Annotated in this window: 57 protein-coding genes and 1 pseudogene (1 of these 58 only partly in view); 17 read left to right on the top strand and 41 right to left on the bottom strand. The window is 62.5% G+C overall.

From position 1 onward, the window contains the following. From ptsP to GSQ88_RS09555, 10 genes are all read right to left on the bottom strand, one after another. On the bottom strand, nt 1–703 hold the start of the coding sequence (ptsP, locus tag GSQ88_RS09600) for a phosphoenolpyruvate--protein phosphotransferase (protein ID WP_159007467.1). 893 nt of this gene lie to the left of the window's left edge; only the first 703 of its 1,596 coding nucleotides appear in the window; the start codon lies at nt 701–703; the stop codon falls past the left edge of the window. Between the two features lie 4 nt (nt 704–707). Then, nucleotides 708–1,022: an HPr family phosphocarrier protein gene (locus tag GSQ88_RS09595; protein ID WP_159007465.1), complete on the bottom strand. Its 315-nt coding sequence runs from the start codon at nt 1,020–1,022 to the stop codon at nt 708–710. Further along, nucleotides 1,015–1,416, bottom strand: coding sequence for a dihydroxyacetone kinase phosphoryl donor subunit DhaM (dhaM, locus tag GSQ88_RS09590; protein ID WP_159007464.1), 402 nt, complete (start codon nt 1,414–1,416; stop codon nt 1,015–1,017). The genes GSQ88_RS09595 and dhaM overlap by 8 nt, the downstream gene beginning before the upstream one ends. Beyond that, nucleotides 1,413–2,027, bottom strand: a complete 615-nt coding sequence (gene dhaL / locus GSQ88_RS09585; RefSeq protein WP_159007463.1) for a dihydroxyacetone kinase subunit DhaL — start codon at nt 2,025–2,027, stop codon at nt 1,413–1,415. Before dhaL ends, dhaM begins: the two co-directional genes overlap by 4 nt. Next, nucleotides 2,024–3,031 (bottom strand): ABC transporter ATP-binding protein, encoded by a 1,008-nt coding sequence (locus GSQ88_RS09580; RefSeq protein WP_159007462.1) that lies wholly within the window; start codon nt 3,029–3,031, stop codon nt 2,024–2,026. Before GSQ88_RS09580 ends, dhaL begins: the two co-directional genes overlap by 4 nt. Further along, nucleotides 3,024–4,121: an ABC transporter ATP-binding protein gene (locus GSQ88_RS09575; RefSeq protein WP_159007461.1), complete on the bottom strand. Its 1,098-nt coding sequence runs from the start codon at nt 4,119–4,121 to the stop codon at nt 3,024–3,026. Before GSQ88_RS09575 ends, GSQ88_RS09580 begins: the two co-directional genes overlap by 8 nt. A 6-nt stretch (nt 4,122–4,127) precedes the next feature. After that, nucleotides 4,128–4,316 (bottom strand): hypothetical protein, encoded by a 189-nt coding sequence (locus GSQ88_RS09570; protein ID WP_246735179.1) that lies wholly within the window; start codon nt 4,314–4,316, stop codon nt 4,128–4,130. 20 nt (nt 4,317–4,336) lie between these two features. Next, nucleotides 4,337–5,290, bottom strand: coding sequence for a carbohydrate ABC transporter permease (locus tag GSQ88_RS09565; protein WP_159007459.1), 954 nt, complete (start codon nt 5,288–5,290; stop codon nt 4,337–4,339). Next, nucleotides 5,287–6,246: a carbohydrate ABC transporter permease gene (locus GSQ88_RS09560; RefSeq protein ID WP_159007458.1), complete on the bottom strand. Its 960-nt coding sequence runs from the start codon at nt 6,244–6,246 to the stop codon at nt 5,287–5,289. Before GSQ88_RS09560 ends, GSQ88_RS09565 begins: the two co-directional genes overlap by 4 nt. A 137-nt stretch (nt 6,247–6,383) precedes the next feature. Beyond that, nucleotides 6,384–7,712, bottom strand: coding sequence for an extracellular solute-binding protein (locus tag GSQ88_RS09555; protein WP_159007634.1), 1,329 nt, complete (start codon nt 7,710–7,712; stop codon nt 6,384–6,386). A 347-nt stretch (nt 7,713–8,059) separates the two neighbouring features. Between GSQ88_RS09555 and GSQ88_RS09550 the strand changes: the two genes are divergently transcribed. Continuing rightward, on the top strand, nt 8,060–9,274 hold the full coding sequence (locus tag GSQ88_RS09550) for an ABC transporter substrate-binding protein (protein WP_159007456.1): 1,215 nt from the start codon (nt 8,060–8,062) through the stop codon (nt 9,272–9,274). 132 nt (nt 9,275–9,406) lie between these two features. On the opposite strand, the gene GSQ88_RS09545 is transcribed toward GSQ88_RS09550, so the two are convergent. Further along, nucleotides 9,407–9,853 (bottom strand): DUF4118 domain-containing protein, encoded by a 447-nt coding sequence (locus GSQ88_RS09545; protein WP_246735177.1) that lies wholly within the window; start codon nt 9,851–9,853, stop codon nt 9,407–9,409. A 217-nt stretch (nt 9,854–10,070) separates the two neighbouring features. Between GSQ88_RS09545 and GSQ88_RS09540 the strand changes: the two genes are divergently transcribed. Beyond that, a complete protein-coding gene (locus tag GSQ88_RS09540) occupies nt 10,071–10,577 on the top strand; it encodes a hypothetical protein (protein ID WP_159007454.1) in 507 nt (168 codons plus the stop codon). 69 nt (nt 10,578–10,646) lie between these two features. On the opposite strand, the gene GSQ88_RS35950 is transcribed toward GSQ88_RS09540, so the two are convergent. From GSQ88_RS35950 to GSQ88_RS09530, 3 genes are all read right to left on the bottom strand, one after another. Continuing rightward, a complete protein-coding gene (locus tag GSQ88_RS35950) occupies nt 10,647–10,778 on the bottom strand; it encodes a hypothetical protein (RefSeq protein WP_283810673.1) in 132 nt (43 codons plus the stop codon). A 164-nt stretch (nt 10,779–10,942) separates the two neighbouring features. Then, nucleotides 10,943–11,803 carry an alpha/beta fold hydrolase gene (locus GSQ88_RS09535; protein ID WP_159007452.1) on the bottom strand — a complete coding sequence of 287 codons (861 nt, stop codon included), beginning with the start codon at nt 11,801–11,803 and terminating at the stop codon, nt 10,943–10,945. Next, entirely contained in the window at nt 11,800–12,204 is a 405-nt protein-coding gene (locus tag GSQ88_RS09530; RefSeq protein ID WP_210253775.1) for a hypothetical protein, read from the bottom strand. The genes GSQ88_RS09535 and GSQ88_RS09530 overlap by 4 nt, the downstream gene beginning before the upstream one ends. A gap of 439 nt (nt 12,205–12,643) precedes the next feature. Between GSQ88_RS09530 and GSQ88_RS09525 the strand changes: the two genes are divergently transcribed. Then, the gene (locus GSQ88_RS09525; protein WP_159007448.1) at nt 12,644–12,898 is read left to right on the top strand and encodes a hypothetical protein; all 255 of its coding nucleotides are present in this window, start codon (nt 12,644–12,646) and stop codon (nt 12,896–12,898) included. An 11-nt stretch (nt 12,899–12,909) separates the two neighbouring features. On the opposite strand, the gene GSQ88_RS09520 is transcribed toward GSQ88_RS09525, so the two are convergent. The 4 genes from GSQ88_RS09520 to GSQ88_RS09505 all read right to left on the bottom strand — a co-directional run bounded on the left by GSQ88_RS09520 (nt 12,910) and on the right by GSQ88_RS09505 (nt 15,506). Then, nucleotides 12,910–13,158, bottom strand: coding sequence for a DUF6719 family protein (locus tag GSQ88_RS09520; protein ID WP_174247968.1), 249 nt, complete (start codon nt 13,156–13,158; stop codon nt 12,910–12,912). A gap of 263 nt (nt 13,159–13,421) precedes the next feature. Beyond that, entirely contained in the window at nt 13,422–14,135 is a 714-nt protein-coding gene (locus tag GSQ88_RS09515) for an outer membrane protein (protein WP_159007446.1), read from the bottom strand. Between the two features lie 291 nt (nt 14,136–14,426). Further along, the gene (locus GSQ88_RS09510) at nt 14,427–14,870 is read right to left on the bottom strand and encodes a hypothetical protein (protein WP_159007444.1); all 444 of its coding nucleotides are present in this window, start codon (nt 14,868–14,870) and stop codon (nt 14,427–14,429) included. Nucleotides 14,871–15,098: 228 nt separating this feature from the next. Beyond that, nucleotides 15,099–15,506, bottom strand: a complete 408-nt coding sequence (locus GSQ88_RS09505; RefSeq protein WP_246735175.1) for a His-rich protein BRANT — start codon at nt 15,504–15,506, stop codon at nt 15,099–15,101. A gap of 215 nt (nt 15,507–15,721) precedes the next feature. Here GSQ88_RS09505 and GSQ88_RS09500 point away from each other — a divergent pair, with 215 nt between their 5' ends. Together GSQ88_RS09500 and GSQ88_RS09495 are read left to right on the top strand one after the other, a co-directional pair. Continuing rightward, nucleotides 15,722–16,273 (top strand): tetratricopeptide repeat protein, encoded by a 552-nt coding sequence (locus GSQ88_RS09500; protein WP_174247967.1) that lies wholly within the window; start codon nt 15,722–15,724, stop codon nt 16,271–16,273. Nucleotides 16,274–16,438: 165 nt separating this feature from the next. After that, nucleotides 16,439–17,827: a serine hydrolase domain-containing protein gene (locus GSQ88_RS09495; protein WP_159007442.1), complete on the top strand. Its 1,389-nt coding sequence runs from the start codon at nt 16,439–16,441 to the stop codon at nt 17,825–17,827. A gap of 66 nt (nt 17,828–17,893) precedes the next feature. On the opposite strand, the gene GSQ88_RS09490 is transcribed toward GSQ88_RS09495, so the two are convergent. Continuing rightward, nucleotides 17,894–19,486, bottom strand: a complete 1,593-nt coding sequence (locus tag GSQ88_RS09490) for a S10 family peptidase (RefSeq protein ID WP_246735173.1) — start codon at nt 19,484–19,486, stop codon at nt 17,894–17,896. A 195-nt stretch (nt 19,487–19,681) separates the two neighbouring features. Between GSQ88_RS09490 and GSQ88_RS09485 the strand changes: the two genes are divergently transcribed. The 3 genes from GSQ88_RS09485 (at nt 19,682) to GSQ88_RS09475 (ending at nt 21,741) form a co-directional block, all read left to right on the top strand. Then, entirely contained in the window at nt 19,682–20,461 is a 780-nt protein-coding gene (locus GSQ88_RS09485) for an NAD kinase (protein WP_159007440.1), read from the top strand. Nucleotides 20,462–20,593: 132 nt separating this feature from the next. Then, nucleotides 20,594–21,139, top strand: coding sequence for a response regulator (locus tag GSQ88_RS09480; RefSeq protein ID WP_159007438.1), 546 nt, complete (start codon nt 20,594–20,596; stop codon nt 21,137–21,139). Nucleotides 21,140–21,162: 23 nt separating this feature from the next. Further along, entirely contained in the window at nt 21,163–21,741 is a 579-nt protein-coding gene (locus GSQ88_RS09475) for an Hpt domain-containing protein (RefSeq protein WP_159007435.1), read from the top strand. A 242-nt stretch (nt 21,742–21,983) separates the two neighbouring features. On the opposite strand, the gene GSQ88_RS09470 is transcribed toward GSQ88_RS09475, so the two are convergent. The 11 genes from GSQ88_RS09470 to folE form a co-directional block, all read right to left on the bottom strand. After that, nucleotides 21,984–23,159: a DUF2336 domain-containing protein gene (locus GSQ88_RS09470; protein WP_159007433.1), complete on the bottom strand. Its 1,176-nt coding sequence runs from the start codon at nt 23,157–23,159 to the stop codon at nt 21,984–21,986. A 247-nt stretch (nt 23,160–23,406) separates the two neighbouring features. Then, a complete protein-coding gene (locus GSQ88_RS09465) occupies nt 23,407–25,479 on the bottom strand; it encodes a phospholipase D-like domain-containing protein (RefSeq protein ID WP_159007431.1) in 2,073 nt (690 codons plus the stop codon). 204 nt (nt 25,480–25,683) lie between these two features. Beyond that, entirely contained in the window at nt 25,684–26,715 is a 1,032-nt protein-coding gene (locus tag GSQ88_RS09460) for a transglycosylase SLT domain-containing protein (protein WP_159007429.1), read from the bottom strand. Nucleotides 26,716–26,854: 139 nt separating this feature from the next. Beyond that, entirely contained in the window at nt 26,855–27,649 is a 795-nt protein-coding gene (locus GSQ88_RS09455; protein ID WP_159007427.1) for a c-type cytochrome, read from the bottom strand. Next, complete coding sequence (locus GSQ88_RS09450; protein ID WP_159007425.1) at nt 27,646–29,271, bottom strand: b(o/a)3-type cytochrome-c oxidase subunit 1; 1,626 nt, start codon at nt 29,269–29,271, stop codon at nt 27,646–27,648. The genes GSQ88_RS09455 and GSQ88_RS09450 overlap by 4 nt, the downstream gene beginning before the upstream one ends. After that, a complete protein-coding gene (locus GSQ88_RS09445; protein ID WP_159007423.1) occupies nt 29,261–29,824 on the bottom strand; it encodes a cupredoxin domain-containing protein in 564 nt (187 codons plus the stop codon). The genes GSQ88_RS09450 and GSQ88_RS09445 overlap by 11 nt, the downstream gene beginning before the upstream one ends. 2 nt (nt 29,825–29,826) lie before the next feature. Further along, the gene (locus GSQ88_RS34930) at nt 29,827–30,003 is read right to left on the bottom strand and encodes a hypothetical protein (protein WP_174247966.1); all 177 of its coding nucleotides are present in this window, start codon (nt 30,001–30,003) and stop codon (nt 29,827–29,829) included. A gap of 8 nt (nt 30,004–30,011) precedes the next feature. After that, on the bottom strand, nt 30,012–31,268 hold the full coding sequence (locus tag GSQ88_RS09440; protein ID WP_174247965.1) for a cytochrome c: 1,257 nt from the start codon (nt 31,266–31,268) through the stop codon (nt 30,012–30,014). A 15-nt stretch (nt 31,269–31,283) separates the two neighbouring features. Then, a complete protein-coding gene (locus tag GSQ88_RS09435; protein WP_159007422.1) occupies nt 31,284–31,895 on the bottom strand; it encodes a c-type cytochrome in 612 nt (203 codons plus the stop codon). A 183-nt stretch (nt 31,896–32,078) separates the two neighbouring features. Further along, nucleotides 32,079–32,507 (bottom strand): phosphoribosyl-AMP cyclohydrolase, encoded by a 429-nt coding sequence (gene hisI / locus GSQ88_RS09430; protein WP_174247964.1) that lies wholly within the window; start codon nt 32,505–32,507, stop codon nt 32,079–32,081. A 34-nt stretch (nt 32,508–32,541) separates the two neighbouring features. Next, nucleotides 32,542–33,282 carry a GTP cyclohydrolase I FolE gene (folE, locus tag GSQ88_RS09425; protein WP_159007420.1) on the bottom strand — a complete coding sequence of 247 codons (741 nt, stop codon included), beginning with the start codon at nt 33,280–33,282 and terminating at the stop codon, nt 32,542–32,544. Between the two features lie 228 nt (nt 33,283–33,510). Between folE and GSQ88_RS09420 the strand changes: the two genes are divergently transcribed. Continuing rightward, nucleotides 33,511–33,960 carry an iron-sulfur cluster assembly scaffold protein gene (locus GSQ88_RS09420; protein ID WP_159007418.1) on the top strand — a complete coding sequence of 150 codons (450 nt, stop codon included), beginning with the start codon at nt 33,511–33,513 and terminating at the stop codon, nt 33,958–33,960. Nucleotides 33,961–34,121: 161 nt separating this feature from the next. On the opposite strand, the gene GSQ88_RS09415 is transcribed toward GSQ88_RS09420, so the two are convergent. Next, nucleotides 34,122–35,417 (bottom strand): MFS transporter, encoded by a 1,296-nt coding sequence (locus GSQ88_RS09415; RefSeq protein WP_159007416.1) that lies wholly within the window; start codon nt 35,415–35,417, stop codon nt 34,122–34,124. 101 nt (nt 35,418–35,518) lie between these two features. On the opposite strand from GSQ88_RS09415, the gene GSQ88_RS09410 reads away from it, so the two are divergent. Continuing rightward, a complete protein-coding gene (locus GSQ88_RS09410) occupies nt 35,519–36,115 on the top strand; it encodes a TetR/AcrR family transcriptional regulator (protein ID WP_159007414.1) in 597 nt (198 codons plus the stop codon). A 68-nt stretch (nt 36,116–36,183) separates the two neighbouring features. Here the strand turns inward: GSQ88_RS09410 and GSQ88_RS09405 are convergent, their stop codons facing one another. Continuing rightward, on the bottom strand, nt 36,184–37,152 hold the full coding sequence (locus GSQ88_RS09405; protein ID WP_174247963.1) for a COG3904 family protein: 969 nt from the start codon (nt 37,150–37,152) through the stop codon (nt 36,184–36,186). A 244-nt stretch (nt 37,153–37,396) separates the two neighbouring features. Between GSQ88_RS09405 and yidD the strand changes: the two genes are divergently transcribed. Together yidD and GSQ88_RS09395 are read left to right on the top strand one after the other, a co-directional pair. Continuing rightward, nucleotides 37,397–37,741 (top strand): membrane protein insertion efficiency factor YidD, encoded by a 345-nt coding sequence (gene yidD, locus GSQ88_RS09400; RefSeq protein WP_159007412.1) that lies wholly within the window; start codon nt 37,397–37,399, stop codon nt 37,739–37,741. A gap of 130 nt (nt 37,742–37,871) precedes the next feature. Continuing rightward, nucleotides 37,872–38,057: a hypothetical protein gene (locus GSQ88_RS09395; RefSeq protein WP_159007410.1), complete on the top strand. Its 186-nt coding sequence runs from the start codon at nt 37,872–37,874 to the stop codon at nt 38,055–38,057. A gap of 146 nt (nt 38,058–38,203) precedes the next feature. Here GSQ88_RS09395 and GSQ88_RS09390 read toward each other — a convergent pair whose 3' ends face one another. Both GSQ88_RS09390 and GSQ88_RS09385 read right to left on the bottom strand, forming a co-directional pair. Continuing rightward, nucleotides 38,204–39,448, bottom strand: a complete 1,245-nt coding sequence (locus tag GSQ88_RS09390; protein WP_502706712.1) for a hypothetical protein — start codon at nt 39,446–39,448, stop codon at nt 38,204–38,206. A gap of 14 nt (nt 39,449–39,462) precedes the next feature. Next, nucleotides 39,463–40,824, bottom strand: coding sequence for an APC family permease (locus tag GSQ88_RS09385; RefSeq protein ID WP_159007408.1), 1,362 nt, complete (start codon nt 40,822–40,824; stop codon nt 39,463–39,465). A 378-nt stretch (nt 40,825–41,202) separates the two neighbouring features. Between GSQ88_RS09385 and GSQ88_RS09380 the strand changes: the two genes are divergently transcribed. Continuing rightward, nucleotides 41,203–42,483, top strand: coding sequence for an alpha/beta hydrolase (locus GSQ88_RS09380; protein WP_246735172.1), 1,281 nt, complete (start codon nt 41,203–41,205; stop codon nt 42,481–42,483). 13 nt (nt 42,484–42,496) lie between these two features. On the opposite strand, the gene GSQ88_RS09375 is transcribed toward GSQ88_RS09380, so the two are convergent. Continuing rightward, nucleotides 42,497–42,850 carry a hypothetical protein gene (locus GSQ88_RS09375; protein ID WP_159007624.1) on the bottom strand — a complete coding sequence of 118 codons (354 nt, stop codon included), beginning with the start codon at nt 42,848–42,850 and terminating at the stop codon, nt 42,497–42,499. 200 nt (nt 42,851–43,050) lie between these two features. After that, the gene (locus tag GSQ88_RS09370) at nt 43,051–44,937 is read right to left on the bottom strand and encodes a caspase family protein (RefSeq protein WP_159007404.1); all 1,887 of its coding nucleotides are present in this window, start codon (nt 44,935–44,937) and stop codon (nt 43,051–43,053) included. Nucleotides 44,938–45,146: 209 nt separating this feature from the next. Between GSQ88_RS09370 and thrS the strand changes: the two genes are divergently transcribed. Next, nucleotides 45,147–47,192, top strand: coding sequence for a threonine--tRNA ligase (gene thrS / locus GSQ88_RS09365; RefSeq protein WP_159007402.1), 2,046 nt, complete (start codon nt 45,147–45,149; stop codon nt 47,190–47,192). Here thrS and GSQ88_RS09360 read toward each other — a convergent pair. Further along, nucleotides 47,189–47,559: pseudogene (locus GSQ88_RS09360) on the bottom strand (helix-turn-helix domain-containing protein). The gene thrS and the pseudogene GSQ88_RS09360 sit on opposite strands and share 4 nt — an antisense overlap. Before the next feature lie 156 nt (nt 47,560–47,715). On the opposite strand from GSQ88_RS09360, the gene GSQ88_RS09355 reads away from it, so the two are divergent. Then, entirely contained in the window at nt 47,716–48,279 is a 564-nt protein-coding gene (locus GSQ88_RS09355; RefSeq protein WP_159007400.1) for a nitroreductase family protein, read from the top strand. 130 nt (nt 48,280–48,409) lie between these two features. Here the strand turns inward: GSQ88_RS09355 and GSQ88_RS09350 are convergent, their stop codons facing one another. Both GSQ88_RS09350 and GSQ88_RS09345 read right to left on the bottom strand, forming a co-directional pair. Beyond that, nucleotides 48,410–50,887, bottom strand: a complete 2,478-nt coding sequence (locus GSQ88_RS09350; protein ID WP_159007398.1) for a putative bifunctional diguanylate cyclase/phosphodiesterase — start codon at nt 50,885–50,887, stop codon at nt 48,410–48,412. A 181-nt stretch (nt 50,888–51,068) separates the two neighbouring features. Next, nucleotides 51,069–52,121: an RgsD C-terminal domain-containing protein gene (locus GSQ88_RS09345; protein WP_159007396.1), complete on the bottom strand. Its 1,053-nt coding sequence runs from the start codon at nt 52,119–52,121 to the stop codon at nt 51,069–51,071. A gap of 187 nt (nt 52,122–52,308) precedes the next feature. Here GSQ88_RS09345 and GSQ88_RS09340 point away from each other — a divergent pair, with 187 nt between their 5' ends. Beyond that, nucleotides 52,309–53,373, top strand: a complete 1,065-nt coding sequence (locus GSQ88_RS09340) for a patatin-like phospholipase family protein (RefSeq protein ID WP_159007394.1) — start codon at nt 52,309–52,311, stop codon at nt 53,371–53,373. A gap of 15 nt (nt 53,374–53,388) precedes the next feature. On the opposite strand, the gene GSQ88_RS09335 is transcribed toward GSQ88_RS09340, so the two are convergent. Both GSQ88_RS09335 and GSQ88_RS09330 read right to left on the bottom strand, forming a co-directional pair. Further along, the gene (locus GSQ88_RS09335) at nt 53,389–53,817 is read right to left on the bottom strand and encodes a CBS domain-containing protein (protein ID WP_159007392.1); all 429 of its coding nucleotides are present in this window, start codon (nt 53,815–53,817) and stop codon (nt 53,389–53,391) included. A gap of 209 nt (nt 53,818–54,026) precedes the next feature. Continuing rightward, entirely contained in the window at nt 54,027–54,845 is an 819-nt protein-coding gene (locus GSQ88_RS09330; protein WP_159007390.1) for a rhomboid family intramembrane serine protease, read from the bottom strand. A gap of 496 nt (nt 54,846–55,341) precedes the next feature. Here GSQ88_RS09330 and GSQ88_RS09325 point away from each other — a divergent pair, with 496 nt between their 5' ends. After that, complete coding sequence (locus tag GSQ88_RS09325) at nt 55,342–55,899, top strand: PAS domain-containing protein (RefSeq protein ID WP_159007388.1); 558 nt, start codon at nt 55,342–55,344, stop codon at nt 55,897–55,899. The last annotated feature ends 345 nt before the right edge of the window (nt 55,900–56,244 follow it).

Genomic DNA, 56,244 nt, shown 5'->3' with positions numbered 1-56,244 from the left:
TCCGGTGCTCAAACAGGCGCCGCGTTTCCGGCTCCGGATCGAAGATGACCGTTCCCGCATCGCCATCGACCAGCGCCAGTGAAGGCGGATGCCCGTTCCACGACAACGGACCGAGCCCGACCACCATCGGGGCCCCACGCGCACGCGCCAGCATCGCGACGTGCGACGAAGGCGAGCCGGCGGCCAGTGCAATGGCACCCCCGCGGGTCCAGTCGGCGGCCAAGAAAATGGTGGGCGAGATATCCTCACCGGCGACGATCGAATCGCCGAAAATTCTCGCCGTATCCGTACCGCTCAGATGCGCGAGCACCCGGTCGCGGATATCGGCCAGATCCGCGGCACGGGCGCGAAAATATTCGTCTGTGGCGTCGCGATAACCAGATATCTCGGCATCGAGCGCCGAACGCCAGGCATGGTCGGCGGCAATACCCGCCGAGATGGCGTCGTAAGCCCCCTCTGCCAGCGCGTCATCTTCCAGCATCGCGACCTGGAATTCCAGGATATCCACGGCTTCGCCCTGCACCGTCGCGATCAGCCCGGTGATATCCGCCGCCGCGGCTTTGATCGCCGCCTGCAGCGCGGAGGCCTCTTGCGTGGGATCGCCGACCGCCGACCTGTCGGCGACAGCGGCCGTCAGCAAAGTGACCGGCCCAATGGCGAGGCCGGGCGACGCAGGACGGCCGGTGAGATGAACCTCGGTCACCGCCTCATGCCTCGCCGAAGCCGTCACGCACCAGCGCCAGCATCGCGGCAAGCGCCGCCTCGCCGTCGGGACCGGTGACGCGGAAATGCAGCGTCGCCCCCTGCGGCGCCTTCACGCGCATCACTTTTACCGGGCTCTTGGCGTCGGTCCAGGGCCCGTCCGCCGCGAGGGCAAATTCGATCCTGGCGGCAAAACCCTTGGCACTTTGCGTGAGCTTGACCGACGGCCGCGCGTGCAGACCGACCGGATTGACCAGAACCGCCGAGGCGGTCAGCGTCGCGAAAGCTTCAGCCGCGCGGCCGGCGTTGACATCATGCATAGAATTCCTCCGCGCTACGCTTGACGGCAGCCAGCGACGAGCCGCCTGAAGATTCGGTCGCGGCGATCACCGCGCCCTCGACCACGGGCGCGTTGCAAACCACGACCCGCACGCGCCGGTCTTCGGCCAACATCTCCACTGCCATCTCCGAATTGGTCTCCGCCCCGCCCAGATCGACCAGCACGGCGACGCCGGCCGGCGACCAAGCCGCCTCGATCGCCTCGAGGATTCCAGCAACATTCGTGCCGAGCCCTCCATCAACGTCGCCGCCGGTCCAGGCCAGCGGCACGGCGCTGCCGACCATCTGACGCACCATATCGGCTGCGCCCTCGGCGATTTTGGGAGAATGTGAAACGATGACGATTCCGACGTTGGCGGAATTTGAACTGCTCATGTATTTGCCTCGAACTCCAGTGTCGTAACAGCCGCGCCGATCAGCAGGGACGCCGAACGCGAACCCGGGTCCATGTGACCGATCGAACGTTCGCCGAGAAAGGACGCGCGACCGCGGATGGCGAGCATGGGCGCGGTACGATCGGCGGCGCGTGCCGCCTCCGCCGCGATCGCGCGGGCGTCGCCGCCATTGGCCAATACGGCTTGTACCGGCACCAATACGTCGAGCAAGGTTTTCTGCCCCGGTTCCGAGCGTCCGCGCGCCTTGACCGCATTGATCGCCCTGTCCGTCGCCGCAACGAGATCGGCGCGCGCGGGCTGCTCCGGAAGCGCCTTGCCGAGTTCCATGAAGAACGTACCGACCAGCGGTCCAGAGGCGCCGCCGACCTTCATCACCAGCGTCATTCCGATGGCCTTGAGCATTTCCGGCAACGATTTGTCGGCAAGATCCGGCAGCGTCGCGAGCACGGCCTCGAAGCCGCGCTTCATGTTCAGTCCATGATCGCCATCTCCGATCGCCTGATCGAGGCTGGTCAGTTCGTCGGCGTGCTCGATCACCGTTCCCGCCAGCGCCCGTACCAGTTTTTCCCTGTTTGCCCGATCGAGTGTCATGCCGCTACCCTTGCGCCGGCCGCATCGAAGAACAGCGGCTTGTTGAGGCGGAGCGATACGACGTCGCCGGCGCCGAGGTTTGCCTCGGGGTCGGACAACGTTACGACAGGCTGGCCGCGCAGGTTGAGATGGAGATGGCTCTGGTCGCCGAGATGTTCGATCCGCGTCACGGTTGCCGATACCTCGCCGCCACCGCGCGCGATCGTCAGGTGCTCGGTACGCGCGCCGATGGTCCGCGCCTGCGGCGGCACACCGGCAAACAACGCGGCGGGCAACAAGTTGATCGCCGGCTGGCCAAGCCGCGCGGCGACATAGGCGCTAACCGGGTTCTCGTAGATCTCGCGCGGCGTCCCGATCTGCATCAGCCGCCCGGCCTCGATCACGCCGATCCGCGAAGCCATGGTCATGGCTTCGGTCTGATCGTGGGTGACATAGAGGATGGTGGCGCCGAGATCGGTCTGGATGCGCTTGAGTTCAAGCCGCATCTCGCCGCGCAGCTTGGCATCCAGCGAGGAGAGCGGCTCGTCCATCAGATAGACCTGCGGCGAACGCACCAGCGCCCGGCCGATCGCGACGCGTTGCATCTGCCCGCCCGATAATTGCGTCGCCTTGTTGTCAAGCTTGGTTTCGATCTGAAGCAAACGCGCCACCTGGTGCACCTTGGCGCGAATCTCGGCCTGCGGCACCCGACGGATCGGGGCGCGCAACGCGAACGCCATGTTCTCGAACACGGTGAGATGCGGATACAACGAATATTGCTGGAACACGAAAGCGACGTCGCGATCGGCCGGTGCATCGCCGGTCACGTCGCGGCCACCGATCCGGATCGAACCGCTGTCCGGCATCTCCAATCCGGCGACGAGGCGCAAGGTCGTGGTCTTGCCGGCGCCGGTCGGCCCAAGCAGCGCGACGAACTCACCGTCTGCAACGGTCAGGGACAGATCGCCAACCGCCTGTGTCTTGCCGAACGCCTTGGAGACGGCCCGGATCTCGACTTCAGCCATGCGCGCCTCCTTCATGCAATGCGGTGCGGATCGCCCGGCCCGACTCTTTCTCGAAGATCGACAATGTATCGGGCCGGAAGTCCAGTCCGACATTCTCTCCGGTCCGGAACGACACGCTGGCTGCCGAGCGCGCCTTGAGTGCGCCGTAGCGCGTCTTCACGGTCACGATCTGGGTCGTACCGAGGTATTCGGCACCATAGACCTCACCCCGCACCATGCCTTGATCGGAAAAACGCACATGCTCCGGCCGAACACCGAGGACAAGATCGCTTTCCGCCAACGCCTCGCGCGCGGTGGGAATGGCGACGTCGCGCTCGCCCAGCCGGATCGCCTGCACGCCGGTTTGCAAACTTCCGCGAAACGGCAGGAAGTTCATCGGCGGCGAACCAATGAAATCTGCGACGAAGAGTGAAGCCGGCCGGTCATAGATGTCGCGCGGGCTCGCGACCTGCTCAACGACGCCGTTGTTCATCACGGCGATCATATCCGCCATCGCCATGGCCTCGAGTTGGTCATGCGTAACGTACACTGTTGTTGCGCCGAGCCGGTCGTGCAGCGCGCGCAATTCACGGATCATCGCCTCGCGCATCTCGGTATCGAGCGCGCCGAGCGGCTCATCCATCAGGAAGCATTTTGGCTTGCGCACGATCGCCCGCCCAAGTGCGACGCGCTGGCGGTCGCCACCGGCAAGCCCCGATACCGATCGGTCGAGCAGATGGGAGATACGCAGGATACGCGCAACTTCCTCGACCCGCCGCTCGCGCTCCGCCGCACCGACGCCTTCGCATTTCAGCGGAAAGCCGATATTGCGCCGAACATTCAGGTGCGGATAAAGCGCAAACAGCTGGAACACGAAAGCAATATCGCGTGCCGATGCGCGATTCATCGTCACGTCCTCACCGCCGAGCCGAATGGTTCCCGCGGTCGGCAACTCCAAACCCGCGATCATCCGCAGCGTCGTCGTCTTGCCGCAGCCGGAAGGCCCAAGCAGGCAGAGGAACTGGCCGTCCTCCACCGTGAAGCTGGCGGATTTGACCGCATGAAACGTCCCGAACGATTTGTTGAGCGCTTCGACCCTGATCTGTGCCATGGCGCCCTACTCCCTGACCTTGGAGACGAGCGTGAACATCACCGTGCCGAACAGCGTGGTCGCGAACGACCAGGAATACAGCATCAGGAAAAACGGCTGCATCAGCATGACGACACCCGCGGCAATGATCATGGTCGCGATCGCCTCCAGCGGCCCGCGGCGCAGAATTCTGTCCGTGAACCCCGACCGCGGCATCGACGAGTTCCCATCAAGCGTCATTTGCGGACCGCTCCAAAGGTGATGCCGCGCAAGAGATGCTTGCGCAACAGCACCGTGAACACCACGATCGGCACCAGGAAGAACGTCGTGCCGGCGGCCACGGCGGGCCAGTCCTGCCCGCCTTCGCCGATGATGATCGGAATGAAGGGCGGCGCCGTCTGCGCGTTGCCGGAGGTCAGCAGCACCGCGAAGGCGTACTCGTTCCAGGCGAATATCAGGCAGAAGATCGCGGTGGCCGCGATACCGGTCGTCGCCTGCGGCAGCACCACCTTCACGAAGGCTTGAAAGCGCGTATAGCCGTCGATCATGGCCGCTTCCTCGTACTCGCGCGGGATTTCGTCGATGAAGCCTTTGAGCAGCCATACCGCGAGCGAAACGTTCACTGAAGTGTAGAGCAGGATCATCCCGAGCCGGGTGTCCGACAATCCAAGGGTGCGGTACATCAGGTAGATCGGGATCGCGACCGCAATCGGCGGCATCATCCTGGTCGACAGGATGAAGAAAAGCAGGTCGTCTTTCAGCGGCACGCGGAACCGCGAGAAGCCATAGGCCGACAGCGTGCCGAGGGCGACCGCGAGCACGGTCGAGCCGAACGCGATGATCAGCGAATTGACGAAACGCGGCACATAATTCGACGGCCCCGCGATGACCATGTTGCGGTCGCGCGCGATATTGTCGCAGAGCCCCTGCGGCGGGCCGAGCGTCTTGATGAATTCCGGCGTCTGGCGCGAGCGCGTCGTGAAGAGATTGCAATAGCCTTCGAGCGACGGCGTGAACAGGATCCTGGGTGGATAGGAGATCGCATCGTCCGGCGACTTGAACGAGGTCAGCACGATCCAGACCAGGGGAATCATGGTGATGACGGCATAGAGTACGACCAGCGAGCCCGCGAAGCGGCGCGTGCCGACCGAGGGTTCGACGACGGAATGGGCTGCGTTGGCGAGACTCATCGGCTTTTCACCCGGTTCAGCGCCTTGACGTAAATGTTGGCGAGGCCAAACACCGTCACGAACAGGATGATCGCAAAGGCCGAGGAATAGCCGGTTCGCCAGCTCTCGAACGCCGCGCGCTTGAGCGTGATGGAGGCGACTTCCGTGGTCGAGCCCGGCCCGCCGCCGGTGAGCAAATTGACCATATCGAACATCTTGAAGTTTTCGATGCCGCGGAACAGCACCGCGAGCATGATGAACGGCAGCGCCATCGGCAATGTGATCGACCAGAACTGCCGCCAATTCGAGGCGCGGTCGACCTCGGCCGCCTCGTAGATGTAATCCGGAATCGAACGCAGGCCCGCCAGGCAGATCAACATCACGTAGGGCGTCCACATCCAGGCGTCGACGATGACGATGGCCCAGGGACTGAGCGTTACGTCGCCCAGCATCTGGAACGACGAGGCACTGCGGCCGGTGACGAAGGCGACCAAATAGTTGAACAGCCCGATCTGCGGCTGGTAGAGAAACGTCCAGAAATTTCCGACCACCGCCGGTGACAGCATCATCGGCAGCAGGATGATGGTCGTCCACACGCCGTGGCCGCGGAATTTCTTGTCGATCAGGAAGGCCAGTCCGAACCCAAGCACGGTTTCGATCACCACGGTCCAGATCACGAAATGAGCCGTCACCTGCATCGCCGCCCAGATGTCCGGATCGGTCAGGATCGACTGGTACCAATCGGTCCCCAACCACAACGTCGGCGCGTTCGGCCTGTTGGCGCGGTAGTTGGTGAAGGACAGATAGATGGTCCAGACCAGCGGGAAAATGTTGATCGCCAGCAACAGCACGATGGTCGGCGTAATGAACAGCCAAGCCAGCGACTTGTCCGACAAACCCCGGATGCGACGCACCACGCCCGGCTCGACCAGCACGGCGCGATAGGTGATCTGCGATGAGGTACTCAAATCGTTCATGGCTTCGGTAGATCCTGGCTTCGGTAGATCCTGGCTTCGGTCGATCCTGGCGCCGAGACCGTCGATGCGACAGCTATCGGCCTTGCCGAAAGGAGCCTGGAGCGCACGCGCGTGCGCTCCAGGCGGTTACCTCGAAACTACTTGCCTTCTTCCTTGAAGACGGCCTTCCAGTCCTTGACCAGACCATCGAGCGCTTCCTGTGCGGTGCCCTTGTCGGCCACCACGTAGTCATGGACGCGCTTCTGTTCGGCTTGCAGCAACTGCGCATAAGAGGGCTCGGCCCAGAAATCGACGACCATGCCCATCGATTGCAGGAACTCCTTCGCAAAGGGTGCGCTGTTCGGGAAGCTCGGATCGTTGAGCACCGACTTGGCGCAGGAATAGCCGCCCAGCGCCCACCACTTCTTCTGCACATCGCCGCCGGAGAACCACTTGATGTATTGCAGCGCTTCGCCCTGGTTCTTGGAGTAGGAAACAACCGAAATTCCCTGCCCGCCAAGCTGCGTCGCCTGTGCCGCGGGGCCGGCCGGATTGACAAAGAACCCGATCTTGTCGCCGCCGACATTGGGGTCCTTGAAGAGGCCGGGGAAGAAGGCGAAGAAGTTCATCTGCAGCGCGACTTGCCCGGACTTGAAGGCATCGAGACCTTCCGACATGTAGGAGTTGGAAGCGCCGGGAGGCGTACAGCACTTGTAGAGCTCCTTGTAGGCCTCCAGCCCCTTGACGGCGCCGGGTGAGTTCACGAAGCCATCCATCGCATAGGGCTTCTTGGGATCTTCATATTTGAAGCCGTAATCATAGAGATAATTCGAAACACCCATGGTGATGCCTTCCGAGCCGCGCTCGGTATAGATCGAGGCGCCATAGACCTTCTTGCCGTCGATGTCCCGGCCCTGGAAGAAACTCGCGATGTCGTGCAGTTCATCGAGGGTTTTCGGCACCGCGAGATCGCGGCCGTACTTGGCCTTGAAATCCTTCTGCACGTCCGGTCGCGCAAACCAGTCCTTGCGATAGGTCCAGCCCACCGCATCGCCCATGGCCGGTAGCGCCCAATAATTCGGCGTGTTCTTCGGCCACTCGGAATAGCCGACCACCGTCGCCGGCATGTAGTCGTCCATGCTGATTCCTTCCTTCTTGAAGAAATCGTTGAGCTTGACGTACTGGCCGTTCTCAGCGGCGCCGCCGATCCATTGCGAATCGCCGATGATGAGATCGCACAACGACCCGTGTGAATTAAGTTCGTTGAGGAAACGATCCGCATAGTTGGTCCACGGCACGAATTCGAACTTCATGCCGATACCGGTCTTGGTGGTGAAGTCCTTTGACAGTTCGACCAGCGCATTGGCGGGGTCCCACGCGGCCCAGCACAGCGTGATGGTTTTGCCCTGCGCCTGCGCGGGCGTTGTCGCCGCTCCGACGCCGATCGCGGAGCCTAAAGCCCCGGCAGCAACAAGAAGCGCCTTCATTATCTGCTTCATCAGGTGTTCTCCCTCCCAGTGGCGCCGCCCATCAATATGGCGCGGCTTTCCTACCCGCTCGAAGGCTTCGAGCAGAGCAACACAGTCCTTGACGGCTGAATGACTAAACGGACGTTTCCTCGCGCCTACCCGGATTCTAGGACCCGGCAAGGCTCGATTTGTTTAGTGGATCACGATTTACTAAACATTGCAAGCGAGCCGCGATGCGGTCCGTGGAAACCGCTATTTTCGGTCGAACAATGAAAGGCCTGACATCGAGAATTGAGCGCGATTTGACGCCAACAAAACTCGATCATAGTTTGTGAGGCAATCATAAGAATTTGGGGGAAACCGCGATGATCCGCACCACGAAGATGATTTCCGTGGCGACCATATTGTACGCGGCTCTCACGGGACCTACGCCGGCACAGCCATCCGCCACACCACTCAAGATCGGAGTTTTGTCCGACTTCTCCTCGGTCTATTCCGACATCGGTGGAATGGGCAATGTCGAAGCGACCAAAATGGCGATCGAGGATTTTGGAGGCTCGATCTTCGGCAAACCTATCGAGCTGGTTACCGCCGATGTGCTCAACAAGGCTGACGTAGCGGCCTCGATTGCCCGCAAATGGTACGGCGACGAGGGCGTCGACATGATCATCGACTTGCCGACGTCGGCGACGGCGCTCGCGGTCATGGAGCTATCGAAGCAATACGAAAAGATCATGATTGTGACGGACGCCGCCAGCTCGGACATCACCGGCAAGTCCTGCTCGCCTTATACCGCGCACTGGACTTACGACACTTACGCCAATGCGCACACGGTCGGCAGCGCCATCGTCAAGAACGGCGGCGACAGCTGGTTCTTCATCACGGCCGATTATGTCTTCGGCCACTCGATCGAACGCGACACCGGTGACGTGGTCCGGGCCGCCGGCGGCAAAGTGCTAGGCAGCGTCAAGCATCCCCTCAACACGGCAGACTTTTCTTCGTTCCTGCTGCAGGCTCAGGCCTCCAAGGCAAAGATCATCGGGCTTGCGAACGGTGGCGGCGACACCATCAACACGATCAAGCAGGCCGGAGAATTCGGCATCGTGGCAGGTGGCCAGAATCTGGCGGCGATCGTCATGTTCATCTCCGACGTCAACAGCCTGGGTTTGAATTTGGCGCAAGGTCTCATCATCACCGAAGCCTACTACTGGGACCTGAACGATAAAACGCGCGCATTCGGCAAGCGTTTCTTTGAGCGCATGAAGCGCATGCCGACCATGAATCAGGCCGCCACTTACAGCGCGACCCTGCACTATCTGAACGCCGCCAAGGCTGCCGGAACCAAGGACACCAGGCCGGTGCTGGCCAAGATGCGCGAAATGCCGGTGCACGATGCGTTTACCGATAACGGCGTGCTGCGCGAGGACGGCCGCATGGTGCACAGCATGTTTCTGTTCCAGGTGAAGAAGCCCGAAGAATCCAAGGGACCATGGGACTATTACAAGCTGCTCGCCGAAGTTCCCGGCGAGCAGGCGTTTCGACCTCTGAAGGACGGCGGCTGTCCACTGGTCAAACCGTAAGCCCGTTATAGCCGCGGCACCTCGTCACCGAAACCCTTGGGTGGAGCTCAACGGTCCTCTCAACCGGCACCAGCAACAACAACGATTTATCGGATTTTTGTAATCCGCTTTGGGATATTCGCGCTCCGGAATTCAATTCCGCAAAATGACAAGCGCTTCCCGGTAGAGCTTGGAAAGCCAGATCGCCAATACGCTAAACAACAAAAAAAGAAAAAAGCTGTTGTAGTCGGCCACGGTAAGCGGGTTGAATTCGAAGTATGGCGGCATGAAAGCCCACCATACGATCGGAATGGTGAGCGCTACCGCAAAGGCCCCCGCCGGGATGCCTGCGAAAAGACTGGCCACCAGGATCGCGGGATAGAAGGTGACGAAGTGCAGGGTGCTCCCGAGCGACGAAGCCAGCACGCCCTGTAGGAAGGCAGCAACCACCACCGCCAGCAAAGCCACCGCGAAGGCGGATGCCGACCACGGCCTCAGCCTGAGCATGTAATCCGCACCCCTACGCATCAACCCCTCCCCAACGCGCCCCGACGGAAAGCCGAAATCTATCGGAGGATCAGCGCCAATAAAAGCATCCACCTCCGGCCGCCGCGCCAACCGATGCAGCCAGCCGCAGCAAAACTCCGAAACGCGCCTACCTCAAAGCGGCCCATATCGGCCCCTATATCTCACGCGGATACAGGCTTCCCATTTTTAACCGCGCTCCGTATAGACCTCCACGAAAACCTCCGGGCCGAAGACAGGATTCCCGGGGGGCGGATGGCTGACGCAACGATCGCAGGTCGAGGACGAATTGATGTTGATACGATGGTCGTTGCTACGGACCCTGCGATACGCGTTGCGATTTACGCTGCTTGGGATGGTTTTCGCGGCGGCCCCCGCTTTCGCGGAGCAGGCCTTCGATAATGTCGCGGGTTCGTGGTCCGGTGTGGGTTCGATGAAGCCCTCCGACGGGCCTCGCGAGCGCGTCAGGTGCAAGGTCAACTATGCCGTCAAAAGCACCGGAAATTCGCTGAAGATGGATCTCCTGTGCGCCAGCGATGCCTATAAAATGCACTTGAGCGCCAATATCGACCAGGACGGCTCCACTATTTCGGGGAATTGGTTCGAGGATCAGTATCGCCAGGGCGGCAAGATCTCGGGTCAAAACGTCAACGGAGTCATTGAGGCGAAGGCCGAGAGCGACACCATCACCGCGCTGTTGACGGTCCGCACCAAAGGCAGCCGCCAGTCGTTTGTGATGGAATCACCCGGCGCCTGGGTTTCGCAGGTATCGATCGATCTTTCGCGAGACGCCCACTGACCGGCGCGCAGGCGCAGGCGGCTCATTCAGCGCTATTTGTGGTCTGCCGGGAGCGCGCCGTCCTCACCGTCAAGCGGCGCGGCTCTGGACCCGTTCAAACTGCGCCAGGATCTGAATGCGGATTTCCTCGGCCATCGGCCCTTGGGCCTTGCGCATCAGATTCCAGAGCCGGATCAGTTCTCGCTGCTTCGTATCGTCCATCGTGACCTCCTGAAAAGGATGTATCTCGGAAGGTCATAAGAACAAAAGAAGAACAATTTTTCAAGCTAAAAATTACCCGAACCCGATTTTCGACAGGTGGTTTTTGGCAGGCGATTTGGCCGGCCGTTTCTTGAAGGCCATGCCGGCCACGAACGCGATCCGCCTTACGGCTTGTTCGAGAGCCGCCCGATCTTCTCCAGTACCGGCAGCAGAGACTTTAGAAACTCCGTCGGGTTCTCACTCATTGGAAAATGGCCGAGGTCCTTCATGATGGTGACTTCGCTGCCCGCGATGCTCCGGGCCACCGCGAGCGTCTCTTCCGGCGTGCAGGAATAATCATATTCGCCGGACAGCAGAAATAGCGGGCAGCGCCGCGTGTCGATCTCGGCGACGCGACCGCGGATGTCGCCGTCGAGCTTGTAGAAATACAAATCGCCCTTGAACACCCCCGGCCCGCTTTGCATGTAGTGCCACAGCGTTTCCCAGCGCTCCTCGTCAGGTGCATCGGGCCCGACCAGCCCGGACACGATGGCGGCACAGACCTCGCCGCCATGGACGTCGGGACGGTGCAGGAAGTTCAGGTCGTAATAGGGGTCGACATGGGCGCCGGCCTGCAGGCCGATGATCGCGCGGAAGCGTTCGGGGTGTTCGAGCGCCAGATGCAGCGCGATGCGTCCCCCGATCGAGCATCCGATCAGGATCGGACGATCGAGTTCGAGCGCGGTGATGACCTCGAGGATCATGCCGGTGTATTGCGCCGAAGTGAGCTGATATTCCTCATTGTGCCAGCCTGACGGCGGCGACGACTTGCCATGCCAGGGCATGTCGAACGCAATGACGCGATGGCCTGAGGTGATGCGCTTGTCGTTCATCAGCGCCCGGTATTGCCGCCCGTCGGCGCCGGCGGTGTGCAGGCATAGCAGTGGCGTGCCCTGGCCTGCTTCCTCGACATAGATGCGATGGTTGCGCCCGAACAGATCGAGATGCATGTAGCGGCCGACGATCGGCTCGAACCGGACGCTCATGCCGCGCCTCGCTCAGCAGTTCCCTGCAAAGTTTCTTGCACGATTTCTTGCGGCCGCAGCTTGGCCAACGCCTCCTTGAAATAGCGAAGGTTGGCCATGAAGATCTGGAGGTCCCCCTCGGCGTTGAGCACGCGCCGCTTGATCAGGGCCATCAGGTCGTTCGATCCGGGCGGCGGTCGGCGGGTCCAGAATTTTGCCCACTCCTCTTCACTGGCGCGCAGCGCAAACGAAGACGACGGCATCACGAACGGCCCCGGCGTCACCGACACGATGCGGCCCTCGAAGATCGCGATCAGCCAGGCGGCGCGGCCGACTTCCAAAAGGAAGGTCGTGGTGAGGTACCGTCCGCGCCTGACCAGTGCCTCGTCGTCATTGACCCGTTGTTTCAGCGCCTCAATCACGTAAGGCCTCCCCATATGCGCGTTTCCGCCGGCCGCGCCGGCGCGGCTTCAGCTATTTTTAGGGCATGATGGGGGGATTGGGCTCAGCGTCAACCGAGCCAGACGCAGACCAGCGTCAGATTGGCCACGCAGGCCCCCAATAGCGCCACCGACAGCGCGATGGGCAGGCGTTCGCAGGAGGTTTGCAGGCTGGTTCGGCTCATGGCGAAAACATCGGGCGATTCTATCCGGTGAGTCTCGGCCAATATTTTTTTCGGGATTCAGGACTCGTTTACGACTCAGGGACTCCAGCCAAAATGGCAAAATCCGCCCCCGGCCGCCGCTATCTCCGCCCTCATCCTCGCCGGCAGGTGAAGCGGCGACCGGCCGGGTCCAAAGCCCTATAGGGCTGAAACCCTATTCGGCGCCGTGCGTTAACGTGGTTTGGCGGAGCCGACCCATGCCCTACGCGCTGTTTTGCAACGAAGCCCGGCTGAGCAAGGCCTATCCGACCGAGGCGGACGTCTGGAAACTGGCGCGGCAAAGCGGGCTGGTGGTCGATGCGGTCTCGGACGAGGAAAAGCCGGCGCCGCGCCCGGTTCTGGACAACGACTACGAGATAAGGCCCTGCCGGCCGGATCCGCAGGAAGACCCCGCCAGGAACCAAGCCGAGGCCGAACGCGACGTCCAATTGGATCTCTCGCTGAACTCGTGAGGCGCGTTTGCCTACGGCGTCGCCACGGCCAGGGACGCCTGCTCGGCGGCGAACGCCACGCAGACTTTTCGGCGATGCAGCCCCCTGATGGCGCCGGTCACCTTGAGAACCTGACCGGCGGGACAGGACGCGTCCTGCACGAAGGCGACCTCGTAGGGGGCGAGAGCCAACGGCTCGGATTTCAGAACGGTCTGGGCAACGCTCGGCACGGCAAACGCGGCCACAGCGGAAAAAACCAGCACTGACACCAAAGCACGCATGTTCACTGTCCACTCACCCACGACGGCACAATTACACCCGCGCGACGAAGTTCCGATGACGGCCAAATTAATTTCGGCGATCTATCGCCCACCCCGCGCGCGTCCCCACGCGTCCTCCCAAGCAAGATTTGTGCAAACACGTCTTGGCCAAACCAAATCGTTGGCCAACGAGCCTCAGCCACGAGCTTTGCTCAACGAACCTTGGCCAAACAAAAAGGCCGGCGGAAATCCCGCCGGCCCGTATTCACAGAAGGCTAAATCCCTCAGTACCGCGTGGCGACCGGGCCACCCCAGCCAAAGCGGTAGTTGATACCGGCCTTGACGGTGTGCTCGTCGTCCCGGAAGCGGGATCCGACCACGTCAGCCGGTCCGCTGGTGAACGCGGTATTGCCGAAATTGTAATACTGGTACTCGATCTTGGCCGACCATTGCGGGGCGAACATATATTCGAGGCCGGCGCCGACCGTATAGCCATCGCGATGGTTACCGTCGGTGGTGAAGGCCACCGGCGAACCGGCGATGCTCGCGGAGACGTTCGGATTATCCCGCCAGGCGTAACCGCCCTTGGCGTAAAGCAGCGTCGGACCCCAAGTGTAACCGAGCCGGCCGGTGACCGAGCCGAGCTGGTCGCTGTTGGAGCTTACGAGCGTACCGCTGCCTGGGAACAGCACACCACTATTGCTGCCGCCGGTCAGCCAGCTGTACTGGGCTTCGGCACCGATCACCCAGTTGGTCGAGAACTGATAGTCGAAGCCGCCTTGTACGCCGCCGAGGAAGCGGGCATCGCTGCCGTCCAGGCTGCTGCCCCCGAAGGCGCCGCCGACGTGACCGCCGACATAGAAACCGGTCCAGTTGTACACCGCTTCCGGCGCCGTATAGGCGGGAGCCTTGGTGTAGGTGCGCGCGGGCAAATCCGCGGCGAACGCCGGAGCCGCAAAGGCGAAGACCGCGGCGCTGGTCAGTAGAAGCTTTTTCATGATGTTCCCCGTTACTGTCGTCGTGACATCAATCAAACAAGGTGGCGCCAATTTGGTTGCTTCGGGGCAAAGGGCGGAATGTGGATAGCCCGCAACTGTGACCGCGAGGCAACGGCGGCATTTTGTTCCCGGAACTCGCAATTTTCCCGCAACTTATTGCCGACAATTGGCCCATTGCCGCCATTATTGCGTTCGCCCGGAACAGGCTCCGGTTCAAACCTCCCTGAAAAGTGATCGTAGCTTTGGGGCGCGCGGGCGCGACCGCATCAGCGGTGCACCCAACCGAAAGCGTCAGCGCGTCAGTTTCTCGAGTTCCGGGAACGCCGCATAAGCGGCGCCGGCGCACACCTCGCCGGATTTCTCGACCACATGGTCGAGCCGGCCGTCGACATAGACGACAGCGCGTTCGCGCGCATCGTGATAGCTGCCGTCGGAATCGCGCGTCGAGAACCGCAGGCAGGTGACATAGCGCAGCCGGCCGCCGACGGTGCGCTGGGCTGGCTCGGCCAGGACGGCGTCGCGCACGCCGACGGGATTGTTGAGATAGGTCTTGAGGAACGCCAGCAGTTCGGTGCGGTAATTATTGGGGTATGGCTGATTGGCGATACCTTTGTCATCGGTGTAGCTGATGCTCCGGCTCTCGTCGCTGCCACCGCCGCCAATGCCCATGCCCGCGCAGGCCGCAAGCCCTGCCGCCAGCAGCGGTATCGCCGCACACTTCGCAGCTTTCCCCAATCCCGACCTCAAGCCCACCCCCTGGCGCAACCTGCTTCCCCGTGGTTCGCGTCGAACGGAACCTAGAGCATGATCCGGTGAAATGGAATTCGTCTGCAAGCCTCAAATTCAGGCCATCACGACGGCACCGGCCCGCAGCCATTGGGGAAGCAATGGCGTGCGGGCCGGCTCTCAAATCCGCTGACGCGGCGGGGCAATGTGGAACGAACCTGCGCCCGCGGACCGATATCAACCGCGCTTGACGGCGGTCTTGACGTGCTTGACCGTGACCTTCGAGAACTGGTGCGGCTTGTTGGCGCCCACATGCTTGTGGAAGTGCCTGTGCAACGGCTTATGGAAACGCTTGTGGAAGCGATGATGGCGATGGAAGCGGTGATGATGCCGGCCCATTTTTGCATTGGAGTTCATCACGCTCGGCTTCGCCTTGACCGCGTTGATCGCAGGAGCCTGGGCGGTCTTTGCCACCGGCGCGGCGGCGGTGGTCTTGCTGACCGGCGTGGTCTTGGCAATACCGGCCGCCATCGCGGGGGCGGCCAAAACGGAAATGGCGAGCAGCGCGGCGGAAATAGTCTTCAACATGGGTGTCTCCTCTGGGATCGCACGGCGGCCGGTCGGATGGCCGGGCTCGTTGATCATGCCGTGACACTAGTGGTCCGGCACTGAACCCAAACTGAAGCGCGGCGATGGACTTCGTTCATCTGGATGACATCTTGGTCATGTTCTGGCCGGGATGGCGTCTGAAGCTACGTGCCGGAAGCACGATTTATTTCACTGCGACGGGAATGTTCCGCCCCCTTGGCGGTTCCTATCCTCAGGCTTAGGATCATTACATCTGAAATCTGGAGAGATGCATGCGCATATCTGGGATCAAGTTTTTCATGCTGGCTGTCGTCACCGCCGCGCTGGCCGTGGCGCCGGTAATCAAGTCGGCCTACGCCGCGGGCGGAGATAATCCGGCACCGCCGGCCTCGGACGGTGGCAGCAAGGCCAAGAAAAAGAAGGACGACAAGAGCTCCAGCATCGAGGATCCGCGCTTCCTCGCGGGCTATCACACGGCTTACAGCACCATCTATGACCATCACGATTATGCTGCCGCGATCGAGCAACTGAAAGCGCTCGGTCAGGACGATCGCGCCGACGTCGCCAACCTGATCGGCTATTCCTATCGCAAGCTCGGCGACTACAAGGTCTCGCAGGTCTGGTACGAGCGCGCGCTGAAGGCCGATCCGAACCATGTTCGGACCTGGCAATATTACGGGCTGTGGCAGCTCGAACAGGGCAATCGCGAACAGGCGGAATATCACCTGAACAAGATCGCTTCCCTCGCCGGCACCGACAGCTCGGAATATCGTTCGCTGGCAGCCGCGCTGGAAAAGCCGCCCGGCACCGGCCTCGTTTACTGAGCAAGGCCAACTTTACCGAGCAACGCCAAGCCTGATTTCATCGACGCAATCCAGCCGGCACAACTGAAAGGTTGTGCCGGTTTTGTTTTGTCGGGTAACATCCAGGAACGTACCGGCTGGATATTCGCAAGGATCCGATCGCTTCCCCTGACATTTGGTGCGCCTATGGAGCCATGGCTGCGACACGCGGTGGACTACATCCGCGACTGGCTCGAATTTCAGGTGCAGGGCGTGCAGCAACCCGGCTGCATTATCGCGATCGCCCACCGCGGCAAGGTCGTCGCCGAATACGCATTCGGAAGCGCCAACCTCGACACCGGCGAGAAACTGACGCCGCGGCACCGGTTTCGGATCGCGTCGCACTCGAAGAGCTTTACCGCAGCCGGCATCATGAAGCTGCGCGAGCGGCGTAAACTGCGGCTGGATGATCCAATCGGGCAATACGTCAAAGGTCTGCACCCGCGGATCGCGGAAGCCACCATCGCGCAACTGCTGTCGCATAGCGGCGGCCTCACCCGCGACGGCGCTGACAGCGGACAGTTTATCGACCGCAAGCCCTATCTTGATCAGAAGGAGCTGATGACGGATCTGCAAGCGCCGCCCGTGATCGAGCCCTCCACGCGCCTGAAATATTCCAATCACGGATTCGGATTGCTTGGCCTGGCGATCGAGGCCATCACCGGCGAGCTTTATCGCGACTGGATCGCGCGCGAGATCGTCGATCCCTGCGGTCTGCGCGAGACGGTGCCCGACATGCCGCTTGCCAAAGCTGTTCCGTTTGCGCGCGGCCATACGCTGCGGCGTCCGCTGGGCCGGCGTCTGGTCGTTCCCGGGGACAATCCGGCGCATGCGATCGCATCCGCCGCCGGTTTCGTCAGCACGGCGGCAGACGTGGCGCGCTTCTTCGCGCAACTGGCGCCCAACGCGAAACACAGCGTGCTGTCGGCCGCGAGCCGGCGGGAGATGACCCGAAAACTCTGGCGCAATCCGGATTCAAGCCTGGAAGGCTATTACGGCCTGGGCACCATGAGCGGCAGCACCGCCGGCTGGGACTGGTTCGGCCATACCGGAGGCTTCCAGGGTTATATCTCGCGCACGTGTGTGATCCCTACCCGCGAGCTCGCGATTACCGTCCTGACCAACTCCACCGACGGCTGGGCCGGGCTGTGGGTCGATGGCGCCATCCATATCCTGCGCGCGTTTGCGGCGCGCGGCGCGCCGAGCCGGCGGGTTCGTGACTGGACCGGCCGCTGGTGGAGCCAGTGGGGTGCGGTCGATCTGGTGCCGGCCGGAAATCTGGTGATCGCCGCCAATCCCCACGCCATCAATCCATTCATGGATGTTTCGGAAATCGCGGTCACCGGCCGCGATGCCGGCCAGATAATTTTGGCCGGCGGCTACGGCAGCTATGGCGAAGGCGTGCGCCGGTCCCGCAACAAGGCGGGCGCGGTCACCGACATCTGGCTGGCCGGCGCCAATCTGAAGCCGGAAAAGATCCTTGGCGCTGAGCTCGAGCGCCGATACGCGCCGCGCAAACGCCGCCCCGCCCGCTGAGTTCTGCGCAAGCCACGCCGCCCGGGGCGCGGCATTTTTCGCGGGCAGCCTTATCTCATCAACGCGTTACTTCATCAACGCCTGCACCTCGGTCCTGAACGCCTGGCGCGAGGCGTCACGCGAATAGAACATGTGTCCGCCGGGATAGACTACGAGCTTGACGCGGTCGGACGACGCAAAGGCCGGCAACTGGTCGAGCTGCATCCTGGTGCCGAAATAGGGCGTGGCGAGATCGAACAGGCCGTGCCCTATCAGCAGCTTCAGTCTGGGATCGAGCGCCAGAATCTGGCGCAGTTGAGAAATCGACTCCGGCGGATCGATGCCGTTGCCGAAATTCCAGCCCTTCCCCACCGCGCCGTTGAGGAGCTGGTAGGAGCCGTCCGGCCGCCAATTGAGCTTGCGCGTGGTGAGATCGACCACCGCGCTGCTCAGCGGTGCGGTCAAAGCTTCGCCGGACGGATCGCTGAAATGAAAAAAGCTTGAATCCGGATAAGGATCGAACCCCATCACCGACGCATCGTAGCGTCCCGTCACCTTGCCATCGCGCCGGTCGAATTCGCGGCGAAACTCGATACTATCGAACCGTCCGGCCAGCCGCCGGCTGACCGCCTGGTCGATCCCGGTCAGCGCCGCGACCCTGTCGGAAAGCCGGATCGTGGCTTCGGTATCGGCGAGGCCCTTGATGAGGTCGGCCAGGAAATCGCCTCGCGCGTAGCGCTCGACATCGGCGATGTCGGCGCGGGTCACCGTACCTTTGGCATTGCGCGCGACCGCAGCCATGGTGGGAAGGCTCGCGACGTATTGCAGCAGGCTCGAGCCGCCAAAGTCCCGGAAATCGAGCACGGGTGAGATCAGGATGAGCGCCTTGACCCCCACGCCCTGATTGGTCTGCAATTCGTGAACGGTCTTCGGTCCGCGGATACCGCCATAGCTCTCGGTGGCGACGAATTTAGGCGACGGCAGGCGGCCGGACTTTTCGAGCCATCGGCGGATCGTGACCGCGATCGAACTGACGTCGCCGTCAACCGAGAAAAAGCGCTTGCGCACGTCCTCGCCGGTCGCGACGAAACGGCTGTAGCCGGTGCCGACGGGATCGATGAAGACCAGATCGGTAAAATCGAGCCAGGTCTCGGCATTGGGCTGAAGATCTGGTGACGCCGAGGGCACCGCCGCATCCCCCGTGATCGGTAGCCGCCACGGTCCGGCATTGCCGAGTTGCAGATAGGCCGAGGCTGCACCAGGCCCGCCATTGAACACGAAGGTCACCGGACGGGTGGCCGGATCGGCGCCATCCAGCTGGTAGGCGGTATAGGCGATGTCGGCCTGCGGTTCGCCCTTGTCGTCGAACAGCCGGATCGAGCCCGCCGTGGCCGCAAAGGCGAGCGTGCGTCCGGGAAGCGTCAGGGTTTGTTGAGTGGTGGAATCCGGTGGCAGGCGATGTTGCGCGGCCGTGGCCGCCGAAGCCGGCGTGTCGGCGCGGCCGCCCCTTTCGGGCGGTTTCTGCTCGCCTGGCTTCTGGCCCGCCGGCGGGGTCGCCGCGGGCGGCGGCTCGGACGCATCCTGCGCCCGGACGCCCATGGCAAGAGAGACTGTCAAAGCGAATGCCAGCGTCACCAGCAAAAGATGCCGATGGCGAGGTGCCGCGAAAGATCTGGCCATATCCCTGTGCCTTCCCTGTTTCCCCGCCTTGTTTACCGCGATCCGCTGCGAACGGCCGCTTTTCTAGCCCGAAGCTGCGACAGGTTAACGTCCTTCGCAAGCTGATCCGGGGCCGACCTCGACAAAGACCGCAGAGGTCGTATAGACGAGCCCGGCGCACCTGCTCCGTCAGCGCCAATATGAGTTCACGATCCCATGACCAGCCCCAAGCGACACGACCGGATCGCCTTCGTCGCGAGCGCCAGCACGGAAGCGCAGCAGGCGCTGGCGCAACTGACGCAGATGTACGGCACGGTCGATCCCGACGACGCCGACGTCGTGGTGGCGCTCGGAGGCGACGGATTGATGCTGCAAACGCTGCATGAACATATGCATTCGGGCAAGCCGATCTATGGCATGAATCGCGGCACCGTCGGCTTCCTGATGAATGAATTCTCCTCGGTCGATCTGCATACGCGGCTGGCGGCGGCGAGAGAGTCCTTGATCCACCCGCTGCTGATGCGCGCCACCGATATCCACGGCACGGTGCATCTGCACCACGCCATCAACGAAGTCGCGCTGTTTCGCCAGACCAATCAGGCGGCGTGCCTGCGCATCCTGATCGACGAACACGAGCGCATGGCGGAGTTGAAGGCCGACGGAATCCTGGTAGCGACGCCCGCCGGCTCCACCGCCTATAATCTGTCGGCGCAGGGGCCGATCCTGCCGATCAATGCCGCGCTGCTGGCGCTGACCCCGATCAGCGCGTTCCGGCCGCGGCGCTGGCGCGGCGCCCTGCTCCCCAATACCGCTTTCGTGGTCATTGAGGTGCTTGAATGCGACAAGCGCCCGGTCGCGGCGGTGGCCGACCATGACGAGGTGCGCGACGTCCGCCGGGTCGAGGTGCTCACCGACAAGACCATTTCGATGCGCATGCTGTTCGATCCCGGCCACAGCCTGGAAGAACGCATCTTGCGAGAGCAATTCGGCTATTGATTGCCGATTGAGGCGGTTGTCGCCCTCGCCCGGGGGCGGCCGGAGGTAAGATCGCAACCATTCGTTAACGCGCCCGGCCTATGGTTAACGGGGAGTATACCGAGATGTTCGGTATCCGCTTAGAGCCGCGCCATGTATCGCATCGATTTCAACAAGCTGCGATTTCTGATTTGCGACGACAATCCGCATATGCGCCGCATCTTGCGTACGCTGCTGCATTCGTTCGGCGCGCGCGAGGTCTATGAATCCGAGGACGGCGCCACCGCGCTGGAAATGTATACGCACTACGTGCCCGACATCGTCATCACGGACTGGTCGATGCCGATTTTCGACGGCCTCGAATTATCGCAGATGATCCGGCAGCCGGAATCCAAGGGCAATCCCTACGCGCCCATCATCATGTTGACCGGCCATTCCGAGAAACGCCGCGTCACGGTGGCGCGCGACGCCGGCGTGACCGAATTTCTCGCCAAGCCGATCTCGGCCAAAGGGCTCTATCAGCGCATCCTCAACGTCGTCGGCAATCCGCGCCCGTTCATCAAGACCAAGACCTATTTCGGCCCGGACCGCCGGCGCAATACCTCTACCGCCTATATCGGTCCCGAGCGCCGCATCGGCGGCGAGATGGAAGTGATGCAGCAGCCCTCGCTGCTCGACAAAGCCCGGACCCCTATCTAGCGCGCCAGACGCGAGGAACTGACATGGCGAGAGAAAAGCCCGCGGCGCTGCAGATCGAGACCTTCGCCGACCATCACGTGATCACGCAGCCCAATCCGTTGCGCAAGGTGTTGCGGCGCGTCGCCGAAAAGGATCTCGACGATCCGGTGGCGCGCGCCGAAAAGGCGCTCGCCGACCTGTCCGGCGAATTCACGAACTGGATGACGATCGAAAGCGACAGGCTCGCCGCGGCCCACGCCGCCATCCTGAAGGACGGCTTTACCAGTGTCACCCGCGAAGAGCTGTTTCGCGCCGCGCATGACATCAAGGGCGATGCCGCGACGTTCGGCTTCCCCTCCGCGGGCGCCGCGGCCGATAGCCTGTGCCGGATCATCGAGCACGCGCCCAATCTCGCCAAGGTGCCGGCGCCGCTGATCGCGCATCACATCAATGCGATCCAGGCGATCGTGCGCGAGCGCACCAGGCTCGACACCGTCTCGACCGCCAACGAACTGAGCCGGCAATTGCGCGGCATCGCCGACGAATATCTCAAGCACGCCAACCGCAACCGCCCCGAACATCTCGAAGCCATCCTCGCACCGAGCATCGTGCCGGGAGATTAGAAAAAGTTCTGGCGTCGTCTTCGCGAAAGCAGAGAATACAGATACCAACTTTCGTCTTTCCGGGGCGCGCTTTTGCGCGAGCTACGATGCGCAATTGCGCATCTGAGAATCCATACTCCCCGTGGCAGCGTTCGGTCCTGAGCAGCAATACAGGGGTTATGGATTCTAAGATGCGCAATTGCGCATCATAGCTCATCGCTTCGCGATGCCCCGGAATGACAAACTTTACAGCATTTCGAAAACTACGCCGCGATCAGTTCGTCATGCGCGAGCGCAATGGCGTCATCCGCCACCAGTTCGTCGCAGAACATGCGGGCTTCTTCCCGCGCCGACTCGGTCGCGAAGCGCCGCAGCAGGATCAACAGAGGCTCGGTGGCCTGCCCGTCGGTCTCGCAATGCGTCAGCACGCGCTCGACCATCCGGCGCCGCAATCTCGCAGCACCTCCCGGCGTGTCGACAAATCCGCTTTCCTGGCTGGCTTCGAGCGCGACGCGGAACGCGGCGAAGGTCGATGGCGGAAATCCCGCGCGCGTCAGCAACGCTTGCAGGCTGGCGCCGCCGCGATCATGCAGCAGCGCGGCGACCCGTGCCGGCGGCAGATCGGACAATTCCGCGAGCGCATGATCGAACAGTTCGAGATTACCCGATAGCAGCGCGCGCAGGATCAGCCCGGCGGTGAGCTGGCCGGTGGCGCGAAGATGCCGCACCAGCCCGCTCATGTCCTCGCCGCGCGAACGCGCCGCGATGTTGACCGCCGAGCGGTCACGGGCTTCGCTTGCGATCCGCTCCGCGCGATCGGCGCTCAGCCAATTTCGCGCGACGACGAATTGCGCCAGCGTGTCCGAGAGCTTGGCCACCAGCGCGACCCGCGTCGCCGCCGGCAGATCTTCCAGCACCAGCATCGATTCCCGGATCGCGGCAAGATGACCGTGGCGCTCGACAATACGGTCCCAGGAAAACGGCGCGAGCTCGGCGTTGGGGTTTTCGATCAGTTCGAGCGCCGCCGAGGCGCTGCCGACTTCGGCGATCGCGGCACATACCGAGGCCGGGAGATTGATCCTGCGGGCGATAGCGCATTGCATCACGCAGTTGCCGGTGGCGATGATGTCGACAAGGTCAGCATCGATCAAAAGCGGGGAATGTTCGAGCACCGGAAGTGCCACCGACGGCTGGTCGAGCGACAGAGCCTGCACGATGGCGCCGGGCGCCTCGAGGCTGCGCGCGAATACCTCGGCCATCGCCTGGCGTACCAACGGCGACGGATCGTCGAGCAACATCAAGAGCGCGCCCGCCGCGGCGGCGCGATCCTCTTCGCTCAAATCCGAAATGATCCAGGCCCGCGCTAGAGCACGCGTGGCTTCTGCCCGCTCGCCTGCCGGAGCGGTCCTTACCCAACTGATGAACTGCCGAACGATCATGGTCCTGCCGGCTTACGCAACTTGAAACGACACCGCGGCGCGATGCCACTGTCATACAAAATAAACCACGACGCTTAACAAAGCGTTCACCATAAGCGGCTGGTTTTATTGACGTTTTGTTAAGGGTGCCGGACGGCCCGCGAGCGGATGAGCGCCCAATGCGCGTGGCCACACCGATATCTACCACCGTCAGCTGATGCCGACGGCGCCATTCGCTGGCACGCAACAAGCGCGGCAGGCGCCGATCTCAGCGTTTCTTCTTCGCTGATTTTTTGGCTGATTTTTTGGCTGATTTTTTGGCCGCCTTCTTCTTGGCCGCCTTTTTCTTTTTCGCTGGCGCTTTGCGTTTTGTCGCGGCTTTTTTCGTGGACGTCTTCTCGGCAGCCTTGCTTTTCGCAGCAGATTTCTTTCTCGCGGCGGCGGCCTTACCGCGTACCGGCTTGTGAACAGGCTTAGGCGCCGGCGGAGCAACGTTCGCAGACGGGTCGTGCGCCGGCACCGCGCTTGGCGGCTGCGGCGTGGCGGTGGCGCCCGCGACGCCCTGATGCGATCCGAACCAGAACTGGATTTCGGCGAGGTCGTTGCCGGTGAGATAGCCGCTCTGCCATGAATCATTGTCCACCAGACCGTGCCAGACTTTCGGATCCTGCCGGTGCGCCTCGACATAGGCGTTCCATCGGTAGGCCTGGTAGATCGCGATGATGTTGGCGGCATAGGCCGCGGCAAGCGGCGCGTTGCCTTCGACGATCATCAGATTGTCGTCGTTGGCGGTGGAAGCCTTGTAGCCGAGATTGTGCGAGCCGGTCATGACCACGGGGTGTTCCCCGAACGGATCGATCACGACGACCTTGCTGTGAATGTGAACGCCGGCGCCGAGGATTTCCGTCGCCCAGTCGTGAAACACGTCCTTGATGTTCTTCGGCACCATCGACTCGTAGCCGAGGTGTTGCGGCGGCTGGTTGCCGCCGCTGAACAACGTGACGGGAGTGCCGGACGACGGATCGAGCGCCGCGTGGGTCGAAGGCTTCGCAGCCGGTTTGCTCGTCGAGTCCGTGGTGAGGTTGGCAATCTCTTGGTTGACGACCCCACGGATATAGAGCCCGCCGTCGAAATTGGCCGTGCCCTGATGGTGCCGAAACAGAATGTTTTGCAGCAGCGTCCATTTCTCTTCCGGCTTGTCGGCCGGGACGAACACACCGGGATTGAAAAACAGGAACAGGATGCCTTGCTTGGCGCCGTTGATCAAAGTGCGCGCATAGTCGAGATCCTGCCCGGCGCTGGTCGGCGCGAACCACTGGGTGATGCGGCCGCCGTCGACATTGAACGTCTTCGACGTCGAATTTGCCTTTGCCAGACTGGGCGGATAGGCGTTGCCGGCATCCTTGACCAGATTCCATTCGGCGAGAAAATCCGCCGCCAGATCGGGATCGTTGACGATGATGCCGTTGTTGGCCTGCGTGCACAATCCGGTCATGGTCCAGTTGGTGCTCCCGGAGAGAACGCGTTGCGGCGCGCCCTTGGCATCGCAGAACACCACGAATTTGTTGTGGGCGAAGTGATTGCCGGAAACGATGCGGTCGTGCAGATCGACGATCGAGCGCAATTCGGCGCGCACCGCCTTGTTCTCGTCATTGGCCGGCGGCTTGAAAGCGCCATTGGCCAGCACCAGATGGCATTTCTTGCCAAGCGACTTCAGCGCGGCAATCAATTCGGGATCGTTGAGTTCGTACAGCGCCGCATAGATCTCGCCGCCGTTTTTCTTCACGTCGTCGAGCAGCGCTAGAATCTGCGGCCGCAGCAGCCCGCTCAATGCGTTGCGCAGCGCGTTGCCGGGAGGGGTGGTGTCGGCAATCAGATCGGCGATCTTGGGCTTCTTGCCGAGGCTAGCGAGCACGCGCGACACCCATTGCGCAGAGACGATGCCCTTGTTGAAAAAAGCCGACACGTTCGGCGATGCCTCGCCGGAGATCGTCATCGGCGCCGTCAGCGCGCTGGCATCCGCGGTCGAGAGCTGCAGATGATCCTTGTCCGGCCCGACCACCGGAATGACCGAATATTGCACGACGTCCCCGGGCTTGACACCGTAGTCCCACCACATGAAGCGCTGAAGGGCGAATTTCCACGGCGCCGCGGGATCCAGTTTGTCGTCGTCGGAAAATCCGACAAAGCCGTGCAGATAGGCTTCGGTGGTTTTGCCAGCGACGTTGAGCGTGCGCTGGATCGTGAAGCCGCGACATTCCGGGACCGGCTTGCCGTCACTGGGCAGCCATATGAGGCACGTATGATCGCCGTTGTCGTAGACCTTTACGTCGATGGACATGGCCAACTCCTGTCGCCGGGGACACAAGCTTCGCCGCAATCCTAGCGATCCATCAAAGATTGCACAATATCAGCAATACACGCGATAGGCACCCGCGACACAGACATTTTGCCGCAGCGGTGTCGCGCAGCGTGACGATAGGTCACTCACGTTGACGCTGTTGGGCACGGTCATTTCGGGAGTGAGGAGTTCGCTTCGCTGTCGCTAGCTGCTGAAAGTGCCGCTGCGATCGCTGAACAGATCGAGCCCTTGCGACGCGCTGGACGCCTGGTTCGCGGGCGCCGGGCTCGCCGACGCGACCGATGTCAGCGAGGACGATTCACCCCACAATTTGTGGACCGTCGCCGAAACCGGCTGTGAGCGCTCGCCTGCCTGGAACAACGATCGGAAGCTGGTATCGCCCGCCGTCGAGCCATCGGCCGTGGACGATGCTGATGCTACTGTAACCGGGCTCGCCGACGCCGCGTTTGGAAAGCTCGAGAGATAGGCGGCATTGCCGGCCGGCGTGGAGTACGAGGCCGCGCTCGCAACGGCTGTGGTAGGCAGCGTGTCGCCCACCGCGGCCATCGCGGTGCGCGTCGCCGTTGAATTGGAGGCCGCGACGTAGCGCGATGTCAGCACCGAATAGACGTCGGAGACACTGCGTGCATGCCCGGCATTGTCGTAGAAGATCGCATGGTTGGCCGCGGCTGCGTTCGGAAACATTTTCGCGCCCGAGGCCTGCGGGTCGTCCTCGGCGCTGGTGATCAGCTTGGCCGCACCGCTGACGCCCATGAAATGGGCCATATAGAGTTCGTTGTCGGTCGGGCGGCGGCCGATCGAGCCGGTCAGTTTGAAACTGTTGGAACGGGTCAGGACCCCCGCCATCGCCGAACTGGCGGTAGGGTCGTCCCGCAGATTCATGATCGTGGTTCGCGCGCCGGGGTCGCTGACCGAGTAATTGCCGGAGGAGGATTTGGAGATGGCGTCGGCGTATTGGCCATAGCCGAGTGCGGTGCCGGCTTCCTTCATGGTGCCGAGCCAGGTCTGCCCGATGAATTGAAACAGCCCGCTCGCCGACGACGTCGAAGCCGTTGCCTTCGGATTGAAGTCGGATTCCATCTTCGCGGTCGCGAGCAGATATTGGAAGCTGGTGCCGGTGGTGTTGGCGGCCTGCTTGATCGCGCCGGCAATCCGCGCGCGCGACGGATCGACACCTGCCGTCGCCGTGGTGCTTGAACTATCGACAGTCGTCATCTGTTGGTGCCCCGCTCCCCGCGAAACGCCCGCCCTGGCCTATTCGCGCGCCTTTCTCCCAAAAGGGCGCTCATGCCGTCGTCACATTGGGACATCTATGGTTAATGGCGGGTTAATGGCGGCCCGTGGGGCCCGGCGGTCAAGGTTGGGCTTCATAATAGAGGGCGACGGCGTCGATTTCTTCCGCCGTCATTTGCCGCGCGATATTGCGCATCTGCTGACTGATGTCGTTGCGCCGGCCGCCCGATGCAAACGCCTTCAATTGCGCCTTGATATAGACGGCAGACTGCCCACCGAGCCACGGACTGCCGGCCTTGATGTCGATATCGCCATGGCATGCCCCGCAGGGCGCGATATTGCGCATCGGTGCGCCCGTTATCACGATCTGCGGCGCTGGCGCATTGTCGTTCAAATGGCTCGAGGGCACCCGCGGCAGGAAGGAATAATAGGCCGCGAGATCCAGCATGTCCCGGTTGCCCATGTTCGCGGCAAACGGACTCATCACGGCATTGACCCGCGCGCCCGCCTTAAAATCGTTCAGCTCCTTGTAGGTCACGGCGGCATATTGCCCCGCGAGGTTTGGCGAGTTGGCGTCGCTGACGCCCTGCGGCCCATGGCAGATCGCGCAACGCTGCGCCAGGGTCGCGCCTCGCCCGATCGACACCTGATCCGGGTGCGTCAGCATCTGCGATGTCATCACGACATTGGAGGTCTTGAAATCGGGCTGCTGGGCGCCGCCGGACCGCGGCACTGTGCGCGGCACCCCGGCCGCGCTGCAGATGGCGTCCCAGATGCCGCTGATCTTGAGGTCGGGCTGAACCATCGGCAGCCAGATCAAGCCGGCCAGTGCCGCCAGCACGGCGATCGCCCCGCTAACGCCGACGCTGGCGCCGAACCACGGGTTGCGAAACGAGAACAGCTTCTGCTCGCTCATCGGCTGGCTCCGACATAGACTGCGGGCACATTGGTCTCCTTCAGCACCAGAAGCTGGCCGATCGGATAGCCGTAATTCACCACCGTGAGACCGACCATCAGCGCGAGCCACAGCCCAAAACTGTTCAGCGCCACCGGAATCCTCTCGGGCATATGGACCGGCACGCTGAAGCGATAGGCGCCCGCCTCACTGCGGTGGGCCATCTGGCCCCGGATCAGCACGACGAAAAACAAAACGCCCGAAATCAGCAGGATCAAGCCGCCCACCGTCGATATCGCCACCGAAAATGCCTGCGGCGAGATCGCGGGATTGGCGTAATCGTAAAACGCCATGCGGCGCGGCATGCCGAGAATGCCGACATAGTGCCACGGAAAGGTGGTGACGATCATGCCGATGAACCACAGCCAGAGCTGGGCACGCATCAGGCCGAAATTTTCCAGCGCCCGGCCGGTCAGATGCGGCCACAGATCATAGGCGATCGCGAAATACATGATCACGATCGCGCCGCCGAAGATCAGATGGAAATGCCCGGTGATCCACTGTGTATTATGGATGCTGGCATCGAGCTGATAGCTCATGTTGATCAGGCCGCCGGCGCCGCCGAAGCCGAGCATGACCAGCGAAAGCGCGGTCGCGAGCATGATCGGGTTTTGCCAGGGCAACGCCCTCACCCATCCGAACGCACCGCTGCCGCCGCGCAAACGGCTGGCGATCTCGGCGGACGCGCAGATGGTGAACACCGTCAGCAAGGTCGGGAGCGCGACCAGGCCGGTGAACACCGAATGCATGAACTTGAATCCGGCGCCGACTTGCGGGTCGGCAAACAGATGATGCATGCCGATCGGCATCGCCACCACCACGAACAGGATAAAGGAAATCCGCGCCATGGCGTCGCTGTAGAGTCGTCCTCCGATCGCGCGCGGGAAGATCGTGTAGTAGGCGATGTAGGTCGGGATCAGCCAGAAATAGACGATCGCATGCAGCGTCCATGAGAAGAACACGCGGGCAAGCCCGGCATCGATAGTGGATTTGAGGCCGAGCGCCACCGGCAAAATCAGGAAAATGATCTCGAGCGCGGCGCCGACCGCGGTCCAGCCCCAGAGATAGGAGCCCGCGACATTGGCGAACATCGCCAGCGGCACCGGCCGCTCCGGGTTCTCGCGCTTCCAGATCGAAAGATTGATCGACATCAGCGCGACCCATATCCATGAGCCGACCACGACCATCACGACGCCGATATAGTAAAAGGGATTGCCGACCATCGGCGGATAGAACGTGTAGAGCACCGAGGCCAGGCCTATCGAGACCGGGATCATCGCGACCACGGCGCCGACCGCGACCAGCGCAAAACCGGCCCAGGCCCAGCGCGTTCCGATCAGCGGCTTTTCGAGCGCCGATTCGGTGATGGCATAGCCAAAACCCATCGCGATCAGGGTCGGAAACACATAGCCCATCGCCGAGCCGTGCGCGGTGACCGAGCGATAATATAATTCAGGATTGAAATGCCAGGCGTTGAGCGGGCTTCGGACGAACATCTGCCAGGCGCCCAGTATCAACGCCAGGCCGAACACCACAAAGGCGAGCCAGAAATGCGCCAGGATCAGCCGCTTGTTAATCAACACAGCTCAGCCTCCGCTGCGACGCCATCATGCCGAGGAAGGTTGCCTTGTCGACCACCTTGACCTTGCCCCACATCCCTTGATGCCCGATCCCGCAAAATTCCTGGCACGGCATCGCGTGCTCACCCGGCGCCTTGAATTGGACCGGCAACTCCGAGACATAACCCGGCACCAGCATGGTGTTGATGTTGGTGCCTTCGATCAGCAGGCCATGCACCACGTCGGCACTGGTCGCGCGCAATGTCACCGGCGTCCCTGACGGCACCACGATGCATTGCGGCGTGAATGAATATTGCTGACCGATCGCGCGCACGGTCACCGAGCCGTCGGCCTCCATCGCGCTGCCGAGATTGCTTTCAATGAATTCGCCGGCGAGATGAAGCGTCTTGGGATCGGCGGTCTCAACGTGACCTTGCGGCATGGTCGCATGGTCGATACCGATGAAGATCGCCATGCCGACCAGCACGCCGACGATCGCAATCGACAAGGTCGCCCATCGCCGCTCGATCCGGGCCGCGACGGCTTCGCCAAGATGAGGATCGCTCTCGGTCGTCATGATCAGGCGCTCCGCGGCAGGAACACCAACAGATAGAACGCAAACCACAACGCGATTACGACCGCCGTTGCGATCCCGGCGACGACGACGGCGCCGCCCGGACCGGAGCGAACGATGGCGGCGACGCGTTCGTCTTCGGCGCCCAATGTCGTTGCTTGCGGTGGAGATGAGTTGATCATGGCATGCCTCAGTTCAGCGTCGCCGCGCGCAGTTCATTGGCCTGCCGCGCCGAAACCGGTTCGCCGCGATTGCCCCAGGAGGTCCGGATGTAAGTCACGACGGCGGCGACCTCGTCGTCGGACAGCCGCTGTGCAAACGGCGGCATGCCATATGGTTTCGGATTTCCGGCGGTGCCCGGCGGATAGCCGCCATTGAGCACCATCCGGATGGCGTTAACGGCAGAGACCATCTGGATCGACGGATTGCCGGCCAGCGGCGGATAATGCGGCGGCATGCCGAGGCCCGCAGCACCATGGCAACCGGCGCATTCCCGATCGTAGATCGACTTGCCGAAAGAGAGCAGCAGGCTGCTTTCGGCCGAAGGCAGTGGCACGGCCGGCTTTTCCGGTGACGTGCCCTGCGCGAGGCTCTTGAGATACACCGCCATCGCACGGGTATCGTCGTCGTTGAGATATTGCAGGCTGTTATAGACCACTTCCGCCATCGGCCCGTAGACCACGCCGCGACTGGACACGCCGGTGCGCAGCAGGTCGGAAATCTCCTCAATGCTCCAGTCGCCGAGGCCGGCCTCCTTGTTCGAGGTCAGCGACGGCGCATACCAGTTCTGCATCGGAATCAGCCCGCCCTCGAAGGCCTGCGATTCCGAGCTGCCGCCGAGCGCATTGATGGCGGTGTGGCACATCCCGCAATGGCCGAGGCCTTCGACCAGATAGGCGCCGCGATTCCAGTCGGCCGATTTGGTCGGGTCAGGTTTGTACTCGCCTTCCCGGAAGAACAGCGTGCGCCATCCGATGATCAGCGAGCGGTTGTTGTAGGGAAAGCTGAGATCATGCGGGGTGTTGATCTTTTTCACCGGCGGGATCGAACGCAGATAGGCGAAGATCGCGTCGCTGTCTTCGCGTGTCATCTTGGTGTAGGAGGCAAACGGCATCGCCGGATAGACCAGTCCGCCGTCCGAAAAACGCCCATTATGCATCATCTTGAAGAACTGATCAGACGTCCATATGCCGATCCCGGTTTGCTGATCGGGCGTGATGTTCGAGGTATAAAGTGTGCCGAACGGCGTCACCATCGGCAGGCCACCGGCAAAGAGCTTGCCTTCGCGCGCGGTATGACAAGCGATACAGTCGCCGGCACGCGCGAGGTACTCGCCCTTGGCCAGCAAAGCAGCGTCTACGGGCTTCTGTTGCGCCATCGCCCGCGGCGCGCTGGCCAATAACGCCAAAGCCAGCGCAAAGAGCAGAGTCTTCACGGGTCTCGGCATACGCGGGATCTCCCTTCAGTTCGGTTCGCTGCCGCAGGCGAGCGGCATCGGCAGGCTCCCGCGCGGCGCGAATGATGGGTCAGTCGGTGCCGATCGCGACGAGAGGTAGGCTGCGACCGCCTTCACATCGTCTTCCGTCAGCAGACTGGCGACGATCTGCATGCAATCGGGCGCGGCCGCGGTCCGCGTGCCGTACCGCCATCCTCCGAGCTGGGCACTGATGTAACTGGCGCGCAGGCCCAAGAGGCCGGGGATCGCTGGCTCCATGCCGGTGAAGCCCGGATTGTGACATCCCGAACAAGCGGGGATGCCATGCTGCGGATCGCCATTCTTCACCAGCGATTCGCCACGCGCCAGGATTTCACCGCTGACGGTGGGGATCGCAGGCGCCGCAAAGGGCGGCCTCAGCGAGGCGAAATACGTAGCAATCTCCTTCAAATAGGCGTCGGGCAGAAACTCCAGCAGATAGTTCATCGGGGGGTATTTGCGTCGCCCGTCCCTGAACGCCACGAGTTGGTTGTAGAGATAGCCGGCAGGCTTACCCGCAAGCCGCGGGAAATAGACGTCGCTGGTGCCCTCACCTTCGGCGCCGTGACACGACGCGCAGGCGAGAACACGCGCAGCCATGGTGTCAGGCGCGCGGTCAGCGATCTGCGATTGCGCAGCTCCGAACGGAAGCGCAATCAAGGCGACAAAGGCGAATATGGGTCGAAAGCGATGTGTCACGTACCGGCCCCTCGACGACAGGGCGAACGTCGCACACTCCGTTATTCGTGCATGATCAATTTTGCACACATGATCGATTTTGATCTACGTGCGATAGACTTTCTTCGGATCGAACACCCTGTCCGCATCGACGAATGACAATTGCACACCGCCGTCGCCGGTACCGACCTTGCGGTAGAAACACGAGCGGCGGCCGGTGTGGCATGCCGCGCCGGTTTGCTCGACCCGGATCCAGACCGCATCCTGATCGCAATCCATCCGCATCTCGACCACGCGCTGGGTGTGGCCGGAGCTCTCGCCCTTGCGCCACAGCGCCTTGCGCGAGCGGCTGTAGTACCAGGCCTCGCCGCTGGCGATGGTCTTGCGCAAGGCTTCGTCGTTCATGTGGGCGACCATCAGCACATCGCCGCTCGCCGCATCGGTGGCGACGCAGGTGACGAGTCCCGACGCGTCGAACCTGGGCCGGAAATCCAGCCCTTCCTCGACGTCATGACTATGTGCAGATGTGGACACGGGCAGTCCCTCGTTCAACTCAACCGAGGGTCGGCTAGCGCTGCGACCCTCGCACCATCGACAGGAAACGCGCCTGTTCCGCCGGATTGTCGCGGAACATGCCGGTGAAGCGGCTGGTGAACGTCAGCGCGCCATGTTTGGCGACGCCGCGCACCGACATGCAGGTGTGCTCCGCCTCGATCATCACGGCGACGCCGCGGGGTTTTAGAACTTCGTCGATCGCGGCCGCGATCTGTGCGGTGAGATGTTCCTGGGTCTGCAGCCGGCGCGCGAAGATATCGGTCAGCCGCGCCAGCTTCGACAATCCCACGACCCGCTCCACCGGCGTATAGGCGATATGCGCCTTGCCGTAGAACGGCATCATGTGATGCTCGCATTGCGAGGTGAATTCGATGTCGCGGATCAGCACGAAATCGTCATAGCCCGCCGTCTCGCCGAAGGTGCGGTCGAGCACCTCGGCGGGACATTGATGATATCCCTGATAGAGTTCGTCGAAGGCCTCGACCACCCGGCGTGGCGTATCGACGAGGCCCTCGCGCTCGGGGTTCTCACCGATGTAGTTCAGCAGGACATGCACCGCCTGCTCGGCTTCGGCGCGCGAGGGGCGCGGCTGGTCGGCGCTCACCGCGGCGGCGAGGAACTCGGACGGGTCCAAGGCGGCCGGACGGGCTTCAGCTGTCTTCGAGGCCGGTGCTTTGGAATCCGAAGATTTGGAATCAGCAGATTTCGCGTCGGCGGGTTGGTTGGGGCGGAGGGATTTGATCAAGGCGTCCATGTCTACTCCGTTCGACCGGTCTTTCAGACCGGAGTGTCACCGGCAGACGGGGCGGCTTGCCGCCGGACGCCTGAGTCACGATGTTGATGTCGGGACAGCCCGTTTGGTTGGTATTTGGGGCCACCCGGTCAATGGACGGACTGTTTTTCCGCCACCGCCGCCCATATATAGGACCCAAGGCCGCGCTCGCCAAGGGCGATCGCGCGACAGGCCAGAGAGCCCGATCCCATGCTGAACGACATCTACAACAAGCGCATCATCGAACTGGCCGGCAATATACCCCGGCTGGGACGACTGGCCGACCCCGATGCCAGCGCCATGGCTCATTCCAAGCTGTGCGGTTCGACCGTCAAGATCGACCTCAAGATGGACGGGCCCGTGGTCACCGACTTTGCCCATGACGTGAAGGCCTGCGCGCTCGGCCAGGCCTCCTCCTCGATCATGGCGAGCCATGTGGTCGGCTCGACCGCGAACGAATTGCGCGAATTGCGCGAGATTGTCCGCAAGATGCTGAAGGAAAACGGCAGCCCGCCGCAAGGTAAATGGGCCGACATCGCATTGCTCGAGCCGGTGCGCGAGTACAAGGCGCGGCACGCCTCGACGCTGCTGACCTTCGATGCCGTGGTCGACGCAATCGGCCAGATCGAAGCTAAGCAGCCGGCCCAGGCGCAGGGCTAATCCTGCTTATTTCCCTGCCCACGTCGCACATCCGAACCTCGTCGTGAGGAGCGGCCACGCAGGCAAGTCTACGCTGCCTGCGTAAACTTGGCAGCGGGCCGCGTCTCGAGCAGTCCGATGTCATGGTTCGAGACGCGCGTCTTACTCCCTGAACAAAGGCTTCACGCCACAGCCAGCATCGGCTGTGCCGGGCGCCGGCCGATCATCAGCGACAGCACGGCGGCGACGATACCGGTGAGGCCTGCGATCATGAAGGCCTGCAAGTAGTCACCCTGGGCGGAGCGCATGAAGCCGGCGAACACCGCGGCGCAGGCGGCACCGAGCTGATGGCCCGCGACCACCCAGCCGAACACCAGCGGCGCGTTCTTGTCGCCGAAGGCTTCGTTGGCGATGCGCACGGTCGGCGGCACGGTCGCGATCCAGTCGAGCCCGTAGAACACCGCGAACACCGACAGGCTGACCAGCGAGAAATCCGAGTATGGCAGGTAGATCAGCGACAGCCCGCGCAGCCCGTAATAGATGAACAAGAGCTTGCGCGGATCGAAACGGTCGGTGAGCCAGCCTGAGAACGTGGTGCCGAACAGGTCGAAGAACCCCATCACCGCGAGCAGGCTCGCCGCCTGCACCTCGACGATGCCATGGTCGCTGCAGAACGCGATCAAATGGGTACCAACGAGACCGTTGGTGGTGAAGCCGCAAATGAAGAAGGTGGCGAACAGGAACCAGAACGTCCGCGTTGTCGCCGCGCGCGCAAGGTTGCGGAACGCGGCGGTGAACGGATTGCCCTGCGCCGGCGGCGCGGGATGATCGTTATGCGTGCTGCCGAACGACCGCAGGCCGATGCTGGCCGGGCGTTCCGGCACCAGGACATACACCAACGGAATGAGCGCCGCGCAGCACGCGGCCACCGTCAGCACCACCGGCTGCCAGCCGCCCCATGCCACCAGCGCCGCGAGGCCCGGCATGAAGATCAGCGTCCCGGTCGCGGTGCTCGCCGTCAGCAGCCCCATGACGAGGCCGCGATTGGTGGTGAACCAGCGATTGACGATGGTGGCGCCGAGCACGTTGGCGACCGCGCCCGAGCCGATACCTGACAGCAGTCCCCAGCTCAGGAACAATTGCCACGGCGCGGTCATGAAGTAGCTGGCGCCAGTCGACGCCGACATCAGCGCCAGCGCGCCCAGCACCGTGCGGCGGATGCCGAAGCGCTGCATCACGGCGGCGGCGAACGGACCCGCGAGGCCGTAGAGGAAGATGCCGATCGCGGCCGAAGAGGAGATCAGACCGACGTTCCAGCCGAAGGCCTGCTGCAACGGCAGCATCAGCACGCCCGGCGTCGCACGCAGCCCTGCCGACGAGAGCAGTGCGAGGAAGATCACGGCGATGACGACAAACGCGTAGTTCTGGCCGAACGGTCGCCTGGACACGGAAGAAGATTGCGCGGAGACAGGCGGCATGTTATTTGGCATGTTACTGACCGGTACGTATTGCGATGCTGTCGTTATACGTACCGGTCAGTAACATTGTCAAGCCGCCGCGCGGCAGGATCGAGAGCCGGATGAAGAAAACCGTCGACACGTCCGCGGACCGCCCGCTTCGGGCCGCCGACCGGATCCGCGCCTCGGCGAGCGAACTGTTCTATCGCGAGGGCATCCGCGCCGTCGGCGTCGACGAGGTGGTCGATCGTGCGGGGGTCACCAAACCAAGCCTCTATCGCAGCTTCGCCTCGAAGGACGAACTCGCCGCGGCCTATCTGCGCGACTATGACCAGCATTTCTGGGAGAATTTCGAGAAGCCGGGCGGCAAGTCCTACGCTGACGCGCGCGAACATGTGCTGGCCTACATCGCAGAGCTATCGTCGCGCGCCGTGTGCAAGGGCTATCGCGGCTGCGGCCTCAGCAACGCTGCGGTGGAATATCCGGCGCCCGACAATCCCGCGCGGCAGGTCGCCGAAGCGCACAAGAAAGCCTTGCGCAAACGCCTGCATGAGCTTGCCGCCGCGATGGGCGCCCGGTCCGACTCTGTGCTCGGCGACGCTCTCCTGCTGCTCATCGAAGGCATCTACATCAGTGGCCAGCAGTCGGAAGATGGCCCCGCGCAGTCGGCGCTTGCAGTGGCGCAGTTGCTGATTGACGCGAGTGTGAAGACGGCCTGAGCTGCATCAGGGCCCGTGGCTGTTCGGCGCGCGGCCTCGATCAGCGGTGTAACCGTCCGACTTGATTGCTACTTCGCAGGTGCCGCGACCAGGCCGCCGGTTGCCTCCGCCGTCTTGGTCGACTTCTCCGGCAGCGTGTGTTCGGTTGGCGCAGGTGCTTTCGGCAACGACACCTCGGCCTGCACGGTACTGGCGACAAAACGATCCTGCACCGGCTTGGCCGCGAGTTCGGCCACCGGCAAGGCGGCGCTGTCGGTCCCGGACGATATCTTGGACGATATCTTGGGCGACATCTCGGGCAGCACTTCAGCCACCGCGTCGGTGGTGACAAGGTTGGTCAGCCGTAATTCTTCACGGGACAATTCGTGCAGATCTTCCCACGGCGGCACGCTCAGCGACAGCGACAGCAGATCGCCCGCGCCGCCCATGTCGAAAGTATATTTGGCGAGCCGGCCGACGTCGCGTTCGACGATCATCAGGTCCTGCGCACTGTAGCTCGCAGCCTTGGCGTCGTCGGCGCGGTCGCCCATCCATATCTGATGCACCCGGACATGTGCGCCGTCGGGCACATAGCGCGTCTTGCCCGAAAGCAGCAGGAACACGCACATCGACTCGCAATAAGCGTCGGGGATGATGCCGGCCCGATCGCCCTGCGCGGTACGGTTCTCGATGGTGGTGCCGACGGTTGTCATCAGACCGAGACCGCGCCAACGCCGGCCAAGCGCGATGGCATCGTTGACCGACCCACCGCTGGAATCCAGCACCACCGTCGCCCCATCGAGATGGCGCCCATGCGCGAACTCGTCGAAATCCTCGGGGCTTTCAGAGGTCACGATGCCGACGGCACTGACCCAGCCACGGCAATTGGGTTCGCAGGCAACCCAGCTGAACCGCATCGGTAATTTTCGCTCTTCGAGCGTCGCTGTGGCATTCGCGGAACCGGCAGGCGCCGCCGTCGCGCCGGGCAATGCCATGCAAAGAGCGGTGGCGCCGAGCAACACCCAACCGCGAAGATCAAGAGACCCGACAAATCTCAATTTGGTTCCTTCCCCCAAGTCCCGATACGGGCAGTGGCAATGGTCCCAGTGCAACGCCACATGATTCTGTCATACCGGCGTTATCAAAATGGTAGCCGTGCGATTCCACGTCGTCCATAGAACCTTTGCTGCACTGCCACTGAAAACATGCGATATCTCCGGCAATGTGGCGTAAATGTCGACCCGCGGAGTTCCATGGGCGGGAACTGCGCAACCGCCTGCGCATGATTGCAGCACATTGCCGATGAAGCATTCATCATCTCGTTGTTCGTCTTGCCCCGACTGCGCGGGCCAGCTGCGGCGCCTGCCGCGCCATGCGGGGCGCGCGATGATCTGGATTTACCGGCACACGCTGTCGCCGCTGGTCGGCTACAATTGCCGGCATCTGCCGACCTGTTCGGTCTATGGCGACGAGGCGATCGAACGTTTCGGGTTGTGGGGCGGCGGATGGATGACGCTGGCGCGGCTGTTGCGCTGTCAACCCTGGGGCACCTCGGGAATCGACAACGTGCCGCCGACCAGACCGCCGGGCGCGCGGTGGTATCTGCCCTGGCGGTTCGGGCGCTGGCGCGGCGTCAATGGACCGTAACGGTACGTCCTAATCGAGTGAGTGCAGCGCAATCGCTGCACCGCTTTCAAGCGAAATCCGCATTGCAGCCCCGCCGGGAACCGCCACGTTCCACGCGCATTGATTTGACACTTCCGCCGGGAGGCCAATCATGCGCTGGAAAATCAGCCACGGTGATCACGATCACAGGGGTCACGATCCCCGCGCGATCGACTTGATCGCCATCGTCGCACTGCTGTTTGTGATCATCGCCGTTTTCAGATTTTACAACAACAGCTTCTCCACACCACCGAGCACATCCGCCTTTATCGTCCCAAGCCAAAGCGTTCACTGGTGAAGAGAAGGACCTAGAGCCTTTTCCGTTCCGATGGAATCGGAACGGGGCTCTAGTCTTTTGTTTGACGCGTTTTCTTCACGCGAACCGGTGCCCACGGAGCCTGTCATCGGGCGCGCATTCGCGCGACCCGTTGGCTCGAAAACCCTCTAGCGCCAATAGAAGAGCCCGCGCGGCTCTGGCGGTGGACGCGGCTTGCGCAGGCGTGGTCGCGCGGGCTTCGGCGGCAGCGGCTCATCGGTCGGCGCTGCCGACGTCGTCTCGACACTCCCGGTACCATCGGACGGCAGCCGGACCGACAGCAGCAGGTTCGATTCAAACGATCGCCAGCGATAGCCGATACCGAAATCCATCGGCTGACTGCGCCGGAAAAGTTCGGCGTAGGCCGGCTGATACGTGTTGGGGAATTTATCGATCGGGCCGGCGTAGCGGCCGAACGGAAAGAACCGCCACTTCCTCGAATCGTAGTCAGCCAGCGGAATGCCGGAATCGTCCTGGATGACGGTCGCGCTATTGGCGAGCAGGAAATTGCGCACGGTGGTGAAATTACCGGTATGCAGCAGATACGACGCGCTCTTGATCAAACTGTTGCCGGGCGCCAGCGTTTCGCAGAATTTCAGGAAACCGCTGTTTCGCACGCCGCTGTTCGACAGATCGGTGCTGAAATAATACAGCGTCCGCTCGACGCCGTCGCCGCCCGCAAAGGTGATCCGCACCCCCTGCGTGGCGTTCTTGCCGGCATCGTCCTTGGGAGAATGCACCACGCCCTTGTCGTCCAGCGCGACCAGGCTGACATCGTGGATGGTCTTGCCCGAGCGCACCAGGAAAACATACAGGATCGGCAACGTGCCGCTGACCTGGTCGGCGCGCAGGTCGGTCTTCATGTGTTTGGTGATGAAGAAACTGAAGTTCAGGATCGAGCTCATCGAACGCTCGATATCGTTGAGCGTCGAACCGAGATACGGCAATCTGGTGAGATCAGGCACCGAGCCGACCGGCTCAAGCGCGCTCAGCACATAGGTCGTTGCCTTGGAATAAAATGCGTCCGCATAGAGAAAGTCCGGACCGCTGAACATGTAGAACATCGTCGGCCGCGGCGCGGCCAGGTTGACGCCCGCCCAGGTGCGAATTTTCGATAGCTGACGCTCCTCCAGATGTCCGAACGCGCTATCGAAAAAGCGCGCGTGACGTTGCCACGCCGGATCTTTTGTCAGCGCCGCCAGCGGCGATTGCTCCGACGGCGGCATGCCGGCCAGGAAACGCGCAGTGTCGTTCGCGGTGACGGGGTCGGCGGCGCGCGCCGGCGCGACCGCGGCGAGCCATAGCATCGCAACCAGGGCGAAGATGTTTTTGACCACGATATTTTTGACTTGGGGATTTTCGACTTGGGGCATCGTTACGCGCGACCTCAAGGTGCGGCCGCAGCGGGTCGGCCCGGCCGCTCGCGGAAAACGGCGTAAATCAAAAGACCTGAAAGCATGATCAAAATACCAAGCGCGGACTGCAATGGCCGCTCGACCACAAGATAATACATCATGAAGCCGGTCACGAGCAGGAAAACCAGAGGGGTGACCGGGTATCCCCAGGCGCGATAGGGCCGCGGCAAATCCGGCCGGGTGATCCGCAGCTTGATGACGCCGAGCACGGTGAAGAAGGAGCAGAACAACAGGCCGAACTGGATGAAATCGAGCACGGCCTCGAAACTTCGAGTGAACAGCAACAGCACCGATATCGCGAGCTGGAACAGGATGGCATTCGCCGGCACGCCGTTACTCGATTTGCGGGCAAATATCCGCAGCGCCGGAATGTCTTCTCCCATCGTCATCATGACGCGCGGTCCGATCCACATCATCGCGCTGATCGAAGAGACGAGGCCTATGCAGATCATCGCGCCGACGATGCGGCCGCCGATCTCGCCGAAAATATAACTGCCGGCAACGCGCGCGACGTCGAGCTGTCCGGACAGTTTCTCGATCGGCGTGGTGTGGAGGAACACCGCATTGAGCGCGACATACAAAACGACCACGATCAGCGTTCCCGAGAGCAATGCGCGCGGCAGGTTCTGCTGCGGCAACCGCATCTCACCGATGATATAGGTCGCCGCGTTCCAGCCCGAGAACGCATACATCACGAACACCAGCCCGATCGCGAACGGCGCGCTGGCGACATGGTCAAAGTCGCCCGCCGCGGGCGCGAATGAAACCGGCTGCGCCGTGCCTGCGACAAAGCCCGCGATCAGGAAGGCTGTGATCAGCACGACTTTCAGGATCGTGGCGACCAATTGAAAGGTGCTGGAGTGCCTGAGGCCGCAGAGTTGCACGAACGAGACCAGGCAGACGACGCCCAGCGCCAGCGCCAGCGGCGAAGCCATCGGCAGCACCGATTTGCCGTATTCGCCGAAAGCCATCGCCGCCAGCGCCACCGGCGCCGCGAAACCGACCGTCGCCGATACCCAGCCGGCCAGAAATCCGAACGCCGGATGGTAGGCGCGGGCCAGGAAATTGTATTCGCCGCTCGAGCGCGGAAACATCGCACCGAGTTCGCTGTAGGAGAACACCCCGCACAGTGCGACGACGCCGCCAATGGTCCACAGCAGCAGGATGGCAAAGCCGGAGGGGATGTCCTTGACCTGAAAACCGAGGCTGGTGAAAACGCCGACGCCGATCATGTCGGCCACGACGATAGCGGTTGCCACGATCACCGAGACCGTCGGGCCGCCGCCGGGAAGCCGATCGGGCAATGCCGCGCTTCCCGTTCCTGATATCGCCATGTCGGTCCACGCCTCGGGCGTCGCGCCCTGCCCTCATGGTGGAGGCTGGACTCCATCAATTCAAGCAGCGTTAACAAGGATATAAATTCCGCCCCAACTTCGGTATTTGGATACCTCGATTGAGCTTCCGAGCGCCTTGCCCGCCCCAACTTTGCGAAAAGCCCGTGCCGGTCCCACAATCGCGACACGATTTGGTGCTCACCTGATTTGTCGGGCAGTGGGGAGTTTTGCCCGAAAGCTTAACGTCACCTAAACGCCAGCGCGCTGAAATACGTCGCCGTTTAATCTTGGGGCAATGGGTGGATGATCGGGGCGGGTCCGAAATTCCAGAGCTGTGATCGCGCGGGCGCATCGAATGCGCCGGACGCAGCACGCCCCGTGCCGCGAGAAATCCGACATCCCGATCGCGCGCAGCGATCCGATCGCGCCCATCGATGGCGCCGGATCGCCTCTCTGTCGGCACTGGTGCCGCTCTCGTTTGTGCTGGCGCAATGTGGGCAGGCGCCGGGCGCCGGCAGCCTCGCCGCCAATGTGCAGGCCTCGAATTCAAATACCCGGAGCGACAGCTTCGACGACCGCTTCCCGAAACCTCAATTCAGGGATCGCTTCCCGACCGCAAGCGAGAGTTTTGAACAGCGTCAGTCTGGCGACCTCGCGCCCAAGCAAACGGCTCAAGGCACCTCTCGAGGCTCGGCCTCGCCACCGCAAGCGCCCTATCGGGTTGCATCGCTGGAGCCGCAACTGCCCTACCAGCGTCCGCCGCGACCAGACGATCTGACGATGCTGGTCAGCATGAAGTCCTCGGCCTTCCCCTATTTCGGCAACAATCCGGCGTCCGAGGCGCCGTTCCTGAACATCGCCAAAGGCGATCGCCGCGGTCATCGCAGTTACTCCGGCCGGGTTTATTGGCAGGACGAGACCTACAGCGACAACCGCGTTCTGCTGCATGTCCCCGAGACCTTCGATATCCGCAAGCCCGGCGTCATCGTGGTGTTCTTCCATGGCAACGGCGCCACGCTGGAGCGCGACGTGCGCGACCGGCAACTGGTGCCGCAACAGATTTCCGAGTCCGGCGCCAATGCCGTGCTGCTCGCGCCGCAACTCGCGGTCGACGCCGCCGATTCCAGCGCCGGAAAATTCTGGCAGCCCGGCGGGTTCAAGCGCTTTATCAACGAGTCTGCCGATCAGCTCGCCCGCCTCTATGGCGATCCCAACGCCGCCAAGACGTTTGCCAAGATGCCGATCGTCATTGTCGGCTACAGCGGCGGCTTCCTGCCGACCGCCTGGAGCCTCGAGGTCGGCGGCATCAGCGATCAGGTCCGCGGCGTGTTCCTGCTGGATGCGGTCTATGGCGAACTCGACAAGTTCGCGTCCTGGATCGAAAATCACCGGTCCGGCTTCTTCGTCAGCTCCTATACGCATTACACGGCGCGTCGCGATCAGGAACTGATGCATATGCTGCACGAAAAAGGCATCGCCGTATCGCAGGATTTCGACGGGCCGTTGCGGCCGGGCAGCGTGGTCTTTGTCGAGACCCCCGAAGGTGTGACGCATCGCGATTACGTGACGCACGCCTGGACACGAAATCCCGTCGAGCAAGTCCTGTCCAAGATGGCGGCAACGCCGGCGCTGACGCGGATCGCGGCCAGCGGCAACTAAGCGTGCCGATCGCTCAGAGTTTCGGTATCTTTTCCGCAAAGCCGTTATAGCAATTCAGCCGATCGTCTTCTTCCTTGATCAAATGGCAATCGGCCACCCCTTTCGCAGCCGGCGCCTTCGGATTTGGCTTGGGCGGGAAAATCGCATCATCGCATTCGAGGCGGCCTTTGGTGCCGTCGTCGATGTCGAGACAAGCCAGCAACTTCTCGGCGACGGATTGTTTCTTCGGCGCTGCGGCCTTGGGCGACACCGCGCCATGCGGCTTCACCTGCAACAGCGGCTTGTCTCCGACTGTCGGTGACGGGCTCTGCTGAGCCATCACAGCGCCCGGATAAAGCAGCGCAACCAGCACCAGCATCGTTCTCATGTAACTTCCCCCGTTTTTGCCGTGGCGATGCGCGCCCCCGTCAGCATCACCACCAGGAGCGCCAGCCTGAGCCATCGACACATAGCCCCGTATGATAGCTGGCGGCGTATAACAAACGCCAATCGCTAAACCAATAGCCTGCCCGACCTGACGCACCGGCCGCTTGAAGGCGAACGGCTCACCAAGTTTAATCTGACGTTCTATGGAGCGGCGACGAAGAAGAAATCCTCTTTGCCTGGCAGCGAGCCGTAAGTATAGGGCTCCTGGCGCCCCGCGGTCGCTTCCATGACATCGTCGCGCACCAGCCGGAAGATCTTGTTGATCTCGACACCCGGCGTGGCGACGCGTTGAACCATCGCCACCGCGAACGGCGAATTGCCACCCTCGCCGTCAAGCGCGGTCTGGCCATGCTTGGCCGCGAACACCACCAAGGAGGCACCCTGCACTTTCACTTCGCCAAGCCCGCGTCCGATCGAACGCGTACCGACATTGCCTCCGGCTGTCGAAGCTGCCGCGACAGCATCGGGCGCCGCGGTCTTCTTGATTTGCGGCGCGAACGGGTTGTCGCGGCAGGCATCGAGGATCACCAGCTTGAGCTTTTTGGCGCCGTCGATCGCCGCCATCACCTGGTCGAGCGGGATCGCTTCGAATTGAATATCCCGATCGGTCTTCAGCACGGCATCGACCGGAATAAGATAATTCTGTCCGTTCACCTCGATGCCGTGGCCGGCATAGTAGACCACGGCCCAGTCGGCCTTGTCCGCCTCATCGGCAAAAGCGCGCAAGCCGGCGATCAATTTTTCCCGCGAGGCGTTCGTCGCAAGGGTCACGGTGGCAAAGCCGATATTGCGCAGCGAGGTTGCGACGGCTTCGGCGTCCTTTTGCGGATTTTCAAGTGCCGGTACTTTTTCATAGGCCGAGTTGCCGATGACCAGCGCCACGCGCCGGCCCTGGCTGGCAGCTTCCGACCGACGGACCGGAGGCTTGACCGGGGTTTTGAGGATCGGGGCAACCAGTGCGGGCGTTGGAATAGAGGTCGCCGACGTTACCCTGACCGGTGCCGGCGGAATCACCGGCTGGGAATCGCCGGAAGCATACGCCGCGAGCCGCGCCCGGGCGGTCTCGCGGGCTTCCTGTGATTCAATCTTGGCGATGATAAACGCGGAGTCGGTACCCAGGGCCCGCTCAAACTCCGCCTTGGCCTGCGTCAGGTTTCCCATCTTCTCGAGAACCAGCCCCCGGCCGACGATGGCCTGCACTTCAATGGGATGCAGACCAAGAAACTTGTCGTAATCCTGAAGCGAGCGATCGAGATCGCCACGATACCGCAGCGTTTCCGCGCGCAGGAAATAAGCAAGGTCGTCGCCGCCAAGCTTGACCGCCGCGTCCTGATCCTGCAGCGCCTTGTCGAGATCGCCCGCCAGCCGCCAGTGGTTTCCCCTGATGGCATAGGCCCTGGCCGTCGGGTTCAAACGAATGACTTCGTTGAAATTGGTCAAGGCGGCGTCGGGTTGCCCTATCTCGTCGAAAATCAAGCCGCGCGAATTGTAGGATTCGGCAAACTTCGGATTGATCTCGATCGCGCGGTCGAGCTCCGCCAGCGCGGCCTCGGGTTTTTTCATCAAACGATACAGATTGGCCTGATCGTGATGGACGGTGAAGTTCTTCGGATTGATCTTGAGCGCCGCGATGTTGTCGGCCACCGCGAGGTCGAAGTCGTTCTTGTCTCCGAAGGCGATGGAGCGGAAGCTGTAGGCGATGGAAGCGTTGCTGGTGTTGGCCTTGCCGGGCATATTGATCGACGACGTATAGTCGGCGATCGCCCTGTCGTATTCGTGCAAGGCGTACCACACGAAGCCCCGGAAGATGTACACGCCCTGAAGGTCGAGATTTTTGGGCGGGTTTTTGAGCTGCATAACGCGCGTACAGGCCGCAATGATCGGGTCCGCCTTTGCCTTGATCTCGGCGGTTACTTCATTTCCGGCCTTTAACTTGAAGGCCTCACCGCAATCGGTGAAATCATTAGCGGACGCGCCTGATGCCCAGAGAACCGCAGCCGCCGCAAGACCGGCCAAAAACCAGCGCATGTGAACCTTCGCAATCATTTCGAACGGCAGGCGGCAAATGACTGTTCGATGATCCGACGGCATCATTACAAAATCAAGACCGCGGATTTTTGTACCGCGCGGCGTCCGCCGACACCGAAAAGCCGGGTTGCAGTGCCCGAATCCCCTGCTATACCGTTGCTTTCCGCTTACCTGCGCTCGTTCGCAGGAGTGAGCATGAGGAGATCACCATGCCTGACAACAATACACCCGCACCCGGATTCCAGTTTGGCCTCGCGAATTTGAAACCGGCCGTGGAACCCAACGTGATCGCCCTCACCTTCCCCGACGGCGCCAGGCGCGAATTCCCCAGGGACATCACCGGCCTCGATATCGCCAAGGGCATCTCGCCGTCGCTGGCCAAGCGCACCGTGGCGATGGCGCTTGATGGCGTGGTCACGGACCTCGCGGATCCGATCTCGCAGGACGCGAAAATCGAATTTATCGCCCGCGAGGACGGCCGTGCGCTCGAATTGATCCGGCACGACGCCGCCCATGTGCTGGCCGAGGCCGTGCAATCGCTATGGCCGGGCACCCAGGTCACGATCGGTCCGGTGATCGAGAACGGCTTCTATTACGATTTCTTCCGCAACGAGCCATTCACGCCGGAAGACTTTGCGGCGATCGAAAAGAAGATGCGCGAGATCATCGCGCGCGACAAGCCGTTTACCAAACAGGTCTGGAGCCGCGAGCAGACCAAGCAGGTATTCCGCGACAAGGGCGAGAACTTCAAGGTCGAACTGGTCGACACCATTCCAGGCGACGAGCCGATCAAGATCTATTTCCAGGGTGACTGGTTCGACCTGTGCCGCGGCCCGCACATGACGTCCACCGGCAAGATCGGAAGCGCGTTCAAGCTGATGAAGGTCGCCGGCGCTTATTGGCGCGGCGACAGCAATAATCCGATGCTGACGCGGATCTACGGCACGGCATTCGCCAAGCAGGAAGAGCTCGACGCGTACCTCAAGCAGATCGAGGAAGCCGAGAAGCGCGACCATCGCAAGCTCGGGCGCGAACTCGACCTGTTTCACTTCCAGGAGGAAGGTCCAGGCGTCGTGTTCTGGCACGCCAAGGGCTGGACCATCTTCCAGGCCCTGATCGCCTATATGCGCCGGCGACTTGCCGGCGATTACAGCGAGGTCAATGCGCCGCAGATTCTCGACAAGTCATTGTGGGAAACCTCAGGCCATTGGGACTGGTACCGCGAGAACATGTTCGCGGCGCAATCGGCCGGCGACGAGGCCGAGGACAAACGCTGGTTCGCGTTGAAGCCGATGAATTGCCCCGGCCACGTCCAGATCTTCAAGCACGGCCTGAAGAGCTATCGCGACCTGCCATTGCGCCTCGCCGAATTCGGCGTCGTGCACCGCTATGAACCGTCGGGCGCCATGCACGGCCTGATGCGGGTGCGCGGCTTTACCCAGGACGACGCCCACGTGTTCTGCACCGAGGCCCAGCTTGCCGACGAGTGCCTCAAGATCAACGACCTGATCATGTCGACCTATGCCGATTTCGGTTTCGAGGGCGATCTCACGGTAAAGCTATCGACCCGGCCGGAGAAGCGCGTCGGCACCGACGAGATGTGGGATCATGCCGAGCGCGTGATGGCGACGGTGCTGCAGGAGATCAAGGCGCAGGGCCACAACCGTATCAAGACCGAGATCAATCCGGGCGAAGGCGCGTTCTACGGACCGAAATTCGAATACGTGCTGCGCGACGCCATCGGCCGCGACTGGCAATGCGGCACCACGCAGGTCGACTTCAACCTGCCGGAACGGTTCGGCGCGTTCTACATCGACGCCGACGGCTCGAAGAAGGTGCCGGTGATGGTGCATCGGGCGATCTGCGGCTCGATGGAGCGCTTCATCGGCATCCTGATCGAGCATTTTGCCGGCAATTTCCCACTCTGGCTGGCGCCAACCCAGGCCGTTGTCACCACCATCACGTCGGAAGGCGACGAATACGCCAAGGTGGTCGCGGCGCAAGCGCGGCGCGCGGGCCTGCGTGTCGAGCTCGATCTGCGCAATGAGAAGATCAACTACAAGGTCCGGGAGCACTCGCTGGCAAAGATCCCGGCGCTGCTGGTGGTCGGCAAGAAGGAAGCCGAAAGCCATTCGGTCTCGATCCGCCGGCTCGGCAGCGATGGACAAACCGTGATGTCGACCGAGGCCGCCCTGGCTGCTCTGGTCGACGAAGCCACGCCACCGGACGTGAAGCGGGCGCGAGCGGCAGACTAAGCCGCCTTGTGCTGCCCGATCTTGATCAACGACTCGGCAGGAATGCCGAGTCCGTCATGCAATCGCCTGATCATATTCAGCGTAAGCTCGCGCCGGCGATTTAGAACTTCATGTACGCGGTTACGGCTGCCAATGAACGGAATCAGATCCCGCGGCTGCAGTCCGCTCTGCTCCATATGATACTTGATGGCCTCCACCGGGTCCGGAAAATCGAGCGGGTAATGCTTTCGTTCCCATGCTTCCACCAGCGTAACCAGCACATCCAGCCGATCTCCTTCGGGCGATTCCGCTTGGCATTCATTAATCCGTCGATCTCCCGGAGAACGCGGCGATAATCACGATGGGATTTGATCGGTGCGATATCCATGGCTAGATCTCTTTGCGTCCTCGGGACTGTCGCCGGCGATTTGCCATTCAGATCGGATCTCTTCAAAATCGATCTAAAGTCACTTCCAAGTGTTCGTTGCTTACCTATCTTCGTGTTAGGCAAACCGTCTAATAATTCGTGCCGAAGGATACCATAGTGCCCGATGCCCTTGAACTCCTGAAACTTCGCCGCTCGGTAAAGCCGCGCGAAATGAGCGGTCCCGGCCCCTCGCCGGCCGAACTCGATACCATCCTCACCATCGGCGCGCGGGTGCCGGACCACGGCAAGCTGACGCCATGGCGTTTCATCGTGTTCGAGGGCGAGGCCCGCGCCCGCGCCGGCGACGTCATTGCCAAGGTCTTCGCGCGGAAAAATCCGGCAGCGCCAGTGGCCGAGATCGAGATCGAGAAGCGCCGGCTGATGGACGCGCCACTGGTGATCGCGGTGGTCAGCTTTACCAAGCCGCACCCCAAAGTGCCGCCGTGGGAACAGGAATTATCGGCCGGCGCGAGCGCGATGAATATCGTCACCGCAGCGACCGCGCTCGGCTACGGCGCCAACTGGCTGAGCGGCTGGTTCGCGTTCGACCGCGACGTCCTCGAAGGACTTGGGTTGAAGCCGGATGAAAAGCTGGCGGGCTTCATCCACATCGGCACGGTCACCAAGCCTAACGAAGACCGGCCGCGCCCAGCGCTGGCCGAGATCGTGACGCGGTTCTAGGAAGGTTGTCATTGCCGGACTTGATCCGGCAATCCATCGTTTTGAACTGGCATCTTGCGAAGCTTGATGGATGCCCGGGTCATCTAGCGCGAAGACGCGCTTCTGCCCGGGCATGACAAGTTCAATTGCCTCACGCGGCCTGAGACGCGCGGCGGCCGAACTTGAACAACAGTTGTTCGATCTCGGCCGCGGGTCGCGCCGCGCTGAACAGAAAGCCCTGCACCTGGTTGCAGCCTTCGGCGCGCAACCAGTCGAGCTGGTCCATGGTCTCGACACCTTCGGCCGTGGTCGTAATGTTCAGGCTGCGCCCGAGGCTGGAAATCGCCCGCACGATCGCCACGCAGTCGGAGCGCTCCGCCAGATCCTTCACGAACGAACGATCGATCTTGATCTTGTCGAACGGGAAGCTGCGAAGATAGCTGAGGCTGGAATAGCCGGTGCCGAAATCGTCCATCGAAATGCTGACGCCGAGTTGGCGCAACTGATGCAGGATCGCAAGATTGGCCTCGGTCTCCGCCAGGAAGACCGACTCGGTGATTTCGAGCTCGAGCCGCAACGGCGACAGCCCCGAATGCGCCAGCGCCGAGATCACCGCCTGAACCAGGTTGCGGCTGCGAAACTGTACCGGCGATAGATTGACGGCGATCTTGATGTCGGCGGGCCATTTCGCCGCCTCCGAGCAGGCCTCCCGTAACACCCATTCGCCGAGTGGCACAATCAAACCGATATCCTCGGCGACCGGGATGAATTCGGCCGGCGAGATCATGCCCTTGTCCGGATGCCGCCAGCGCAACAGCGATTCGAAGCCGTTGATCTGGTCGGCGGCGATGTCCACCAGCGGCTGGTAGTGAAGCTCGAACTCGCCATTGGCGAAAGCGCTGCGCAGATCGCGCTCCATATCGCGGCGCTTTTGGGCCTGCCGGTCCATCTCGCGTTCGAAGAAGCGGTGAACACCGCCGCCATCCGACTTCGCCCGGTACAGCGCCATATCGGCGTTGCGCATCAGTTCCTCGCAGGTGTCGCCATCGCCGGGCGACAACGCGATGCCGATGCTGGCGCCCACCACAAGCTCACTGCCGTCGATGTCGTAGTGCGCGCTCAACGTCCGGATCAGGCGATCCGAAAAGTCGCTCGCCTCGTTTGGCGAGACGTCGGCCGCGAGCACGATCGCGAATTCGTCGCCGCCAAGCCTCGCCACCAGATTATCGCCGCGAACCGCACTTCTGAGCCGCTCGGCCACCGCCTTCAACAGGCGATCGCCCATCGGATGGCCGAACGCATCGTTGACGTTCTTGAACAAGTCGAGATCGACGCACAGGACCGCCACGCGCTTGTCGCCGGCCTGGTTGCGCTCCAGCGCCTGGCGAAGGCGATCCTGATAGAAATCGCGGTTCGGCAGATTGGTCAGGCCGTCATGATGCGCCATGTGCGCGATCCGGGCCTCGGCCTTGCGTCGCTCCGTGATGTCGACGATGGCCACGAGATAACCGTCGCGGCCGTCGAATGCGACGCGCCGGCCGAATGTCAGCACATGGATTTCGCTGCCGTCCGCCTTGAGATTCCGCCAGTCGCGGCTGGAATGGTAGACGTCGCCGATCTCCTGCAACGCCTCGCCGTGCATCGCCCATTCGTCTTGTGGCCAGATCTGCCGCAGCGTCATGCGCAGGAAGTCCGCCCGGCTGTATCCGTAATGCTGCACGGCCGAGTCGTTGACGCTGAGGAATTCCATGGTGTGGGCATCGAATACCCACATCGGCATCGGGTTATTGTCGAACAGCAGACGAAACGAGGATTCGCGGCGTTTCAGATCGGTGATGTCGGAGACCGTCAGCGACAGCATGTCGCCGAACGCGGTGACGCCGAGCTTCAGGTTACGATCGTCACTGTCGATCTCGAACTGGCCGCCATTGCCGTTGTTGACGATGTCGAGCAGACGCTGAACGATTTCCGTCGAGCACAGCACGTTGCCGCCGGCGCTGAGCCGCCGCCACATCAGATCGGCCGACGGCAGCTTGAGCAGCCGTGACGCGCCCTGATTGAGGTGAACGATCTGAAAGTCGAATGGCCGGCCGAGCGCATCGCGAAGCGTTGCCAGCGACAGCACGCCCTCGTGGGTCGCGGAAAAAATCGTGTCGAGCAGATTATATTGCGAGCCTCGCTCGTTGACATAGGTGCCGATCAGGGTCCCGCCCCAGCGCGAATAAGTCGGCAGTGCCAGAATGTCGTAGGTCCGCACCAGCCCATCGCGAACGCAATGCGCCACCGCGAGATAAGGCTGGCTGTTCGCCAGCGCGCTGGCCGCGGCCTCGCCGAGCGCGGTCGCGCAATCCGGCGACAGCGCGGTCAGCGGAATGTCCCAGCGCTCATCGTCGAGCCATTTCTGGACGTAGCGGCCGGTGCGCGACACCTCCAGCGTGCCGCTGTCGTTGCCCTTCATCAGGACGATATGATCGGCAAGCCGGCCGAGGCTTCCCAGCATCACGTCTTCGTAGCGCGGCAGTTTTTCGCCCGGCCGCAACGCGGCTTGCCATTTGCGCCGCAGGACCGGGACGTCGTCGAACATTGTCGCGTCGATTTTTTCGGATTTCTTTTTAGCAGCAACAGTCATCACTTCCCCGCAACGCAACAGCGTCGTTCCCGCCACATCCAATGCAGGGCGGCTTAATGCGTTGTAAAAATTCCGGGGTGGTATTTGCAAACCGTCGATTATGACAGTTTTAAGTGCTCCGATGGTTAGCACCCATTAGCGACTATGACAGCGGCAAGGTTTTGTCGGCGCGGTCTTTGCGTTAGCGCGCGACGACTTCGACTTCGCCGTCGACGCCGTTGACGACGTTGAAGGGGCGCTCGAACACCTTGCCTTCGTTCTTGGCGATCGCGCGATATTCACCCTCGGACAGCACGACGCGCGGGAACGCGCCGATCGATTCCTTGATGACGTCGCCGCCCGGCGTGATCACCGACCATGCGGTGTTGGCCAAGGCCTCGCCGCCTTTGTCGCTGACCAGCTTCAGCGTGATCACAGCGGCGCGGTGGGTGATGATCACGTCGGTCAGTTTGCCGGCCTGCACGCGAATGTCGGAACGCACCACCGAATTGGCGTCGCCGTAGTTGGAAACGATGTAGTAGGTGCCTTCCGGCAGCAGCGCGACGTCGCCGGGTGCCACGCTCGGCAGCAGCGCAGCGCGCTCGGAGGTTTCGAACTGGCTGCCCTTGAAGATCGCGAACGAGATCTGGTTCTGCGGAATCTTTGAGGTGCCGACCCGGCCTTCGATGCGCAGGCCGCCGGCCGGCAGCACGAAAGCCTCGCGGACAGTTTCCGATTTCAGCGTGACCGGCCGCACCGCGCTGACGAGGCCGAGCGCAACGTGGACCACATAGCCGCCCGGCGGCAGCACGATGTTCGGCGTGGCGCCGTGATCCTCGCGGATCAATTTGAACGTGCCGGTCTCGTCCGGCCGATCCGAAAACACCCGCCACACCAGACCACTGCCGATCACCGGCATGTCCTTGCCGTAACGCGCGGTCAGCGACAGCACCGCCTGGCCGGCGGTCGAGGCCCCCGGAGGCAGCGCCACCGGCGCGGGGGCGGCGATCGAGGGCTGCGTCAATGGGGCCGGCAGGCTCGGGGTCGACGCCGGCCCGGACGACGGCGCCAGGCTCATCGCTCCACCGGCGGGTTCCGGAACCGAGGCCGGGGGTATCGGCGGCGGGCGATCGGTAAACATCTGGGCCGACGCCGGGGCGCAAAACAGGCAAACCAGCGTGGCCGCGAGCGCGAATGCCGCTGCCCGGCGTCCGCGCCGCCCAAATCCACCGATGCCGTTACCCCAGGGAGTCATAGCGCCATGCTTTTCACTGAAAACGCGGCAAATTCAAGCCTCCGCGCGCGCCCGATGGCGGCCGGGGGTCGCGGTCCAGTCACAATCGCCACCTAGGCCGCCCACAACCGCAGTATAAACCATGCTTTCGGGAGATTCTGGCAAGCTGCAGCCTTCGCGAATAGGCTTGGCTGCCAAGGAGACGACAGTGCTGGAGAATTTGATCGGGCGCGGCCAGAACGGCCGTGACAAGGCCGGACCGGGCGCGGTCAGGCGGCCGGTGATCGGCCTTGCGCTGGGCGGCGGCGCCGCGCGCGGATTTGCCCATATCGGGATCATCCGCACCCTGATCGCCCATGGCATCGTGCCCAATATCGTGGTCGGCACTTCGATCGGTGCCGTGGTCGGCGGCGCCTATGCGGCCGGGCACCTCGATACGCTGGAAGAATGGGCGCGCAGCCTGCAGCCGCGCAATATTCTGGGCTATCTCGACATCCGCCTCAACGGCTCGGGGCTGATCGGCGGCGCCAAGCTCGCAGCCCAGCTCGAAGCCGCGATGGGCGCGACCCTGATCGAGGACCTTTCGACCAAATTTGCCAGCGTGGCGACCGAAGTCCGTACCGGCCACGAGATCTGGCTGACCCATGGCCGTATCGTCGACGCCATGCGCGCCTCCTACGCGCTGCCCGGGATATTTTCCCCCGTCATGGTCGGTGACCGCTGGCTGGTGGATGGCGCGCTGGTGAACCCGGTGCCGGTGTCGGCGGCGCGCGCGTTCGGCGCCGAGATCGTGATCGCGGCCAATCTTTCCAGCGACGTGTTTGCCCATTCGACGACGATCTATTCGCACGGACCGGCCCCGGAGGTCGCGGTCGTCTCGACGCCGGAGATCCTCGATCCCACGCCGCCGAAGCGCGGTTTCGGCAAGTTCTTTTCGCCCGAGCGCACCCTGAAGCGGGAGTTCTTTGGCGGCGGCGGACGTCCGGGCATCTCCACCGTCATGGTCGACGCCTTCAACATCATGCAGGACCGCATCACCCGTGCGCGATTGGCCGGCGACCCGCCGGACCTTCTGATCTCGCCCCGGGTCGGACAAATCGGCTGGTTCGATTTCCACCGCGCCGAAGATCTGATCGCGCACGGCGTCCGCGCCGCCGAGCGCGCGATCGAGTCGATCCAGGAAGCGATCGACATCCTGGTGACGCCATCGGCCAAGCCGGGCGCCACAGCCGACAGGGCTTTGGTCGATAAGCCCGGTACCGCCAAGGAGTAGCTCAGGCGGCGTAGCTCAGGCGGTCTTGATATAATCCCGCAAGGCTTCCTGTTCGTTTTCGTATTCCCTGACCCGCCATTTGACGATGTCGCCAATGGAAATCAGGCCGACCACCCTGCTGTCATCGACGACAGGCAGATGCCTGAATTTGCCCGACGTCATCATCTCCATGATCGCGCCGACCGTATCCGACGGCTTGCAGCTGATGACCTTGCGCGTCATCACCGCGCTGACCGGTTCGTCGAGCACCGCAGCACCGCGTTCGCCGAGCACGCGCACGATATCGCGTTCCGACAGGATGCCTTCGATGCGGCCGCGCTCCATCACCAGCACGGCGCCGATTTTCTTTTCGCCAAGTAGCTTGATCGCGGCCGAGAGCTTGGCGTCCGGCTGGACGCTCTGGATCTGGTGGCCTTTGGAATCGAGAATTGCACGTACCGTCATTGTCGCCTCCTTGAAGCCGAACGCGCCCTTGACGAGCGCAATCTTTTTTCACGTTGAGTCAACAGTTTCGCGCCGGTTTCGTTCGGGCGCAGTTTTTTTGCCAAAGCTCGTGGCAATTGCGGCTATCAAGCACGCTCGCGGGCCTGATAGCCCTGCCTTCGTCACGGCTGCGATGATGAATGAAATCGCCCCGCGCCGCAAGCTTACGATCATCCCTGGTTCGAGGCGTCCGGCGACGACGCAGGCGCAGCATCGTCGGAGGCCCGCGGCACCGGATCGAACAGCGAAAACAACATCAGCCCGGCTAGAAATCCGCCGATATGCGCCTGCCAGGCGATGCTGACGCCCTCGGTGCCGCCGATCGCGATCGATCCGATGCCGAAGATGATGTTGAGGCCGAACCAGACCGCGAGGAAACCCAGCACGCGGCGGTTGCGCAAGGCATTGAGCAGCGACAGTGCCGGCACCCGTGCTGCGGCATCGGCGTCGCCGCGGCTGAACGACAGGAAACTGCCCTGCACAAACGCAAACCGGATCGCCGCCGCCATGGCGCCGGATACCGATGCCGAGGCGCCGATCATCGGCGCGACCGCGTGTTCATGGCTGACGAGATGCGCCAGCGCGCCCGCCGCCGCCGTCACCGCCATGAACAGGAAGAACCTGGCCGCGCCAAACCGCCGCGCCAGCGCGCTGCCGAACGGCAACAGCCACAGCACGTTGAAGCCGATATGGGTGAAATTGGCGTGCAGCAGCGAATAGCTGACAAAGCTCCAGACCTTGGCGCCGGCGCCGCCGGGGAAGGTGACGTCCAACAGCGTCGAATCGTAGCGTTTCGGGATGAAGCCGAACATCTCGACGACGAGGTCGTCGGTGTCGAACGGCAGCAGCAACCGCACGACGTGAATGACCGCCAGCAGCACCACATAGGCGGTCAGCGCGCCGGGCAAGGTCAGGATCGGCTCGCGCCGAGCCTGCGGCGGTTCAACCGGGGTGAAAGCCTCTGGCGGAGAGTCCGGGGGAAATTCCAAGGGATCGAAGACCTTAAGCCACGGCTCTGATGAGCGATGGCGCCCCAATAAGCGGCTTGCTGCTGCAGCGCAAGAGCGCAGCGCCGCGTCCGCGACAGCGGTCGGGCACCGAACGAGACCGACACCGCCCAAACAAAAAGGCAGAGCGCTGAGACGCCCTGCCTTTTCCGTCCGTGTCTTCTCGCGTTGGGCTAACCGGGCGACATCCCCACCCCTCCCCGCGCGATGACCAAACTGTTTGAACCAACCCTGTGTTCCGCGATGGCCCTGGAGAAGACCAGCGCGGCGATAGGCGTAGCAATCTACCACTTCGCGCATCCCGGCAAGTCCATAGTTAATTTAACGTTAACGCGAGGAAAGGCCTGTGAAACGGGCCTAACTCGCGCGCTGGCATAGACGCTGCACCGTCTGCCCTGCACAACAGACACGGCAAAGCGGATGCGCGAAAGCAGGACAGAAATGTCCCGCCGGACCCACCGCCGGGGCAGACCAGACCATGAAGCATCCTTCGAACCGCGCATTTTTCGCCTATTGGGACGAGCGCCGTGGCGAGGCGCGGGCGCCCGACCGCAGCGAGATCGAGCCCGGCGCGGTGCGCGAGTTGCTCGGCGACATTTTTGTGCTCTCCTATGAGGCCGAGGGCGGCTACCCGTTCCGCGTGGCGGGAACGCGGGTCTGCGCCCTGCTCGGCCGCGACCTCAAAGATAAGAGCTTTTCGGCGTTGTTCACGCCGGACACCCGCCGCGATATCGAGGAGATCATCGCAGTGGTAGCCGAGGAACTGCTCGGCGCGGTTGCCGGCATCACCGCGACCACGCAGGACGGCACGCCGGCGCATCTGGAATTGCTGCTGCTGCCGTTTAACCCGCGCGCCCATGCCCCGGTCAGCCTGACCGGATTGCTGGCGCCGTTCGGCGACGCGCAACAGGCGTTGCGCGATTTCAAGCTGACCTCGTGGCGCTATCTCGCCCACCCGCCGCAGCGCCTGGTGCCGCGCGCGCTGAGAAAACTCGCGATCGCCCGCGGGCTGATGGTCTATGAGGGATTGCGGTAGAACGGGGCCTTTCAGTTTTCGTCGTCCCGGCCTTGCGCCGGGACCCATAACCCCCGGCGTCAATTGTAATAGAAGGCATCTGCATCACTGCCAAAACGCGAGTCCTCGGCGTGGGTCCCGGCTCGGAGGCCGGGACGACGTGAGTGGATTTTTCGAATTCATCAAACAACGACGCGATCCACACGCGCATCCGCATTCTCGCGACACGCTGCGCCCGAGGTTTGCAAATTCATTTGCCCCCCAAAAAAGAGAGGGCGCAGGGAAGACCGGGTGCGCGCTGCACCCGCGGTCTCATGTGCAAATGGAAATAGCAAAACGCACATGAGCATACAGGTTCAGCGGAAG

The organism is Bradyrhizobium sp. S69 (assembly GCF_009766005.1).
In the GTDB taxonomy this organism is placed as follows: domain Bacteria; phylum Pseudomonadota; class Alphaproteobacteria; order Rhizobiales; family Xanthobacteraceae; genus Bradyrhizobium.
Note: the sequence above shows the minus strand (reverse complement) of the source record. Positions and strands in the feature narration are given on the sequence as shown.

Bases quoted from the DNA above. Each gene is read 5' to 3' on its own strand.
- GSQ88_RS09460 (WP_159007429.1), bottom strand. From the start codon at position 26,715: ATGACGACTGTCGATAGTTCAAGCACCACGGCGACGGCAGGTGTCGAT.
- dhaM (WP_159007464.1), bottom strand. From the start codon at position 1,416: ATGAGCAGTTCAAATTCCGCCAACGTCGGAATCGTCATCGTTTCACAT.
- GSQ88_RS09345 (WP_159007396.1), bottom strand. From the start codon at position 52,121: ATGACTCCCTGGGGTAACGGCATCGGTGGATTTGGGCGGCGCGGACGC.
- GSQ88_RS09385 (WP_159007408.1), bottom strand. From the start codon at position 40,824: ATGGCGATATCAGGAACGGGAAGCGCGGCATTGCCCGATCGGCTTCCC.
- GSQ88_RS09335 (WP_159007392.1), bottom strand. From the start codon at position 53,817: ATGACGGTACGTGCAATTCTCGATTCCAAAGGCCACCAGATCCAGAGC.
- GSQ88_RS09565 (WP_159007459.1), bottom strand. From the start codon at position 5,290: ATGAGTCTCGCCAACGCAGCCCATTCCGTCGTCGAACCCTCGGTCGGC.
- yidD (WP_159007412.1), top strand. From the start codon at position 37,397: ATGAAGCATTCATCATCTCGTTGTTCGTCTTGCCCCGACTGCGCGGGC.
- GSQ88_RS09410 (WP_159007414.1), top strand. From the start codon at position 35,519: ATGAAGAAAACCGTCGACACGTCCGCGGACCGCCCGCTTCGGGCCGCC.
- GSQ88_RS09505 (WP_246735175.1), bottom strand. From the start codon at position 15,506: ATGATCAACGAGCCCGGCCATCCGACCGGCCGCCGTGCGATCCCAGAG.
- GSQ88_RS09455 (WP_159007427.1), bottom strand. From the start codon at position 27,649: ATGAGCGAGCAGAAGCTGTTCTCGTTTCGCAACCCGTGGTTCGGCGCC.
- GSQ88_RS09520 (WP_174247968.1), bottom strand. From the start codon at position 13,158: ATGCGTGCTTTGGTGTCAGTGCTGGTTTTTTCCGCTGTGGCCGCGTTT.
- GSQ88_RS09420 (WP_159007418.1), top strand. From the start codon at position 33,511: ATGCTGAACGACATCTACAACAAGCGCATCATCGAACTGGCCGGCAAT.
- GSQ88_RS09490 (WP_246735173.1), bottom strand. From the start codon at position 19,486: ATGGCCAGATCTTTCGCGGCACCTCGCCATCGGCATCTTTTGCTGGTG.
- dhaL (WP_159007463.1), bottom strand. From the start codon at position 2,027: ATGACACTCGATCGGGCAAACAGGGAAAAACTGGTACGGGCGCTGGCG.
- GSQ88_RS09350 (WP_159007398.1), bottom strand. From the start codon at position 50,887: ATGACTGTTGCTGCTAAAAAGAAATCCGAAAAAATCGACGCGACAATG.
- folE (WP_159007420.1), bottom strand. From the start codon at position 33,282: ATGGACGCCTTGATCAAATCCCTCCGCCCCAACCAACCCGCCGACGCG.
- GSQ88_RS09415 (WP_159007416.1), bottom strand. From the start codon at position 35,417: ATGCCGCCTGTCTCCGCGCAATCTTCTTCCGTGTCCAGGCGACCGTTC.
- thrS (WP_159007402.1), top strand. From the start codon at position 45,147: ATGCCTGACAACAATACACCCGCACCCGGATTCCAGTTTGGCCTCGCG.
- GSQ88_RS09550 (WP_159007456.1), top strand. From the start codon at position 8,060: ATGATCCGCACCACGAAGATGATTTCCGTGGCGACCATATTGTACGCG.
- GSQ88_RS09560 (WP_159007458.1), bottom strand. From the start codon at position 6,246: ATGAACGATTTGAGTACCTCATCGCAGATCACCTATCGCGCCGTGCTG.
- GSQ88_RS09540 (WP_159007454.1), top strand. From the start codon at position 10,071: ATGTTGATACGATGGTCGTTGCTACGGACCCTGCGATACGCGTTGCGA.
- GSQ88_RS09485 (WP_159007440.1), top strand. From the start codon at position 19,682: ATGACCAGCCCCAAGCGACACGACCGGATCGCCTTCGTCGCGAGCGCC.
- GSQ88_RS09470 (WP_159007433.1), bottom strand. From the start codon at position 23,159: ATGATCGTTCGGCAGTTCATCAGTTGGGTAAGGACCGCTCCGGCAGGC.
- GSQ88_RS09555 (WP_159007634.1), bottom strand. From the start codon at position 7,712: ATGAAGGCGCTTCTTGTTGCTGCCGGGGCTTTAGGCTCCGCGATCGGC.
- GSQ88_RS34930 (WP_174247966.1), bottom strand. From the start codon at position 30,003: ATGATCAACTCATCTCCACCGCAAGCAACGACATTGGGCGCCGAAGAC.
- GSQ88_RS09525 (WP_159007448.1), top strand. From the start codon at position 12,644: ATGCCCTACGCGCTGTTTTGCAACGAAGCCCGGCTGAGCAAGGCCTAT.
- GSQ88_RS09595 (WP_159007465.1), bottom strand. From the start codon at position 1,022: ATGCATGATGTCAACGCCGGCCGCGCGGCTGAAGCTTTCGCGACGCTG.
- GSQ88_RS09535 (WP_159007452.1), bottom strand. From the start codon at position 11,803: ATGAGCGTCCGGTTCGAGCCGATCGTCGGCCGCTACATGCATCTCGAT.
- GSQ88_RS09515 (WP_159007446.1), bottom strand. From the start codon at position 14,135: ATGAAAAAGCTTCTACTGACCAGCGCCGCGGTCTTCGCCTTTGCGGCT.
- GSQ88_RS09495 (WP_159007442.1), top strand. From the start codon at position 16,439: ATGGAGCCATGGCTGCGACACGCGGTGGACTACATCCGCGACTGGCTC.
- GSQ88_RS35950 (WP_283810673.1), bottom strand. From the start codon at position 10,778: ATGGACGATACGAAGCAGCGAGAACTGATCCGGCTCTGGAATCTGATG.
- GSQ88_RS09370 (WP_159007404.1), bottom strand. From the start codon at position 44,937: ATGCGCTGGTTTTTGGCCGGTCTTGCGGCGGCTGCGGTTCTCTGGGCA.
- GSQ88_RS09445 (WP_159007423.1), bottom strand. From the start codon at position 29,824: ATGACGACCGAGAGCGATCCTCATCTTGGCGAAGCCGTCGCGGCCCGG.
- GSQ88_RS09435 (WP_159007422.1), bottom strand. From the start codon at position 31,895: ATGGCTGCGCGTGTTCTCGCCTGCGCGTCGTGTCACGGCGCCGAAGGT.
- GSQ88_RS09395 (WP_159007410.1), top strand. From the start codon at position 37,872: ATGCGCTGGAAAATCAGCCACGGTGATCACGATCACAGGGGTCACGAT.
- GSQ88_RS09475 (WP_159007435.1), top strand. From the start codon at position 21,163: ATGGCGAGAGAAAAGCCCGCGGCGCTGCAGATCGAGACCTTCGCCGAC.
- GSQ88_RS09325 (WP_159007388.1), top strand. From the start codon at position 55,342: ATGAAGCATCCTTCGAACCGCGCATTTTTCGCCTATTGGGACGAGCGC.
- GSQ88_RS09480 (WP_159007438.1), top strand. From the start codon at position 20,594: ATGTATCGCATCGATTTCAACAAGCTGCGATTTCTGATTTGCGACGAC.
- GSQ88_RS09440 (WP_174247965.1), bottom strand. From the start codon at position 31,268: ATGCCGAGACCCGTGAAGACTCTGCTCTTTGCGCTGGCTTTGGCGTTA.
- GSQ88_RS09390 (WP_502706712.1), bottom strand. From the start codon at position 39,448: ATGCCCCAAGTCGAAAATCCCCAAGTCAAAAATATCGTGGTCAAAAAC.
- GSQ88_RS09375 (WP_159007624.1), bottom strand. From the start codon at position 42,850: ATGAGAACGATGCTGGTGCTGGTTGCGCTGCTTTATCCGGGCGCTGTG.
- GSQ88_RS09570 (WP_246735179.1), bottom strand. From the start codon at position 4,316: ATGCCGCGGTCGGGGTTCACGGACAGAATTCTGCGCCGCGGGCCGCTG.
- GSQ88_RS09500 (WP_174247967.1), top strand. From the start codon at position 15,722: ATGCGCATATCTGGGATCAAGTTTTTCATGCTGGCTGTCGTCACCGCC.
- GSQ88_RS09575 (WP_159007461.1), bottom strand. From the start codon at position 4,121: ATGGCACAGATCAGGGTCGAAGCGCTCAACAAATCGTTCGGGACGTTT.
- GSQ88_RS09465 (WP_159007431.1), bottom strand. From the start codon at position 25,479: ATGTCCATCGACGTAAAGGTCTACGACAACGGCGATCATACGTGCCTC.
- GSQ88_RS09580 (WP_159007462.1), bottom strand. From the start codon at position 3,031: ATGGCTGAAGTCGAGATCCGGGCCGTCTCCAAGGCGTTCGGCAAGACA.